The following is a 57,671-nucleotide window of genomic DNA, read 5'->3' on the forward strand; positions in this document are numbered from 1 at the left end:
CGTACATGAATCGTCTAATCGTGAAAAGAATGGCTCTATCCACCCTGCTGCTGTCCAGTATCGCCACCCCGGTCTTCGCGGATACGGGAATCGCGCCGCCTCCAGCACAGGGACCCACTGCCACCATAAGCACAGCCGCTGCATCCACAAATGGCAGTAGGCTGCTCCCCTTGCTTGAACCGCAGGTTCTGGCGCTGGTGAACAGCTATGCCCCGGAAACTTCCCAGGATTGGCGGGATACGCTCAGCCGCTACCATGCATTAACAAGCACGAAGGCGCTTAATGTGGTTCTCGCCACGCCAACGTCTGCCTCTCCATGGACAGAAAAAACCGGTATTATGGATGTGCAATTAGCCACGCCTGGAACATTGACGGACGCAGAAACGCTTCCGCTTGCCACTGTGCCGGAATACGGGACAACTGGGGGCAGTGTTAAGGCAGTTCCGTCCGCCTCAGCAGCTGCAAGCCTCACACTAACGGTGCCTGACTCTCTGGAATCCGGCAAGCTTGCCAATGTGGTAACCTTACATGCGGCGTACATCGATGGCTTATTCAAAGCACAAGCTGCACTGGCAGAGGCTGCACAAGCCACAGATGCAGCAGCAATTAAGCAGGCACTGTCCGCACTGCTGAGTCAATATAAGGACCTTAACCACAAGCTGGAAGAAGCGAAATAAACCACGCAAATCCTGTATTCCATAGAAAGCAGGCCAAGGAATTCCTCCCTGGCCTGCTTTTTCTGTTCATTAGTATAGCGTAGCCGCCGCTTAACGGCGCGGATACATCGGATAAGGATAGAACGCTGCAGCGGGCTGCTGGGCTGCGTAGGCGGGCATGCTTTTGGCGGGCGGGCCTATATTCATTCCCCCGGCAGACCCTGCCACGGCGCAGCCCGGAGGCGGTCCAAGAATAATCGACTCCTTCAGCGGAGCCACGGCCTTGGCATACTCCTCTTCATTAATACAATACGCGCGCTGGATTACCTCTGCGGGAACGGCCCGCAGGAAGTCTGAACCATATACAATATCCGGTGTCGGCGCATCGAAGATCGCCAGGAAATGGGCTTGTTCGCTCTCGGCCAGAATCCAGTGAAACCAGCCCTGTGGGAAGACAGCAATTTGTCCGGCCTTCAGATGATAGGTCATCAGCTTCTGGGTGAACGGATCGAACACGGAGGCAATCAGCTCTCCGCTAATCACGAAGATCATCTCCGTCACGTTCGTGTGCCAGTGCGGCTGGACGATGAAGCCTTTGCTCATATGGGCATTGAAGAACCCGTTACGTATCGCCGGCAGCTGCTCGGCAAAAAGCTGGGTAATATAATTGTTTGCATCCCGCTTATAATTAAGCACCTGGTTAGAATCGGCGGCAAGCTTCAGGTCCGGTGCCTGCAATACTGGATCAAGCATGATTTGTTCCTCCTCAGACTGGATTGTAGCCTTAAGTAACACTGGGCATTCGTCCAGATACTATATGCAGGGGAGGAGCTCTTTGACACTAGAGACCGGTGCGGACTAGATCAGACGAGCGATACTCTCAATCTCCACGGCGGAAGCAGCGAGCTGCTGCATTGAGGCGGTAATCTCCTCTGTGGCTGCGGCCTGACGTTCGCTTTGTGCCAGACAATCCGTAAGCACCGCATCCATCTGGTTAATCTTCTGCTTGATCATCTGCAGAATGCCGGCAATATCCTTCGCCGATGAAGCGCTGGATACCGACATTTTGCGGATCTCTTGAGCCACGATGCCGAAGCCCCGTCCATGCTCAGCGGCATGCGCCGCTTCAATCGCTGCATTCAGCCCAAGCAGGTTGGAATTCTCCGCCACCTTGCGGATGAAATCGAGAATCTCGTCGGTCTGCTGCAGATCCTCTACCACCTTCTGGCCCAGCTCCTTCAGATCCCCTACAGTATTCGCCAGATCCGAGGCCGTGCCTGCAATCTCTACCGATGTCGAGCTGATCTCGTCAGAGGTCACCGCCAGCGCATTCGCTGCATCGCTGAGTGTTACCTGATTGCTGAGGCTGATTCCGATCGTGAACACGCCAATAACCGCCCCGTTCCGGTCATGGATCGGCATCGATGAGGACTTAAAGGGCAGCCCGTAGACTTCTTTGGGAATAATGGCGCTGACTTCTTCTCCACTCTCTAGCGCAGTCCGGATTCCCCCGCTAGGCGGAATGGGACTCCCCTCCCCGACCCGGGCATGCAGCTCTTTGCCCGGTAGATGATAGATGAACTTCTCCGTATCGGTTAAGGCAAACATTACGTCCAGCGGAAACAGCCGCTGCACCAGGGGCAAAGATACTTCAAGCGCCTTCCGCAGCTGGTCCATTTCTGATTCTTGTCCTGATTCCTGTTCGGTATTCATTGCTTCAACAGCTCCCTAATCCTATTTATTTATGTACATCTCTTATCCCTTGAATCTTATCGCTCGAACAATGTAACACAGTTGCGCCCTTCCGCCTTTGACTGATACAGTGCATCGTCACCCAGCTTGTAGATATCCTCCTCGCGCAGACCGTCAACAAGTACGGCGGCTACGCCGATAGAGACGGTAATTCTTCCGTATTCCGGACTTAGGTCATGCTGAATCCCCAGCTCCGCAATGCTTCGTCTGATCAATTCAGCGAACACACGGGACTCTGGAGGGGTAAGTCCGGCGGCCACAATCCCGAATTCTTCACCACCCAACCGGAACGCGGTTCCATCCGCCTGTTCAGCCAGCTCCTTCAGTACCCCGCCGATTCTGCGCAGTACCGTATCGCCTTCATAATGTCCGTAGGTATCATTGAATTTTTTGAAATAATCAATATCCAGCATCAGGTAGGTTAAATACCGTTTGCCTGCAGCAGCCTTGTCCACCTCATCCAGGAACAGCTTATTGAAGTATCTGCGGTTGTACAGCCCGGTTAATTCATCGGTGATCGAGATCTTTTCAATCAGTCCGATATATTTGCTCAGCTCCCCGTTATTGAACTCCAGCTCCTTCGTCCGCTCGGCAACCAGTTCCTCCAGATGCTCCTTGTGGCGCCGCAGCTCTTCTTCCGCCTTCTTCCGCTCGGTAATATCCTTGATCGTTCCCTGAATCGCCGGCTTATCCTGATACATAATCCGGACAACCTTGTGAATGACGATAACTTCATGCGACTTATCTTTATGCAAAAGCCTAGTCTCATACTCTTCCGGTGCCTGCTTGCCCTCGACTCGTCTGGCATAATAATGCATCACCTTCTCCCGCTCCGGCGGCGTAATGAAATTCCCGAAGGGCTGCTCCAGCATCCCGCCCGGTTCATAGCCCAGCATCTGCTCCAGCGCCTCATTAACATAGACACACCGCATATCCTGGACCACGAATACCCCGTCCTGAAGGTTGTTGACTAATTGGCGGTATTTCTCCTCAGAGCGCTCAAGCTCATTATACAGACTGGCATTCTCAAGCGAGAAGACCATCTCTCTGGACAGCAGATTGATAATCTTCATCCGTTCCTCGGTGAATACACCGGTGACCAGATTATTCTCCAGATAGATGATGGCAATCGTCTTATTCTGGTTAATCAGCGGCATGCAGACCATCGATTTCGGCTGCTGCCTCACAATATAAGGATCATTCACGAATGGAGTCTCGGAATAGGCATCATTGTAGATCAGGCTCTCCCGGCTCTCCTCCACCTGTCTGATGATCGCAGCAGGCAGATTGTCCAGCTGATGCGACTCATGAATGGCCACAGAGATCCGGTCCGTGTCCGCTTTATATTCCCCTTCGACCAGAAGATTGGCCTTGGAGGTCATCAGGATGCAGCCCCGCTGCGCCCCGGCATTCATGATCACAATCTCCATCAGCGCTTCCAGCAGGTGGTTCAACTCAATTTCTTTGGAGATGGCCTGTGAAGCCAGAATGATGGAATTCAGATCAATGCTCTCAGTATAATCGGTCACCGTCCTGCCGTGCATGAACTCCTTGGTGCTGATTTTCTGGTCAAGAGCAGGGTATCGCTCCTTGATGAACGCGATCTTTTCCTTGGCGCCCCAGACCGAATAATAGTATTCGGATTGTCTGAGCAGATAGGCGGCGAACTCGTTGAAGCCCTTGTCCATATAGTACCGGGCCGCCAGCTCGTTGCAGAGTGCCTTATAGCGGACGAAGCTTCCCTGCTCGCTGGCCTCAATGGCCAGATCATAATAATAGCCTGCGCGCGTGCTGTTCCCGGAGATCCGGGCCCATTCGGCCCTCATCAGATATTCATGCTGGCGGAAGGTTCCCGGTGCATTGCTGGCCCATTTGCGTACCCGGCCAAGCTCCTTGCGCATTTTGGACCTGGCCTTCCGCTTGCCGTTCACACCCAAATCCTTGTAAGCATATGCCAGATTCAGGAAGGTGTAGAGCGCGAATTCCTCCATAAAAGCCGAACCGGCCAGCGTCCCGATAATCGGATAGGCCCGCTCGATATACTCCAGCGCTTCATCATGCTTCTCGTAGAGAAACAGCAGCTTCATTTTGTAGATATAATAGATCGCAATCCCTGAGTAATACCTCGCTTCCTGCAATTCGTGCAGATAGACCTCTTCGCTGAAGGCTTCATTGTTGAATGAGGTGCGGTCCGGCAGCTCTCCGGCAAGACTGAGGTAATACTGGCGGGCCAGCTGCGCTGTGGCAAGCGACTCCCTGTACTTCGTGTTCTCAATCATAGAGATCGTACGCGCACTTTCCTGGAGCAAAGCCGGGATGTCCATCGACGGATTCCAGAGATTCACATAGAAGGCGGAATGGGCCAGATAGAGCAGATCGCCTGTCCGCAGACTGGCTTCAATGGAGGTGCCGAACCAGTCCTGCAACGTATCCCAAGGCTCGGTCCAGGCGTGGCTGAACAGCGTATACAGGACATGCGCCGCGCCTTTCCACTGCAGATCATTGAATTTGTCATTAATTCTGATCCCGAGACGTCCATAAGCGAAGGCCCCCCGTGTATCGCCGAAGCCGGACAACAGCATGGCATAGCCGATAAAAGCAAGCGCCGACTCCGGCGAGTTACCGTATTTCAGCGTCAGCCCCACCTTCTTCAGCACCACCAGCCCGAACAGCGAGGTCTCCCCCGAGATAAACGCCGGCGGTATAAAGTTAACCAGCAGCCGCATCACCAGTTTCATCTCCGGGTCCTGCATCTCCGGCAGTGCAAAAATCGTCTCCGGGGTTCTCGCCCGCAGCGCGGCCTTAACGACCAGCAGCTCCTTAAGGACGGCGGGCATTCCAACCTTGGCCGGAATCTTAATTCCGAGCGCCTTCAGTCCCCGTCTCCCCGAAGCAATCGACTCGGGCATCATGCCGAGGTACATATAATGATTGGTCTGCATCTCATAGATTTCCGCAATAGCCATCCGCTCCGTAGTTTGCTCCAGCAGCAGACGGCAAGCCTGGTCCCCCTGATCGATATGATGAGTGAGATAGCTGCATTCCGCATACAGCCTGTAGATCTCCGCCGCCTGCCCCGGGTCTGTACTCCAGATCTGCTCCGGGAGCAATTCCATTGCCGCTTCAAGCAGTAAGAAGGCCGAATCATACCCGTATCCTGCTTTGGCCTTATAGGCTGCCCTCAGATTCAGAGCGACGATCTCACGCGCCTCAGAGCTATCAGTGATTAACTCCAGCCCTTTATTAATATGGGTTGCGATATCGACCAGCTTGTCCTCGATTTCCTCCTCTCCAAGATTCCGCAGCAGCAGCCGGCCGATACTAAGATGAAGTCTCTTCCCCCGTTCAGGATCGAGCAGCTGATAGAAGGCCTGCTGAATCCGGTCATGGGCAAATTTCAGCCGGATGCCCACCTGCGCAGCCTCGGGGCCGGATTCAGCCAGCGTAGCGGAGAATATGGCATACTTATGGTCAGCAGGGACGATATATTCTTCTTGGACCGCCCGGGTAATCGCAGCGGCAATCACCTCCGGCGCTTCTTCGCCGATCAGCGTCAGCATCCCGTAGTCGAATACACTGCCGGCCGCCGAGCTAAGCATCAGGATATGACGGACCTCCTCCGGCAGATGCTGCAGCTGTCCGACCAGGAAATCCACCACACTGTCATGGACCGGCAGCGCCTCCAGCTCCTCCAGGCTCCAGCTCCATTCCCCGTCCTGCTTGTCGAAATAGATAATCCCCCGCCGGTAAAGATCCTTCAGAATTTCCGTCAGGAAAAAGGAATTCCCCTTGGACCGCTTATATAACCGTCCGGTAATTCCTTCAACGCGTTCCATGCTGCTGTATAGGGTGTCCGCCACAAGGCTTTGTACATCTGTCTCTTGCAGCGGCTGAAGATGAATACGTCCAACCTCACGGTTTTTGCCGATCTTAACCATCGCGGCGAACAAGGGATGACCTTCATGGATCTCATTCTGCCGGAAGGAGCAGATCACAAACATCCGCTGCAGATGGTTATCCAGCATCAGCTTCTCCACCAGCTTCAGGCTGGAATAATCCGCCCACTGGACATCATCCAGGAAGAGAACCAGCGGCCGGTCCGGTTGCGTTATGGCCTGCACGAACTTGGCAAAGGTCAGGAAGAACCGGTTCGTCTCCTCGGCCGGACTCAGCGGTTCCGGCTCCGGCTGGGTCAGGGTCCAGGCGGCAAGCTCAGGGATTAATCCTGTAATTACACCTCCGTTGCCGCCAAGCAGCCGGGTCAGTGAACGGCTGACTTCACTCCTGTACTCCTCATCCGGACTCTCCAGCAGCTGGCTGACCAGTCTGCGGAAGGCCTGGATGAGCGCACTGTACGGAATGTTCTTATTGTACTGGTCGAACTTCCCTTCAGCGAACAGCCCCTTCTCCCGGCTGATCGTCCGGTGCAGCTCATGGACCAGTGCTGTTTTACCTGCACCTGCATCACCGGAGACCAGCATAACCTGTGAACTCCCGTTAACGCTGCTGCGGAAGGCCGCCTCCAGGGTGGACAGCTCCTGCTGTCTACCGACTATTTTTTGCGGAATGCGGAAGGTGTTCAGGAGATCCTCCGTTCCAATCACGAAATCCGCCTGCCCGGCCAGGCATCTCTTCAGATCGGCCTTAATGCCGTGAGCGCTGCGGTACCGGTCCTCCGACGACTTCTCCATCAGCTTCATAATGACCGCCGACAAGCCCCTGCTAACCCTGCCTCCGGTTGCATGGTAAGGAGAGACAGCTTCCTTCGCAATAATGGAATAGATCTGCTCCAGCATCTCGGACGATGGATACGGCATAAGGCCGGTCATCATCTCGTACAGGACGACACCCAGTGAATAGTAGTCACTCCGGTAATCAATATTCCGGTTCATCCGGCCGGTCTGTTCCGGTGAGATGTACAGCAGACTGCCCTCCAGCACGCCGCTGTTCTGGAAATCCCGTCTCTCCTTGGACAACTTCACCGCAAGGTCGAAATCAATCACCTGGACAATATCCCGCTCCCGGTTCCAGATGATATTCGACGGCTTGATATCCTTATGGATCACGTTCTGCTCATGGATGGAGCCGAGAATATCCACAACCTTGACCGCCAGTCTCAGTAAATCCTCCTCCCCCGGCTGCTCCTCCGCCAGAATCCGCTTCAGCGAACGTCCGCATATATCCTCAAGGACCATGACATACAGACCGTTCTGCTCTTCAAGCCTCAGGGGACGGATAACCCCTTCTGTGGTGGTGCTAAGCTCAGTAAGCAGCTTATATTCCTGCTTGAAGCGCATCACCGCTTCGGTTCCGGCAAATTCCGATTTCAACACCTTGAGAATGACCGTTTCTGCAGAAGAAGCCTCTGTGCAGCGGTATACAGCTTTTATCGGATTATCTGAAATGGTCTCCAGGACCTGATAATGGTCATTAGCAATCATTGTACTCCACCTTTAGCCTTGTTCTTCCGTAACCTCAATATCGGCATCGAATTTAAATACATAGGCAGCAATCAGCCAGATAATCCAGCAATTCAGCCCAAAGAACAGATAACCGAAATACCCCAGAACCGGCATCTCGGAGAAAATATGAAACTTGTCCAGATAAGGCACAGAGTATTTCCAATAATTCGGGTTGGTGGGGGCATCATCATGGAACCACTCACTGCCAAAGTTCCAGAACTCCCAGAAGAAGCCGTTGAACAGCGTAGCCAGCCCAACCAGAATCACCTTGGACCAGTCTCCGTTCTTCACCGGAGTGAAGGGGGTCCAGTAACCGGCAAGCGCCATCGCTGCGGACAGCATCGGAACCAGCGCAACCCACAGCACCCAGAACAGCAGGTACGGATAATAGCCCATGCCGAAGGCCAGGATCAGCCCGAGAATATAATAGATGATCAGCCACATGCGTGATACGTTCAGCTTAGGCCCATGGCTATAACGGTTGCGGAACAGACGGAAGGTCTTGAGGAGTAAATACCATTCGAAGATGGCCGGAAGAACGGTGGTATAGGATAAGGAGAACCAGAACACATTGCCGAAGTTAGAGAACACTTCATTATTAGGGTAATACCAATTCTCCAGGACGAAGAAATTCAGGTATTCAAAAGCAAACCAGCTGAAGCAGGACACCACCGCCAGCAGCTGCATCACCCGGGGCTTGCGCGAGATGATCGAGGCTCCATGATTTCTCCGGTAGACCAGCCCGTCAAGAATCAGAATAAAGGACCACCAGAGGGGAACAAACGTGTAAGACTCCAGCGAGATAAAGAGCTCCACCCGTGCCCACATCAGGAACCAGCTAAGCGCAAGCACCGGCAGGCTCCACCAGAACCAGACAGGGAAAGGGGTGGCCGCCCCCGTCTTCCGGGGTGCTTCCTCCGTCTTCTTGAAGCCGAACCATCCGGGGAATACCAGGACCAGTGTGATGATCAGGGCCACGACACAGGCGAGCGAGAAATAGAGCAGGCTGAATCCGGGGTCTGCTTCGACCTTCTGAGCAGGGAAATCCCCGTAACCGGGCGGCATCCCCTTCCATTTCGCCAGACTGCCGAGTAACGGGAGCAGAAAGATAAGTCCGAAGGTAACGATCAAGAATGCTGTCTTTTTCCATGTTTTCATTGTGCAAAACCCCGCTTATGTATGTAGTTGAAAGTCGAATTATGTTGATAATCGCTAATATTCGATAACACTCCAGTTTATTCCTGCTGGCCGCACACAAAAAAATACCCCACCGTCCATTTCCATGACGTATGGAGCATTTGTGCGAGGCAGCAGAACCCATTATCCCTTCAAATCCAGCTTCATGCTCAGTGAACGTATCCCATGCTCTTCTTCCTCTTCACCAAGCGATACGAATCCCTGGGAGGCATAGAAGCCAGTAGAATTCGGGGAAGAGTTCACCGTGATCTGCGTGCTCCCTCCCGTCCTCATCCGGTCAACCGCATGCCACAGCAGGGTCTTGCCGATTCCGGTTCCTTTATATGCATTCTTCACGAACAGCAGAGAGATATGCTGATGATTACGCAGCTCTATGATTCCTGTAATCTCTTGCCCGGTAAGCGCGATGAAGATCTCGTGATTCTCCAGCATCCGCCTTGCAATGGCGGCAAGCTCAATGTACCTGTAGAATTCAATAACACCCTGCGCTGAATAATTGGCGGCAATATGTATATCAAACGCCTCTCGGATCAATGGAGTGATCCGCTTCTCCTCACCCGGCAACAACTGTCTGATTGCTGTCATACGGCCATTCTCCTTTAGTGTGACTGGTTGCTATAACTCTCTAAGGATAGCATAATTTAGGAAAATTTGCCCATTAATAGTTGCAGCTGATCCGCACAAGGGACTGGCACAGCCTGCCCCGAATATTTGTGAATGCACAGGCACATGCTACAATGGGACCGTATCGTCCTTGCCTTAATTTAACACAAGAGGAGTGACAGCTGTGGCAATCAATGTGTACCTGAATTTCAATGGCAATACCCGAGAGGCTGTAGAATATTACGCGGAGGTGTTCGGGACCGAACCTCCGCATATCATGACCTTCGGCGAGGCTCCGCCAGATCCGTCCCATCCTGTACCGGAAGAAGCCAAACACCTCGTCATGCACGCCAATCTGATGATTGCCGGCAGCCCGGTCATGTTCTCTGACGTATTCCCCGGCATGCCGTTCACGGAAGGGAATAATATCAGCCTAACGGTGACGGATACAGATGAAGAGAAGATTCGTCTCTGGTTCAACAAACTCAAAGAAGGCGGCACTGTACACATGGAGCTGCAGGAGACCTTCTGGAGCAAGGCCTACGGGAACCTGAAGGACAAATTCGGCATCCAATGGCAGCTCAGCCACGACAACGGCCAGAACGGCTAACTCCCTCAGGTAGTTTCCTATTCACAAAAGGGCTTAGGATATGACGCTTCTTCCCTTGGGAGGACGGCATATCCTTTTTTGTATGGTCTAGTAATCGCAGCCTAACCATAACATTTCAAAGTTGTAACCTGATTTTTAATGCGCTTACATCCTGTTCTATGTTTTAATTGTAATAACGTTATGTATTTCATCCTACTGTAAAGGAGACTAACCTATGGAAATATCCTCATTTTTGCTGCCCAAGGATCAGGTTGCGTACATCACCTCCTCGATCTCCATGCGGGAAGCGCTGGAACAGCTGGAGAATCATTATTATTCGGCCATTCCGATTATTGACGATGCCGGTAAATATGTTGGGACCTTGTCGGAGGGCGATCTGCTATGGAAGCTGAAGAATACCGACGGTCTGAGCTTCGCGAATATGAACGAGGTGACCGTCGGCACCATTCAGCGTCATGTGCATAACGAGAGCGTCGAGATCCACGCGCAGATGGAGGATATGCTGACCCTGGCAGCAGACCAGAACTTCGTTCCGGTAGTGGACGACAGCGGAATCTTCCTCGGCATCATCCGCCGCAAGGATATCATCGAGTATTACACACGCAATATTACCGATTAGCAGCATGCGCCACATTGCAGGATCAAGTGATTCAACCGGAAGCAACGGCAAAGGCAGGACCGTCCTGCGAAGGGCGGCCCTGCCTTTGTTCAAGTTAACAGGTCTATATGATTTCAAACACATTGGTCAGGCGGGTCAGCTCAAAAATCTTCCGCACATTGTCATTGAGCCCCGTCAGCCTGATGGTACCTCCAGCCTCTACACATTTCTTATAGGAGCTGACAATCACTCCAAGACCCGTACTGTCAATGAAACGGCAGGTCCCGAAATCAAGCAGGAAGCTTGAATGTCCCCCAAGAATATAACCCCGTACTGTCTCCCTGAACTGACCGGCTTCCTCAACCGAGAACAGCTCCGGCATCTCAATGATCATCTCGCTCAAGCTACTCACCCCTGATTTTAAATTTCTCTACAAGAATCTCCAGCTCATTAGCCATGGCACTGATCTCCTGAGCGGAGGCCGCAAAATTATTAACCGTTGCTGCCTGTTCTTCTGTAGCGCTGGATACATTCTCTGTGTTTGCTGCCGCGAGTTCCGAGATCGTGCCCATGGAATCAATCAGCTTGATGATCTGGTCTGAGGTAGCTACTTCATCTCTGGTAATATCCAGAATCTCCTGCACATTGTCCGTGATCATCTCAACAGATTGTATGATATGGACGAAGGCTCGGTCCGTCTCATTCACAATGCTCACGCCGCTCTCTACTGCTCCGGCCGCGCCTCTCATCGAATCTACAGCCTCGGTGATCCGCGAGATCATCTCGTTGACCAGATCCGTAATCTCACCGGCATTGGTGTGGGTCTCATCCGACAGCTTCCGGACTTCACCGGCCACCACACTGAAGCCCCGGCCGTTCTCTCCTGCTCTCGCGGCTTCAATTGCCGCATTCAGAGCCAGCAGATTCGTCTGCTCGGCAATCTTGTTGATGGTACCGGTAATTGCGGATACCTGCTCCGACAACCCGCTGACCGTATACAATAATGCTTCGGTCTCTTTGGTGCTGCTGTGAATGGTATTCATTGCTTCTACGGTATGAATGACTCTGGCTCTGCCTTCCTGTGCCGCCTGATGGGTAGTCTCCGCATTGCCGGAGGTAGCCGACGCCTTGCTCTGCGCCAGCTGCACCAGACTGGAGAGCTGAACGAGCACCTGGGAAGCATTGATGACCGACTGGTTGTTGTTCTCTGCGCCGGATGCAATCTCCTGGGTGCTGGAGCTGATCTCCTGAATAGAGGCGCTGATCTCCTCTGAAGATGCCGCCATCTCCTCGGACATGGAGGTGAGGGACAGGGAACCCGCTCTCACTTTCTCAATAATCGCCTCCTGTTTGTCAATCATGGTGTTGAACGATTCACTCAGCAATTGGAGCTCATCCCCGGTTTGAATGGACGTATGAACGGTCAGGTCGCCGTCACCTGCCAGACCCATCGCCCGCTCCAGCTTCCGGATCGGATTCACAATATTCCGGGTGGTGAAGAAATACGCTGCCACCATAGCAACGGCAATACAGACCAGGATGAGGATCAGCGTAGTGTTACGGATTTCGGCCGCCGGAGCCATGTATTCCTCCACATTTGCTGTTGTAGCTACAACCCAATGGCCTGCGGGCTGAAAAGAAACATATTTATGTACGCCTTCATAGGTGTAGAAGCCATGCGCGGTGTCCCCAGCCTTCATCCGCTGGACCAGCGCATTCAATTCAGCATTGCTGCCGCTGTCCAGCTTCTCCTTCAGCACCTTGTCCTGCTCCGGATGCGAGACGATGAGGCCGGTACGGTCAAGCATATATCCGTATCCATGCTCTCCAATCTTCACCCCGGTAACCGGCGCAGCGATGTTCTCAAACAAGGCCGTTCCGATCAGCACGCCGGTAATCTGATCCTTCACCCGCAGCGGTCTGGCGATCGCTACAATGTACTGATTCGTCTCCCGTGACAGGATAACTTCACTGACTGCGTCCTTGCCCTGCAGGGCTTCCTGGAAGTAGGGACGGTCCTTCACATCTGCCCCCGGCTCCCCGGAGCTGCTGGTCATCAGCACCCTGCCGTTTGTATCTGCGATAATCAACGATTCCAACAGCTTGGTGTTGTCTTTCTGCACACCGGAAATATACTGAAGCGCTGTGCTTTTGAGGGAGGCCACAGACGGATTCCCGGCAAAATCGGCCAATACGCTGTTCATGCTGGCGATCCCCAGATTCGTACCAACTGCTTCAAGCTCAGCATCCACCGCCTTTGCAGAAGAAGCCGTGGTCCCTCTTAATTCCTCTTCAATCGTCTTCTGCAAGGCACCGGATGCCAGCTGATAGGATACATAGCCGGATATGCCCAGCGGGATACTGATAATCAGAAACAACAGGATGCTCATTTTAATTTTTAAACTTAATTTCACAGAACTCTCCCCTTCTTGACTCTATAAGGAACAGATACTCTTTCTGATGTACATCGTATGATGTATCATCTCGGCACTGTCCGAGAAGCAGCGGATCAGATACAAGCCCCGGCCCCCTTCTTCCAGCAATTCATCACACCCGACAGCCTCCGGGAACACTACCTTGCCGTCCCCGGCCCCCGAATCCTCAATCTGCAGCTTAAGCAGCTGATCCATAAGCAGATATCGGATGGTAATCGGCTTGCTGCAATCGCTGAGGTTCCCGTGATAATAGGCATTGGTCACCGCTTCGATCAGAATCAGGCGGATATCAAAAGCATAGGCTTCGAGGTCAAGCTCCCGAATAATTCCGTCAATGATCATCTGATGATGCTCCAGACCGTGAAGCATCACTTCCTTATGAATAGCTTCCATGGCCCACTCCTTAACAATTCTGAAATCTCCGCTCTGCTGATGTTCCCGCTGACACTCTGCACTCTCTGCCTTCTCTTCCCTGGTCTTACAGCAGCAGCGCTCCCCGGCCGTCACTTGATATTCAGGCTGAGCCAGGTGCAGTCGTCCTGCAGAGCAGCCCCGGCAAACTTCTCCAGAAGATAACTCTGCTCCCGCCCGAGCTCTTCTGTGCTGAACAGCAGCTCCATTCCGTCACTATAGAAGCAAAAGCGGTCTCCGGACTCGAACGGGAGGATCTTCTCCTCAAACTCACTGCTCTCAAACATGCCGAGCGGTGCCCCCTTAACGGTGACCCTCTCCATGCCCCTGCCCCGGGGGACATAGAGAAATTCATTAATCCCGGCTCCGGCAGACTTCAGCTCTCCTGTCTTGAAGTCGAGCAGGAAGCAGCAGCCGGCGACATAATCCTCACCCAGATGCTGCAGCGCTTTGGAATTCAGATCGTTCAACACCTGCACGGGGTCCTGTGTACAGGACAGGCTGTCCATGAACAGTACCCGCAGGGCCGAGATATTCAGCGCGGCCGTAATCCCCTTCCCCGTCACATCGCCGATGAAGCCGATGACCTGCTCTTCATTGACTTTATGGAAGATGAAGAAATCACCGCTTAAGGTTCTGGCCGGAATGTAGAGCTTCTCCAGAACCGCCTTGCTGGAGAGCGGAAAGGATACCGCATGCCGGTGCTCTTGAAGCCGGACTGCCCGCTCCATCTCCCTCTTACTCTCGGTGATATCCCTGAACACCAGCTGCAGCGCCTTGGTCTCCTCATAAATAACCGGCACGCCCGAAATTTCAAGGTCAAAAATGCGGTTGTCCTGCTGCCTGATCAGCCGCTGCTCAATACGGAAGCGTTCCTTCAGGAGACCGGTTGTCTTCAGCTTGTTATGCTCCGCACTCTGGAAGTACACTTCCTCGAAGAAATCCTCGATCCTTCGGCCGATCAGCTCCTGCTTCGGACTGCCGAACATCCTCTCCGTCTGCTTGTTGGCGAACAGGATCGTGCCCCCGCTGTAGACCAGGATGGGCTCGGGGCAGAGCTCGACCAGATCCCTGTACCGCTCCTCGCTTTCTCTGAGCCGCTGCTCCGAGCGGACCCGTTCGCTGATATCATGAATTACGGTGTACACGCAATTCTTACCCAGCATCGTCATCATCCCGGTATGAACCTCCACATCAATGGGCTCCCCGCCGGCCAGGATATGGCGGTCGATGAACACACAGTTCTTCCCGTCCATCTCTTCAGGCAGCGCCTTATCCACAAACTCCTGAACCCCCGAAGTCCGGTCAGCGGCCAGATCACAGATCCGGAGTTGCCTGAATTGCCGGATGCTATAGCCGTAGAACTCACAGGCTGCCCGGTTCGCATCAGTAATTCCGCCACTCTCCGGGTCCACCAGCAACGTAATGAGATGATTGTTCTCATAGATGCAGCCATAATGCTCCATACATTGCGCCGGACTCGGGGAGCGATGCAGATTCTTACACGGTTTATCGGTTGCCATTACACAAGCCTCTATTCTATTCAGCATTAAAGTCTACCCATTATATGCAATAAAAAAGAGTCAAGCCGTGAATTCCGACACAGTTAGACAGAAAAACCCGGTCTGCGGCATGAAAACATGACCACAGTCCGGGTTAATCCTTACAAATTGCATGAAGTTATCAGGCTGAAGCTCAGCCTTACAGCTCTGTCAGAATAATCGTCCCCTGCGGAGTTACCGCCAGTGTATGCTCATACTGGGCTGACAGGCCTCCGTCAATAGTGCGTGCAGTCCATCCGTCTGCATCCACCTTGGTCCGGTAGCTGCCAGTGTTGAGCATGGGCTCAATGGTGAACACCATGCCTTCCTTAATGCGCGGGCCTTTGCCGGCCGGGCCGTAATGAGGCACTTCAGGCGCTTCGTGCATCTCCGAGCCAATCCCGTGACCGATAAAGTCCCGGACGACGGAATAACCGTTAGATTCGGCATAGACCTGGATAGAATGCGCTACGTCGCCTATGCGGTTGCCGGCTACAGCCTGCTCGATACCTTTGAATAGAGATTCCTTGGTCGTCGCCAGCAGCTTCTCCGCCTGCTCGCTAATTGTACCCACTCCGTAGGACCAAGCCGAATCCGCCAGCCAGCCATTCAGGTTGACTACCATGTCAATCGTTACAATATCTCCATCCTTCAGCTCCTCATGCTTCGGGAAGCCATGACAGATGACATCATTCACAGATGCACAGGTGGCATACGGGTAACCGTGATAGCCTTTTTGCTCCGGGGTTGCTCCTTGGGAGAGGATGAACTTCTCGGCAAACTGGTCGATCTCCCAGGTCGTAATTCCCGGCTTGATCAACCCGGCAATCTGCCGGTGGCATTCCGCCAGTATTTTGCCGGCTGCCCGCATCTTCTCAATCTCTTCCATCGATTTCATAATGATCATTCAATTCGCCTCTTCTGTACAGAATCCATTACTCACTATATATAATGGCTCTTGGTTATAATGGGGTATTACTACTCTATATTATGAAAGAAAACCGCCGAAAATCCAAATAAACAAACAAAATAAACCTGTCTCCCGCAAAAACACCAGAAAACAGGCTCATGATTTGCATTCCCGTGAAGGCTAATCTGTACAAGTTATTGTTAACTACGGCATATGCAAACCGCCAGGCGTCAGCCGTTAATCGTGGAAGTTAAGTCCCGAAGTAACCGCCTTGACATACCCGCTGCGGATCACATAATCGCCGAAGTGCTCACCCGCATTGCGTTCCTTAGCGTATCCATGAATTATCGGCCCGAGGGTGTCCAGAATCTCCCGTTCGTCAATGTTCTCCTTGTACAGCTTGTTCAGCCGGTCTCCGGTAAAGCCTGCACCCAGGTACATATTATATCTGCCCGGACCTTTGCCGATGAACGCAATCTCACCGAGCGCCGGTCTGGCACAGCCGTTAGGGCAGCCCGTCATACGGATGATAATCTCTTCATTCCGCAGCCCGGCTTCATCAATGATAACCTCCAGCTTATCCAGCAGGTGCGGCAGATAACGCTCCGCCTCCGCCATGGCCAGCCCGCAGGTCGGCAGCGCCACACAGGACATCGCACTTCTGCGAAGTGCGGAATGATGGGCCCCGTCTGTCAGCCCGTACTGCTTGGCAAGCTCCGTAATCTTGCGCTTCTTCGCCTGGGTCACTCCGCCGATAATCAGGTTCTGGTTCGGGGTCAGCCGGAAGTCTCCGCTGTGAATCTTGGCGATCTCGCGCAGGCCGGTCATCAGCGGGTAGCCCTCCTGATCCTGAATCCGTCCGCTCTGGATATAGAGCGTCAGGTTCCATTTGCCGTCCATCCCCTTCACCCAGCCGTACCGGTCGCCATTATGATCGAAATGATAGTCGCGCGCCGGCTCCAGCGTCCAGCCCAGCCGTTCGTGCAGCTCTCCCTTGAACCACTCCAGCCCGTGCCGGTCGATCGTGTACTTGAAGCGGGCATTCTTACGGACCGAACGATTGCCGTAATCCCGCTGGATCGTAACCGTCTTCTCCGCCAGATCAATCATCTGCTCCGGACGGCAGAAGCCGATGATCCGGCCCAATTGGGGATACGTATTCGTATCGCCGTGCGTCATTCCCATGCCGCCGCCAACCGAGACATTGAAGCCGGCCAGCTTGCCGTCCTCCAGAATGGCGATGAAGCCCAGATCCTGGGAGAATACATCTACATCATTGGAAGGAGGCACCGCCAGGCCAATTTTGAATTTGCGGGGGAGATAGACCGGACCATAGATCGGCTCAACCACCTTACTGTCCACGACTTTTTCCCCGTCCAGCCAGATCTCATGATACGCGCGGGTACGCGGGGCAAGATGATCGCTGATTTTGTTGGCCCACTCTTGAACCTCGGCATGAACCTCCGACTGATACGGGTTCGGACCACTCATCACATTACGATTCACGTCACCGCAGGCCGCAAGTGTAGTCATCAGAGTGTCGTTGATCGTTCTGATCGTCTTCTTGAGGTTCCACTTGAGGACCCCATGCATCTGAAAAGCCTGCCGCGTCGTCAGGCGCAGTGTCCCATTGCCGTACTTATGGGCCAGCTCATCCATGACAAGCCACTGTGCCGCAGACGCCACACCGCCGGGCGCTACTATCCGCAGCATGAACTGGAAAGCCGGTTCCAGCTTGGAGCGTTCCCGCTCACTGCGCAGATCGCGGTCATCCTGCATGTAGCTGCCGTGGAATTTCAGCAGCCGGTTGTCATCCTCCGGCAGCCCTCCTGTAATCGGATTGCTGAGGGTCTCGACAAGCGCCCCGCGCAGATAATTGCTCTCCAGCTTGATATGTTCAACATCACTCGGTGGTCCGCCAATCGGCTTCACCGCTGGTTCATTGTTTGCCATTGCTGATTCTCTCCTCTCCGCTTGAATCCCGCTTAATAGACATCCCGCTGGTAACGCTGCTCCTGCTGAAGGGTCTCCAGATAGGCGGCAGCCGCTTCCGGGCTTAGTCCGCCCTCTTCCTGGATCACTGTAATCAGTGCCGAATGCACATCATGGGCCATATGCTTCTCATCCCCGCATACGTATACATGCGCCCCTTCCTGCAGCCAGCGGTACAGCTCCTTGCTCTGCTCCAGAATACGGTGCTGTACGTACACCTTCTCCTCTGTGTCGCGGGAGAAGGCCACATCCAGCCTGCTGAGGACACCGTCCTTCAGCATCCGCTGCCAGTCCGTCTGGTAGAGGAAGTCTGTAACGAAATGACGGTCTCCATAGAACAGCCAGGTTGGACCCTCAGCTCCCTGCTCTTCACGCTCCTCCAGGAAGGAACGGAACGGGGCAACGCCCGTACCCGGACCGATCATAATTACCGGTACACTGGAATCAGCGGGCAGCTTGAAGTTCGGATTGTTCTGGATATATACCGGCAAGGTGGCACCCGGCTGTACACGCTCAGCACAGTGTACCGAACAGACGCCGTAACGCTCACGCCCATGTGACTCATAACGCACAGCCCGCACCGTGAAGTGTACTTCATCAGGGTTGGCATTGTAGCTGCTGGCAATGGAATACAAACGGGCCGGAAGCTTGCGCAGGATGGTCACGAAGAGACTGGCCGGAGCATCCCAGGGTCCATAGTCTTGAATAAGATCCAGCAGATCCCGGCCCTGGATATACTCCTTCAGCTCCTGCTGCCGCCCGGGGGTCAGCAGTTCCTTAAGGGCAGGTGCGGAGGTAAGCCCGGCAGCCTGTTCCAGGAGCGGCTTCGTCAGCACCGTAATTTCGTAATGCCGCAGCAGCGCCTCCTGTAGCGTGCCTTCTTCCCCCTTCTTGTTCAGCGGAACACGTTCATACGCATCCCAGCCCATAGCGGCAATGATATCTTCTACCAGCTGCGGGTGATTCTCGGGGTAGACGCCAAGAGAATCACCCGGCTCAAAGGTAATATTCGATCCAGCAAGCGACAGCTCCAGATGGCGGGTCTCGCGGTCTGAGCCGCGGCCGTTCAGATTAAGATTCTCCAGTACTTCGGCATGGAAAGGATGATTTCGTGAATAGGCGGATTCCAGCGACTCTGCGCTCTCAGCAGCCTGAACCGCTGCATCCGCAATTCCTGCAGCATTCTGCGCGCCGTTAAGAGCGCTGATGACCTGGCCGAACCACTCGGCCACCGGCTCATCATAATCGAGGTCGCAATCTACACGCGGGCTTAACCGCTGTGCGCCCAGCTCTTCCAGCTTCTGATCGAAGTCTTTGCCGGTCTGGCAGAAGAATTCATAGGAGGTATCGCCCAGCGCAAGTACCGAGAAGCGCAAGCTTGGAAGCTGCGGCGCTCTTTTGCTGTAGAGGAATTCATGGAAGGCCCGGGCATTATCCGGCGGTTCCCCTTCGCCATGGGTACTGACCAGCAGCAGCAGGTTCTCTGTCTTCTTCAATCCATTCGGCTTGAAGCTGTTCATCGCGGACACTGTGACCTTGAAGCCCTGCTCCTCCAGCTTGCGGGAGAGGCTCATGGCGAGCCGCTGGCAGTTGCCGGTCTGGGAGCCGAACAATACGGTCACTTCACGCGATGCTTGCTGCGAAGCGGCTGTTGCCGACTCTGCTACTACTGCTGGAGCAGCGGGGGATACGGCCTGGACGCTTGATCCCTGGTTACCCTGCAGCGACAGGGCAGATAAGTACCCGCTTAACCATACCTGCTGTGAAGGTGTCAGCGTGGGCAGAAGCTGATTCAGCAGCTCTGCCTGGTTCTCATTAAAAGGACTGTTTGTAACTTGTAGTTGCAACAATATCGACCTCTCCTTAGCGTGCAATCTTCTTTCCTCTTAATATCATGAACTCAGGCTAACACAATACCGGCAAACGATCAACGAAACTTATAACAGGAATGATGTTCTTTAAAAGGTAAATACTTGCATAAAATGCACAAAACCCGACTAAATCATAGTAAAATGCTCTGATTTAGCCGGGTTCATTACTAATTATGATAAGTTGCATTAGATAAAATGATAGACCGGAGATGTCTTTGCCTGCCATTTATAATAGTCTGCGGGTTGCTCTGTGCCGGAAATGGTCCACAAGCAGGTAGATTAGAATGAGAAGGCCACCGGCATTGATCGCCAGATCGGCCAGATTCATAATCCCGCCATGATTCCCGAAGACCAGGAAATCTGTAACCTGGTGATAAAGTGCCCGGTCAATGGCATTGCCGACAGCCCCGCCAACCAGGAAGCCGCTGGCTGCTTCGAGCAGGGGGCCGCGGATTTTACCCTGACGCCGGTAATAGAAGATTGCTGCTACAAAAATCACGGCAACAATAGCAAAATACTTCCCGAATCCCTGAAAGGAGCTGAAGGCCGCACCGCTGTTCTCATAGTATACAAACCGCAAATGCGGCGTCCAGGAAGGAAGCATCTCCCCAAGCTCCATATGGGTACGCACTATCCACTTGGTCGCCTGATCTAGCATCAGGACGAGGACAGCTATCAGATAAAAAAGCATCGGCAGTTCCCCTATCTTCTCTAGTTGTTCAACTCATGATCAGGGTCATAGTAATAGTCAAGGCCGTGGTCAAGGTCACTGTTTGTCACAGAATCAGTCTACCATATTCATCTGGATACTTACAAAAATATAGCCGGACCATCCCGTCAGGGACAGTCCGGCTGTTATTCTTCAGGTCATTACGTATCGTATATGCGCTACGGGATGGACAAGGTCCAAGGCTCTGCTTACCAGGCGTAGGCTTCCGGTGCCGGCTTGCCCGGTCCCGGGAAGATCTCGTCCAGCTTCTTCAGTGTTGCCTCATCCAGCGTAATCTCGGTCGCCCGCAGGGAGTCCTCGAACTGCTGGATCGTACGCGGCCCGATAATCGGTGCGGTCACAGCCGGATTCGCCAGTACCCAGGCCAGAGCGACCTGATCCTCATGCTCGCCCAGCTCCTTGCAGAGCGCGGAGAACTGCTCCAGCTGGCTGCGGCGCTGCTCCAGCTTGGCCGAACGGGCGCTGCGCACCCCGGTCTTCGCGAGCGCATTGCGTCCCAGCAGGCCTCCGGCCAGCGGACTCCACGGAATAACACCCAGGCCCAGCTCCTGTGAGGCAGGCAGCACTTCCAGCTCCGGCGTCCGTTCCAGCAGGTTATAGAGATGCTGCTCGGAGACAAGGCCTAGGAAATGGCGCTCCTTGGCCTTCGCCTGGGCAGCAGCGATATGCCAGCCTGCGAAGTTGCTGGAGCCGATATAATCGGCTTTGCCCTGGGACACCAGGATCTCGAATGCGCCCCACAGCTCGTCCCACGATACGTTCCGGTCGATATGATGCATCTGATATAGTTCAATATGATCGGTCTGCAGGCGCCGCAGCGAGCCTTCGAAATGGCGTCTGATCTTGTAGGCAGACAAGCCTGAGCCGGAATTGGGACCGTCCTGCTCGTCGAACATGTCATTGTAGACCTTGGTGGCCAGCACTACCTTCTCACGCCGTCCGCCGCCCTGCTGAAACCAGCGGCCGATAATTTCCTCCGTCCAGCCCCGCCGGTCCTGGCCGCCGTACACATTCGCCGTATCGAAGAAATTAATGCCCGCATCGAGGGCCGCATCCATAATTCTGAAGGCTTCCTTCTCCTCCGTCTCCGGTCCGAAATTCATCGTCCCCAGACACAACTGGCTGACCTTTAACCCCGATTTACCCAAATAACTGTACTTCATCGCAATTCCTCCCTTTCACTCCTGCTGGATTGGCTGCTTCATATTCACTATAACCCTTAGAGCCCACTCTAAAGCAAGTTTTGCCGGGATACGAACAAGTTCACGCTATGTAAATTGTACTTGTAAGTTTTTCGTACCGGGATGAGTGACTCCAAAGAATGTTTGGCCCTCCAGCCGCTGTTGTCCCCAGATTTCTTAATTTAAACCCCTATCTGCGGTAGAAATCCGGTGACTGCTTATGCTTCCGAAGCTAGCTTTCCTACGGAAAGCTTTCAGGCGGACGCTAACGCTCCTACAGTTCCAAAATTCTCTTCCGTCACGTTTTCCCTCTCTGTCCATTCCCCAAGTTCATTTTACATAACGCCTAAATAAAATTCTACTTCTCACCGGCATATTGCTTATGTTCGGGTTTTTCGTTACTACTTAGTTCACTTCAAAACAGGGTTATCAGAAAAAGCAAGAGATAGAGAGGAAAGGACGGGAAGTTGTTGTTTAATGTATGTGGATACTACGCTCCGTAATCGGGCAAACCAAAGCGCCACGCCTTCTGTTCGAAAGGAACGTAGACTTTCTGCTTCACCTTGACCATTCGGACATCACGATCGGCTTGGTTATTATCAATCGGAATGTGGGGATACCAAAGAAACGAGAGGATCGCCTTTTGTGAACTAAAAAAACGTTCTCCCAGGTTGAGAGGACACTCCAAAACTAGCCTTTCTTAGAAAAGAAATATATTCATCAAAATGACTACAAGGAACTTTCAAGGAAATTCTCATAAAAAAACAATAGGGAGCGAGGATTAACTACCCTCAGCTACAACAACGGACAGGTTTCTATGTTATTGAGGTTTGCGGGGTAATTTTACACTCGATCTGGTTAGGTGAGGTATCCTCATTCCAGCAACAATCAATTACGGAGACCCTGTATGCCGTTGTTACCTATAATAGAAACAATCAGGAAGTAGTTCAACAATTATTGTATATTACGAAGTACCTCTTCTCAATATCAGGATCAATTTGAACAAATGAAACACATAATTAAATCCAAAGTTTAAAGTGTTATACGTGTAAAATGTCATAGCATCCTAAAATTTTAACGATGAACTATTCCCCTAAAGTAAGTAATCAGTAAATAAACTTAATTAGCTAAAAATGAGGGGATGTCCCATAAGCCATGAAATGGCTGGGCCCCCCCTTGTTTTGGAGCTGGATGGACGTTTGTGCTCGGTGAGGACGCTCCGCGAACGAAACGTTGTTACAATCGCTGTGCTCTCCAGATTTTTTTCATTCCCCTTAGCGGTGAAAATCCGGAGACCAAGGCGACCGCTATCGCTTTTCCACAATCATTCCGTTCTCTCCGCTGTTTAAGCGGGAAATGGACACAATATTTATAAAAACACAAAAAAAGAAACCCCTCTTTTGGTAAAATGGAGTTACCACACAACCATTTCAAAGGAGAGGTTTCTTTTGTACATTCAATATACCATGGACCAACTTTGCTTGCCAATGGATCTCGAAGAAGATATTCCAGAATATCACCTCGTTCGTGTCGTGAATGCCGCTGTCAATCGGCTGGACGACGCCATCTTTGACGCTGCCTACCCCGGTGGCGGCCGTGACAGCTACCACCCCAAAATGCTGACCAAAGTCATCATTTACGACTACACCCAGCGAATTTATTCTTCTCGTCAAATCGCCAAATCCGTCCGGGAGAACATCCTCTTCATGTGGCTCGCCGGACGGCTGCGGCCAGACTTTCGTACTTTGAATCGTTTCCGTTCCCAGCGGATGAAGACCATTCTCGAAACTGTATTTACCGCCGTGCTCCAATTTCTGGCTGACGAAAAATACGTTTCACTGGAGCAGTACTTTGTGGACGGAACCAAAATGGAGGCGAACTCCAACCGCTATACGTTTGTGTGGGGCAAAGCGGTCAGCAAACACAAAGCCAAACTACAGGAAAAGGTGCAAGCCCTGTTCGCTGACATTGAAACGGCAGAAGAGCAGAAAGAACAGCAGAATCAAGGAAAAGATCTTGTTGAACTCGGTTCAGGTTCTGAAGTGAGCAGTAAGAAACTCGAACAAGCCGTGCAAAAGCTTGAAGCTGAGCTTGCCCTAAAACCGAAAGACAAGCCCCTAAAAAAGGCAGTACGGAAGTTACGCAAAGATTTGCTTCCCCGACTGCTGAAGTACGAACAGTACCAAAAGCTGTTTCAGTAAAACAGATTCAGACGCGACCTTTATGCGAATGAAAGAAGACCACATGCGAAATGGCTAGCTAAAACCGGGCTACAATGTACAGATTGGGACCGAAAACCAGTTTATTTTAGCCTACAGTCTACATCAAAAACCGACCGACACGCGCTGTTTACAGCCGCACATGGAAAAAGCACGGCAGATCCTTGGGAAACTTCCAAAGACCGTCATCGCGGATGCTGGCTACGGCAGCGAAGAAAACTACGCCTACCTAGAAAAGAAAGAGATTCAGGCGGTAGTGAAATACGGCAGCTACCACAAGGAAAAGAGCAAAGCCTGGAAAGCGAATGCCGGAAAGATTGAGAACTGGGCGTACGACGAAACCGAGGATCGCTGGACATGCCCGGCAGGACAAACGCTGTATTTCCGTAAAGAGAGCAAGGAAATCTTAGAGAGCGGATACGAAATTCGGAAGCTTCATTACCGAAGTGAAAACTGCGAAGGATGTCCGCTAAAAGAAAGCTGCACGAAGGCAAGCGGAAATCGGAAAGTTGTGGTGAGTTTGGAACGCTTTCGGTACCAAAATCAGGCTCGGGAAATACTGCGAAGCGAGGAAGGATACCTCTTAGCCGTTCACCGAATGACAGAGCCGGAAAGCGTATTTGGACAACTGAAGAATAACCGGGGCTTCCGGCGTTTTCTGCTTCGCGGTATCGAAAAAGTGACGCTCGAGGTCGGTTGGCTTTCACTTGCCCATGATGTATTAAAACAAGCTGCAAATGACCAAAAACGCAGAGCAGCGATTCTCCAATAACGGGAAAATCGCTGCTTTTTGAGTTTTAAGCTTTTGAAGATAAAGGCCTGGCTCAGCTAGGTTACTTTTGGGACAGCCTCTTTAAACAGTAAAGTTTAACTTGGGAAATTAATATTTATTGAAGCATCATCTGCTGTTGTACTCCAGGTTACTTTTGCTCCAAGCGATTCAGATATAAATCTCAAATTCACATAAAAAATACTACTGGTTGGTTCTAGTGAAGGTGCTTGATTTAATTTTATCAATTTCCCATTTAAATAAGCGTCATATGAATTGTCAGTCAATTTAATTGTAGTATCATCTTTTGTTGCAGTAACAGTTTTGCTACTATTATCCCACTTCACTGTCATTCCATATGCTTCGAAGATTGGACGCATAGGGACAAGCGTAGTACCAAGAGAAGTTACATTAGCATAAATATCCATTTTTTCGTTATTTATAAAAACACTCGGATGTTCTCGCGAAGCAAATGCACTGCTTACCCCTGATACTAATAAAATAACCGTCGTAGATAATAATATTTTTTTCATTTTTCTCATAATGTGCCTCCAATTTAAAAATAATAGACAATGATCATCTTAATCCATTGCCTATTATTATAGTTGTTAAATATTGCTAGAGTCAATAAATACTACTATTTACAACAATTTGAACGGAAGAACTACTTGTTATATTAACATTTGATTGATCATTCTGAGGAGTTGTGATTGCCCCGCTTGGAAGTGGGGAACCATTAAATTGCAAACTTGAAAAAGTTGTTTGATTTTTCCCTGTATCATCATTACTAACAACAGTTGATAATAGTTTCCATCTGCTAATTGAAGGAATATTGTAACTACCGCTGGACTCTAATATAGTGATTAGATTTGTGTCCTTAAGACTGTATCCACCTAATGTGGGTGAAATAGCCCATCCATCAACCTTCATTCTTACTTTGCCATTATAATTATACCACCAGTAAATCAGTGGGCTTGTTCCAGGCTTATACCCGTTCTTGTTCTGTACTTGTTCATATCCTGCTGCAAACGAAGTACCGTATTGATCCCAACCAGTATCAACATCAGGAATGGTTGCACGCAATTTTTTTTTCAAAATAATTACTGGCTTCCAACCATAGGAAGTTGAGCTTGGTCCTAAGTTATTATAAAGTTCAAGCCCCATATCTGCTGCCCAAGAGCCGATACCATTCGCGCTGCTAGAGGAATATTCAAACCCTCCATAGTTAAAAGCAACATGCGTAGGTCGGTCTATACTTACAACACTTGGGTTAGCTTCTGGAAGACTCATAAGTCCCATAAGATAACTTCCAACAGAACCAGTAGTTGTTACGTTAACCCTTCCTCCCACTCCATCTGTAATAAATCCTGTACCTGCAACAGCAGCTTTAAAACTATTTTCTTCAGAATTGGAAATTAATAAATCTTCCACATTCGTTTCTGCTTTATCCACAACAATAAGTTGCGGCTGTTCATTAGCCGCCTCTTCATAAAAATAAGTATATTGATCATCAAATGTAATGTAATCATAGGTTTTTTGATCAGAAGATCTTGCGAAACTAACTCCAGCACCTCTTTCTTCTGCAACTGCATCTTGTGCAACATCTAAAATACCCGCTAATTTGTCGACTGACACCTCCTGAGTTTCTTGATGAACGACATTTACATCTGGCAACCCCAAATCTACTAGTGTTGAAGTATCCTCGGCAAATACCGAAGTTGGAATTGCTGTTAGACTTAAAATCAGAAGAGACATTAGTAACTTTTTACTTCGATTCATAAAATTACCTCCTCGTTAGAATGAGATAATTCTATCATTCGTTATTTTCTAAATATAGTAAATATATCATTGTTATTATTTTACAGTAAGCATATAATGAGAGTCTTTTTTTGAAATATAACCCCACTTATATATCAATTCTATAATTTCTTACTATAGTATCGTTTATGTTTAGGGAACATGATACAAACTCCATTCAAAAGTAATCTCCCGTTTATTTTAGATATTGTTTGGCAATACGGTTATATGGAGGTGTCGCACTTGCAGTGGTAGCTACAAGACACTAATCAATTTCCACGAGGAATGCTTCAGTACTACTCCCGCCAATTTTTTACTCCCCCGCTTTCTAACGAAGGTTCTTCTTACCAATGGCATGACAAATAAAGGGCATGACAAATAAAGATTTGTATTACACCTATGCCTACCCCAGATTATCCGATTTGCAAAATTCCTACCTTGATTTGGCCATAAGTTCAATGCCCTGCTCCGTACTGTAAGCAGTATTTTCTTTTTCAGAATAGGCTGTATCTTCAAAGGCCGTCTCTACGCTCATGCCCTAAGCTTTGCTCTTTCATTGAGAGTTTGCAATTCCTTCCCGTCGTTTCGCTCTCCCGTGGTAAGGGTCGCTGCCGTAATGATTCGCTCTTCACTCATCGTGATATGGGTCTTGTACCCGAAAAATGAGGAATCTGCGCTTTTGTGGCCCACTTTGGCATCTGGATCGGTAGAAGATTAACGGTTTTCATATACATTTTGCCCCAGCCCCTAGTTTGCCCTTTCGCTCCTCATCATCCCCCTCCCCCACACGAGACCCCCCCAGCATACAAAAAACAAGCCCCCCGAAAGAGACTTGTTGCGCACTAACTATAATCCATCATATTATTGCACTACCCCTGTACTCTCTAAGCACTCACCCTGCACTCACTCAGCACTACTAATTACTCACTCGATACTCACTCTAACCCTCACCAAGCGCCGCTCCATGCCCGGCTTCACCGTTATCCGGGAACAGCACCTCGCCTGTCTTCAGTTGAATGTCCACAATCTCCTGAAGCGTACCCGACAGCTCGCCGGGCGGATAGGGCTTGGTCAAATATTTCTGCACATTATCCATCATGCTCTTATCGTCCTTATCCAGCGCCGAGGAGATGACAATCGGCACCTTCTCGGTCCGGGGATCGTTCTTGAGCATGCGGATCAGATCCCAGCCGTCCAGCTCATCGCCCAGCATCAGATCGACAACGATCGCTACGAAGGGCGTTTTGACAGCCTGGTCAAAAGCTTTTTGCGGATGATAGTGATGGGTGACCCGGAAGCCCTTGCCCTTCAGCTCCTCCGAGAGCAGCAATGACAGGCTGTAATCATCCTCCACAATCATCACATCCGGCTTCTGCTCCTTGCCAGCGCTCCATCTTAACGAATGTTCCTCCTCCGGGTGGCCGGCCTCTGCCTGCATCACCGGAAGACGGAACCATACCGTCGAGCCTTCGCCCTCCACGGATTCAATCCCGATCATTCCCTTCTGCTTCTCAATAATCTCCTTGCAGATCGCCAGCCCGAGACCTGTACCGCCAATCCGCTTGGAGGCACTATTGTCCACTCGGCGGAATTTCTGGAACAGCTGCCCGATCTGATTCTTCGGAATCCCGAGTCCGTGGTCCTGAATCCGTACCATAATCGATCCCGGTTCGTTATGAAGCATGACCTTAATCTCACCTGCGCCCGGCGAGAACTTGATCGCATTGCTCAGCAGGTTGGTCAGCACCTGGATAATCTTATCCTTGTCTACCTCAACCTCGGGATTCAGCGCCTCGTCCTCCAGCAGAATATGGTGGGTGCCGCTCAGCTTGTACTGATCGATGACACTCAGGACCGTCTCGCTAAGGTTCACCTTCTCCACATTATACAGCTGTGTGCCGGACTCCATCCGCTGCAGGTCCAGGAAGTCGTTAATCAGCTCCGTCAGACGCTTGGCTTCCTTATGAATCGTCTCCAGATATTTCAGCTGCTTCTCCGGCTTCATCGTTTTGGACAAGAGCAGCTCCGTGAAACCCAGTACACTCGACAGCGGCGTCCGCAGCTCATGGCTGACGGTGCTGACCAGCTCCGACTTCATCAGATCCAGCTCATACTCACGGGTAATGTCCCGGTGGACGAACAGCGTCCCCACCCGGACCTCCCGGCGGAAGACCGGTATGGCATAGGCATCCACATGCTTCATGTCTTCCTTGCCGATAGAATACTTCATCGCACTGGAGTCAGTGGTATGCTCGGACATCGCCTTCTGGTAAAAACGACCCAGCTCTTCCGATTCATTCACCCGGAGGGTGAAATGCTCCATCCAGCGCTCCTTGGGAATCAGCATGCCTTCCGTCCAGTCCTCATAGCTGAACAGTTGGCTGAGCGCCTTGTTGATGTGCTGAATGACGCCGTCCGTGCCAACGAACTGGATGCCCTCATTGACATTGTTCACAATATCCTGATTCAGCTTGCGGCCATTCTCAATCTCCTCGTACATGAACAGGCGTTCAATGGCCAGGGCGACCCGGTTCATCATCCCCTGGATTTCGTCGGTCTCTTCCTCCGTGAACGGATGCCCGATGCGGGTTCCGCAGAAGACTGCCAGAATCTCATCCTCCGCATTCACCACAGTCGTATAGTAGTCGTAACAATACACCTCATTGGCGGAGATTCCCTGCTCTCTGACAGAGCCCACCCGCTTCACCATGTACGACTTTTCCACGCTCAGGCGGTACAGAATCTCCTTGCTGCCCTCACCGATGTACCGCTCTACATTCTCCGGCGGAACCCCTTTGACCACCGCTATCTTATCCTTGACCAGCAGAAAAAGACTGGAGTCGAACGAGTACAGACGGTTCATGAATTGGTTGAACTTGTCGGCAAATTCCTGCTTGTCCAGCGTATAGGTGATCTCATGATTCAGCTGATTGTTAAGCTCCAGCATCATGGATGTCTGCTCCGTGCTTTTCAGCGTCTCCGCCAGCTCCTGCTGCACATTCTTCATCGAGGTGACGTTATTAGCAATCAGGATATACTGGTAGATCTGGCCTTCATCGTTCAGATAAGGCATGATTGTCAGCTGCAGCCAGAGCGGCGAACCTTCCTTGGCCTTCAGCTCCGTCTCTCCGCTCCACACTCCGCCGGTCGATAGCTTGCGGATCATCTGCTCCACCTGTGATTCCGAAATATTATGCAGCTCAAACAACCGGTAGGTGTATCCGATAACCTCGGAGCTCTTGTACCCTGTGTAGACGCTCAGATTATCGTTCGCGTAAGTGAACACGCCTTTGTTCGACAGAATGCCGACAGCAGAGGTCTGATTCAGCGCCTTCATCATGCTCTCGATTTCACTGAGTGACCGCTCCAGTCTGTACTGCTGATCCTGCAGCTCGTCCTGCTGGGCGTGCAGCTCTTCATTCTGCATCATGAGCTCTTCCTCTTTATCCTGGATGCTATGAGCCATATTCAGAAAGGCCTCATAGAGCCGCCCGATCTCATCCTGCTTATGCAGCTTACCGAGCAGAACCGCATCACCGGCCGCCAGCGAATTCGTTGCTTCCTCCAGCTTCACAATCGGATCGATGATAATTTTGAGCATCCGCCAGATCAGCAGCGTGAAGAACAGCAACAGCAGGGTGCTAAGCAGAAAAGCAACAAAAGTGAACGTATCCGCCTGCCTGATGGAGCGGGAGTTCAGCTCATTCAGCAGCGCATCCGAATTGGCTTTGAATTGCTTCGTGTAGCTCAGGAATTCGTTCACAGCCCGGGTACTGCCGCTTTGGGACAGGTTTCGGATTCCCTCGTAATCATTATTCTTCACTAAGAGCATCACTTCAGGCAGGGTCTGGCTCTTGTACTGTTCATAGAAGACCTTGAGGTCATCTCTGTACCGGACTTCTTCAGCCGACAGCTTCAGGGAGGAATACTGCTCCAAAATGCCATCAAGCCCCTTAACCGCAGCGTTCAGCAGCACAAGCTCGTTCTCACTCTGAGTAGCCACATAACCTCTCGCCCGGAAAAAGACCTCGCTTAGCGTCACCGCCAGCTCGTTGATCGTCGCCGTCTTATGTTGCAGCACTTCACGTTTCTGATCCAGCTGTTCCTGCTGGGCATTGATATAGAAGACAAGCCCGATTCCTCCAGCCATAATGGCAACGAAAAGCAGCAGAAGAATCCGGTAATATTTCGTTTTGATGCTCCGGCCTTTAAGCTTAAGGTTTCTCACTCAGAATATCCTCCACGAGCTGCAGCAGCTCCATCGGGCTGAACGGCTTGGGCATGAAATAACGGGCTCCCGCCTCCCTGGCCCGGTTACGGTCCATCTCCTGTGCCTTGGCGGTCAGCATCATAATCGGCGTCCGGCTCTTCAGCTCCCCGTCCAGCTCGCACAGCACTTCAATGCCTGTCATGACGGGCATCATGTAATCCAGAATCACCAGGTCGTAAGGTTCTGCCGCCAGCCTGGCGAGCGCCTCGCCCCCATTCTCGGCAGTATGGGTCTCCACATTCTCGAGATCCTCCAGCGTATCCTCAATCAGCATGCGCAGAACCTCTTCATCATCTACAATCAGTACCTTTTGCACCATAGCTCACTCTCACCTTTCAGTCATCCCTGCTTGGGATGCATTGCATTTAGAACAGAAACCGGTGGGCCAGACGCTCAATCCGGGTCAGCAGCTCCGGCAGATGGAACGGCTTAATGACATAATCATCCGCCCCCATCTGCAGCGCATGGACAATATCCCGCTGGTTATTGCGGCCGGTCAGCATGATCACGAGAATGTTCACCTCAGGATAGCCGCTGCGGATCTTCTCCAGCACCTCAAGCCCGTCAAGCCCCGGCATGACGCCGTCCAGCAGAATCACATACTTCTCTTCAGGAGCGTACCAGTCCGATTTCAATAAAAGCGCGCCGTCCGCGTAACTCATAACCTTCACTCTGGCGTTAGTCCCGGGCTGCCAGGCAGCGAAGTGGGTCGTCACCATTCTGCGGATCAGCGGATCATCATCCACAATAATGACATTAAGCAGCGTCTCGCGCTGGCCCAGCAGCAGATCCTTGCTGTACAGGGTACTCTGGTTCCTGCCGTTATGCTTGCTGGCATAGAGCGCCAGATCCGCTTCCTCTACTAATGTATCGGCATCCTGCACCTCTCCGTTAACCTCGGTCACTCCGCAGGAGAAGGTAACATGGAAGCTCTCACGTTTGGCCTGGAATTCCCGGGACGCGAAGACCTCCTGAATCCGCTCCATTACAAGCAGCGCCTGCTCCGCAGGAGTATTGGGCATGAACAGGGCAAATTCCTCGCCACCATAGCGGCAGAAGGTATCCTCCGTGCGGATGGACTGCTTCACCAGCTCCGAGAAGCTCTGCAGCACCTCGTCCCCCATCAGATGCCCGTAAGTATCATTAACCTGCTTGAACAGATCGAGATCCAGCAGAGCGAGGGAGAAGGTCCGGCCTGTCCGTCTGAAATCGGCGATCAGCTGCTTCATCGTCTGGTTGAAGTACTTGCGGTTGAACGCCCCGGTCAGCTCGTCGACAATGATCGATTCCTGCCACTCCTTTTTCAGCTCAAAGCGGTTCTTGATCAGCACCAGGAACAAATCGATGTCCACCGGCTTCTGTATGTAATCCATAACACCCAGCGAATAGGCATACTTCTGAACCTCAATAGAATGCTCGCCGCTGATGATAATGATCGGGATCCGCTCTTTCTTGGCTTTGCCGATAATCTGCTTCAGCACATCGATCCCGCTGCGGTCCGGCAGCAGAATATCAAGGAGGATCAAATCCGGCTTCGTTTCATAAAAAAGCTTCAGTCCGCGTCCGGCCGACAGCGCAATGCTGACATAATAGGACTGGCGCTCCAGCGATTCCCGCAAAAAAGCAACCAGCTCCACATCATCGTCCACGATCAGAATCTCGTACTGCTGGTGGACATTGCCGTGGGACAATGTAATCCCGGGAGTCAACGGGGGCACCGCGCCTTTCGATTCCGGTTCGTCAAAGAGCTCCAGCACCGGATAGATATAATCGCCCCATTCTGCTTCCGTCCAGCTTCTATGGTTATCATCCGAGAAATAGAGCAGCGCATTACCCGAGAAAGCCTCTACGGTATCGAGACCCACAGTGCCCGAGGTGCCCTTCAAATTATGCAGGAAACGGTAAATATCCTTCTCCTCGACTGCTGACTGTTCCGACCATTTCTGCAGAGTTTCTCTCGTGCGCTCTTCAACCAGCTCTTTATATTTTCTCGTTGTCATAATAGCTCCTTATATCCAGCTTATCGTTCAAAACTCAAATAAATCATATTTCACATCAAGTGTCAACATTATTATACGCTCAGGAAAATGCAGGCTCAAATCTCTGATCAGCCCGACACAAAAGCTTTGGTTGATAACCTATCCTTGATTTGACATAATAATTAAAATCGTTCATTCCGTTAATGCGGCAATGAGCGAAGATTTCAGACCATGGATAACGGGAGGCTTTTCAATTGAAGGGGATTATTACGGTACTCGGAAAAGACAAGGTAGGCATTATCGCCAAAGTGTGTACATACCTCGCAGAGCACAATCTGAACATTCTGGACATCTCCCAGACGATTGTGCAGGATTATTTCAACATGATGATGATCGTGGACATCTCTGCCCCCAGCAAGTCCTTCGAGGAGATTGTGGAGGAGCTTCAGCAGGTAGGGGAAGACATCGGTGTGGAAATCAAGCTGCAGCATGAGGATATCTTCAATATTATGCACCGGATTTAACCGGCGAGGAGAGGAGTGAGCGCTAGTGATCTCGATAGTAGAAGTTCAGGAGACGAATAAAATGATCCGGGAAATGAACCTGGATGTCCGCACCATTACGATGGGCATCAGCCTGATGGACTGCGCCCATACCGATATGAAGGTGTTCAACCAGAAGGTGTATGACAAAATTACACGCTCTGCCGAGAAGCTCGTGAAGACCGGCGAGGATCTGGAGCGCCAATTCGGGGTGCCGATTGTCAACAAACGGATCTCCGTAACGCCGATTTCGATTGCTGCGGGAGCTGTACATACCGATACCTACGTGCCTGTCGCCCAGATTCTGGACAAGGCTGCAAAGGAGGTAGGCGTCAACTTCATCGGCGGGTATTCTGCGCTGGTGCAGAAGGGCTGTACGAAGGGCGACCGGATTCTCATTGACAGTATCCCGGAAGCGCTGGCGGTGACCGAGAGAGTCTGCTCCTCCGTCAACGTCGGCTCCTCGCGCAGCGGCATCAACATGGACGCGGTGAAGCTGATGGGCGACATCATTCTCCAGACGGCGGAGCGCACCAAGGACCGCGACTCCATCGGCTGTGCCAAGCTGGTTGTATTCTGCAATGCGGTCGAGGATAACCCGTTCATGGCCGGTGCCTTCCACGGGGTGGGCGAACGGGAGTGTGTGATTAACGTTGGCGTGAGCGGTCCGGGTGTGATCAAGCGGGCGCTGGAAGAGGTCAAGGGACAGGACTTCGAAACCCTGTGCGAGACGATCAAGCGTACAGCCTTCAAGGTTACCCGTGTCGGACAGCTGGTCGCGCAGGAAGCCTCCAAGCGGCTGAATGTACCCTTCGGCATCATCGACCTGTCGCTGGCCCCTACGCCCGAGATCGGCGATTCTATCGCAGAGATCTTCCAGGTCATGGGCCTGGAGGAAGCCGGGGCTCCCGGCACCACAGCAGCACTCGCCATTCTTAACGACAATGTCAAAAAAGGCGGAGTCATGGCCTCCTCCTATGTCGGCGGCTTAAGCGGTGCCTTCATCCCGGTCAGCGAAGACCACGGCATGATCCAGGCCGTCCAGCGGGGTGCGCTGACGCTGGAGAAGCTCGAAGCCATGACTTGTGTCTGCTCAGTAGGCCTGGACATGATTGCCATTCCCGGCAGCACCAGCAAAGAGACCCTCGCAGGCATCATTGCCGATGAAGCCGCCATCGGGATGGTCAACAACAAGACCACAGCGGTCCGCGTCATTCCGGTCATCGGCAAGGACGTCGGTGAAATGGTCGAATTCGGCGGCTTGCTCGGATACGCTCCTGTCATGGCTGTCAACCCGTTCAATTGTGCGGGCTTCGTCAACCGTGGCGGACGGATTCCCGCGCCGATTCACAGCTTCAAGAACTAAGTGAGCATGCAGGCTTAATTGCATTCTGTACATCTAAACCTCCTGATTTTCAACCCATTCTGCGTTTAGTTGTATATCGTACATGTATAAGGCCGTTTTTTCTTACTACTCACACTTTTAGGCAGAGTTAGTTGTACAGACTACACTTAAACGTGACTTGTGTGAATTTTCGCTGTTTTAAGTGTACGTTCTACAACTATCCCTAAATTTCACTTGGAGCAAAAGACTTCCATCGCGGATGATGTGAGTTGTATTCTTCTTCATATCAACCTTAACAACCAATAAGACACGTTACTCTCCCTGAGCGGGAAGGAAACGTGTCTTATTGGTTGTTGCCGGGAATCAGCGCTGCGGCGGCTCCGGTGGTACGGTAATATGGGACAGCTTCGCAGGGTCCATCAGAAGATACAGGCTCTGAATCCGTTCCCCGCTGGAATCCGTACTCAGGCAGAGCACACACTTCACCACTCCCTGATCGGTGAAGATCAGACCCGGCTCGCCGTTCAGCAGCCCGCAGGAAGGCTTCCACTCCCGCAAATAGTGCATAACCCGCTTCGAGGTCAGCAGTGCAGTAACTCCCCGGCGGCCGGTCATCGGCCGGAGAATGGTATGCACCTCACGGCCACCGCCGTCGGCAACCAGTACCGGATGCTCGCCCAGCAGCTCCAGCATGCCGCCTACGTCATAGGAGGTGAACGCGGCAGTGAAGCGCACCAGCAGATTCTCGGTGACTGCTCCATATCTGAGCGAGGGTAACCGGGAAGCCGGCTCTGTCTGCAGGATACGCTTGGCCCGGCTGAAGATCTGCCGGCAGTTGCTGCCCGACTTGCCTACCATTCCGGCAATGGCTTCATAGTCGTATTCGAAGGCTTCCCGCAGTACGAATACCGCACGCTCCGTGGGAGACAGACGCTCCAGCAGCACCAGAAAAGCATACGACAGATTATCCTTGCGTTCTGCCGCCGCTTCCGGGCCGTCATATCCCTCGCTTACCGGCTCAGGCAGCCACTCTCCGATATAAGTCTCTCTGCGGCTGCGTGCCGAGTTCAGCATATTGAGGCAGCGGTTGGTCACGCCTTTGGCCACATAGGCTTTGATATTCTGAATGCCGCTCCGGTCCCGGTGCTGCAGCTCGGCGAACATATCCTGCACCGCATCCTCTGCATCGGCAATCACGCCAAGCATCCGGTAGGCAATGGAGAAGGCATAGCCTTTATAGCTCTGATACAGCTCCTCCATACCGGGATTCTCCGCTGCAGGTGTCTTGGCCTGAGACGTTATTTTACCCCTGTCCACTTCATGCCTCCCCCTTCCTTACGATTCCGGCTGCTTCATTAACCGAAGTTAGCCGAAGCAGCCCGGGAACATCCCGGTTGTAATGGCAATCCGGTTCCAGCTGTTGATCGTATTGATCGCCATAATCCAGTCTACCAGTTCCTCTTCGTTAAAGTGCGTAAGCATCTTATGGTACAGCTCCAGCGGAACGCCAGCTTCGCTGATCAGCGTGACCTGCTCGGCGAATTCCAGCAGCACACGTTCCTTCGCACTGAACAACGGCGCTTCGCGCCACACACTCAGCAGCAGAATATGATCGGCATAGTTGCCCAGCTTCATCAGATCCTTGCCGTGCATATCCAGACAGAACGCACAGCCGTTGATCTGGGAGACCCTTATTTTAACCAGCTCATACAACACCTTATCCTTGCTGCGGCTTCCTGCATGCTGCTCCAGCGCCATCATTGCCCGGAATGCCGGGCCGTTAACCTCACGATAATTCATTCTTAGACTCAAATTAGGTCGCCTCCATTATGGTTGTATTGCTCTTCATAACTGTAGACAAGATAGAGCCGGAGATTGTGACACAATAAAAGCAGGACAGCGAAATTCCGCAGCCCTGCCGTTTATTCATGTTATGCGCTCAGGCTCTTGGCCCTGCGCGAGGAGAACAGCCGCCAACCGGTCAGGAGCGCCGATAACAGGCAGATCCCAGACGAAGCCAGGAAGACTGCATGCATCCCCGAGAGGAACAGCTCCGGACGTCCTTCTACCAGCCCGGTTACCCGGTAGCCGGCCTTGCTGCTCATTACATTGAACAGAATCGAGGTGGCTAAGGTAATTCCGACGACCATCCCCACATTACGGACCAGCGAATTCACGCTGCCTGCCGAGCCTAGCTGTGTTCGCGGCACCGTGGACATAATCAGCGAGTTGTTCGGTGAGCCGAACATCCCGCTGCCGATGCCAAGCATGGCGATCCAGACGCCGACCAGCATAACCGGACTGCCTTCATGCAGCCGGGCCAGCCCGAACTGGGCAACCACCATCACGATCAGCCCTGCGAAGGTGAGCAGCTCCGAACCGATTTTGTCCGACAATGCCCCGCTTAACGGAGCGACTATCACCATGCAGATCGGGTAGAGCATCAGCAGGAAGCCTGCATCAAAAGGGGACATGTTCAGCATATTCTGCGCATAAAACGGCGCGATAATATTGAAGCAGAAGTTCGAGACGAACACCAGAAAAGCACAGAATATACTCAGTGAGAACAAGGGATTCTTGAACAGGCCCAGTTGAAGCAGCGGCTGGGCGCTGCGCAGCTCCACGATCAGGAAGACGATGAAGGTAATAACCGCAGCGGAGAGAGCGGCAATGATCCGGGCATCCCCGTATCCAAGCTGCTGGCCGAGCAGAAGTCCGGCGAACAGAGAGACAATGAAGACAGCAAACAGCAGGCTGCCGGGAGCATCAATCCCTGACTTCACGCGTACCAGATCCTTCGGCAGTACCTTCCAGCCCAGCGCAATCGCCAGAATTCCAATCGGCACATTCACCCAAAAAATATACTCCCAGCCCATCGACGATACGATAATTCCGCCTAGGCTTGGCCCCGCTATACTGCCGAGAGACACGAAGGTTCCAATCAAGCCGAGAGCCTTGCCGCGTTCCGTAGACGGGAAAATATCCGTAACAATGCCCTGGCTGTTCGCCATGGTCATCGAAGCACCGACCGCCTGCACTACACGCGAAGCAATGAGCAGCGGCAGGCTGTGGCTTAATCCGCAGAGCAGAGAGCCAATGGTGAAGACGACCATACCCAGCTTGAACATCTTTATTTTGCCGGCGATGTCCCCCAGCTTCCCGAAGAACAGAATCACTGAACAGATCGCCATCAAATACCCGGTTGTCACCCATTCTACCTGGGCCACCGGCAGTGCCAGCTCCTTCACCAGCACCGGCAGCGCAATATTCACAATACTTCCGTCCAGTGTAGACATAAAAGTAAACAAGTTAAGAACGATCAGAATCAGCCAGCGCTTCTTCTGTATCCCGGCATCCTCCTGATAGGTCGCCTCTAAGCTGCTCATCCACTAACACCCTCTTGTATCCAATGTAATCTAGTTGCACACGCAACAAACTAATCCTTCACAGTGTACTGCAAATTAGTTGCGTGCGCAACAAAATTACGGTAAGATCTGAGACAGGGCGGTATGCCTTAGGCAGGCTGCCGTTATAATCCTCAGCGAGGTGTCCATTGTGACTTCAAATAAAGAACCCATCGGGAAGCTGATCTCCCATCTTCACCGTCAGAACCAAAAAATACTGGCCAAGGAGCTGCTTCCCTACGGCATCGGCAGCGGAGGCCAGCATAGCTTCTTAAAGCTGGTGCTGAGTCATCCGGGGATCACCCAGGATCAGATGACCAGCCGGATTAAATGCGATAAAGCGACAACTACACGCTCCGTCAAGCTTTTGGAGGCCTCGGGATATATTGAGCGCCGGACAGATCCGACCGACCGACGCTCCTTCCTGTTGTATCCAACTCCCAAGGCGCTCGATTTCGCCCCCGCCTTCCAGGCGCTGCTGGATGACTTCAACCGCGAGCTGTCCATGGACCTCACCGAGAGTGAGCTGGATACGCTGATAGATCTGCTCCATAAGGTCACCCGTAACTCAGACCGGCTGAACGGGCAGGGCTGAGCGTATTCATTAAGTAGAGAAAATCCAGCAGTCACTGCTGTCCCCCGTGTTCAGCCGCAAATAAGGCGCCTTGAAGCTGGCCTTCTGCGCGGAATTCACTCGGCAGCTTGCCGACATGCTCCCGGAACAGCTTGCTGAAATAACGGTCATCCCCGAAGCCGGACCTGCAGGCAATTTCACATACCGGGACAGGGGTCTCCAGCAGCAGTGCTTTCGCCAGCTCCAGGCGCATGCGCCGCAGGCACTCCCCGAAAGTCTCACCGGCAAAGCGGGCGAAGCACCGGCTGAAATAGCCGCGGCTCATATGGATAGCAGCGGCAACATCGCCCTGATTGATTTTATCGCCAGCATGGCTCTTCATATAACGCACAGCGCTGATCAGGCAGAGCATCACCTCTTGACTCAGGCCCAGCTCAATCATCCGGCGCTGGACATACCCCGTGAACTGATGCAGCCAGACTTGCCAGTGCCGCCAGTGCCGGTTGCACTCTGCCGCCAGCGCGAGCTGTTGCGCTTCCTCCGCCGTAAGCAGCAGCCGGCTCCAGCCCCGCAGCAGCTCTTGGCCAAAGTCCGCCACTGCCGTAGGGTCCGGCTGCTGCATCGCAACCCCGCTGAGGAACAGATCCCATTCTCTCCGCTCCAGCGTCCAGCGTAGATTCTGCGCCTGTACCAGCGCGGAAGGGACGCCCGTCTCCGGCCGTTGCCGCGCGGCCAGCGCCTGCAGTTCACCATAGTGCAGCCTCGGGAGCGCCTGGCCGCCCGCCGCATAGAACAGCGCCTGCCGGGCTGACTGTTCCAGCACCGCAGCGATTCTCTTCAGCGGCTGACCGCGCACCCCCTCCAGCAGCGCCGCTGTCCAGCTTGTCCCAAGCACCGCTCCCAGCTCTCCTCCGATCCGTGCTGCATCCACAGGATACGGCAGCGGAGACAGCCACATCCCCGGCACAGCATGCAGCGTGGAATTTCTCACCAGAGACAGCGCGTACAGCTGCTCTTCCTTCAGTTCCGGCGTAAGCGGCACATATAGCAGCGCTTTGTCCTCAGCGATTACTTTTTGCTCTGCTTTTGAAGGGGTGCTCTTGTTTCCGTCCTCCCACCTGATCCGCTCCACCAGTCTGCGGATAATTTCATCGGCATTCTCCGGCTCCAGCAGCGTTTTGACAATGTAATCCACCGCTCCCAGCCGTAGCGCCTCCTGCACATCATCGAATTCATGATGGCAGGTCAGCACCACGCACCGTACCGCGGGATACCGCAGCCTCACCTCTCGGATCAGCTCGAACCCGGTCATCCCCGGCAGCGATAGATCCACGAACAACAGATCCGTCTCCTGCTCGCGCAGCAGCTCCAGTGCCGCATGCCCGTCTCTGGCCTCTCCGGTAATCACCACCCCGAAGGACGGCCAATCCAGCAGTGAGATGAAACCCTTGCGCACCAGACGCTCATCGTCTACGACAACAGCCTTAATCATCGAAGTCCTCCTTGCTTTTGATAGGAATAATGATGGATACCGGGTTCCGTCTTTCTCACCGCTCTTCGTGAAAGCGTTTCAATATATAGATACAATACCATATTTTGTTTATTCTGAAAATAAAAAGGCATGCACTTCAGGCTTTAACTCGATGCTTGGTCGTCGCTGTGGTGAACATTTGGACTTCCGGCCGCTGTTGCACCCGGATCACATGATTTTATGCAACATAAAAAGAGCTGCTCACAGGCAGAATATCCGCCTTATAAACAACTCCGCTTGTATTTCTACTTCACTATTTTAACCCTTCAGGCCTCATCATGCCCAACCACAATTTAAAGACTGATGCTCTACTAGGGCAAGCGACCCGCCCGCCTACCTTCACCTAAAAAGCCGCCCGATTAGCCTCCCGGCCCCTCACTCCAGGCTTGAACCGGAACAATCCGCCCGCCTGCGGCCAGCGTTCCTGCTCTTCTGCACTCATGTATCCGCGTGCCGTAGTGATGTACAGTTCGTCCAAATTCCCGCCGCCGAAGGTACAGGAGGTTACATAATGCGACGGAACCTCGATTTTCTCCAACTGCTCGCCTGTATGGGGATTCCACCGTGAGATACAGCCCCCGCGCCAATGGGCAACCCAGAGCATGCCTTCACAGTCGATCGTCATCCCATCCGGCCAGCCTTCGCCTTCCGCCAACCGGATGACCGTCCGGCGCCCGCTTACCGAGCCGTCTGCCAGCGAATAATCCATTACATCGATCCCCTTGGTCAACGTGTCAATGTAATACATGACCCCCAAGCTGTCGTTCCAGGCCAAGCCGTTGGAGATGCCGATCCCAGTCAACACCTGCCGGACCTCACCAGCGGATTCCATTACATACAGGCTGCCCTCTCTTCCCGCAAACCTTCTGTTCATCGAGCCGAACCACAAGCGTCCACGGCTGTCGCATTTGGCATCATTCAGCCGGTTACCGGGAATTCCGGTCTCCACCGCTGCCAGCAGCTCCACAGGCTGATGCTCCATATATCTGTAGATCCCGTCCTCCATCGTCAGAATCCAGCCGCCGCGCTCCGCCGGTACAGCTGCACTTACCTTTCGCTCAAAGGAATGAATATCATCCGTCCCCTTACCAGGGTCATACAGATGTAATTCATTGCTGTCAACATCCATCCAGTACAATCTGCCCTTCTTGTGATCCCAATGGGGACCTTCTCCGAGTGCCGCCTTCGCAGCAACCACGCATTCCATCGTTCCGCTCAACATAAATCCTCCTCTACTAAATACTCTTTCTATGTACTACTGCTCTTCAGCCGCCGCCAACCTGACATACACCTGTCCGGTTCGCATGCTATGCTGAATGCAGCACAATCCTATGAACTGAGGTGACCCATATGAAATTCGAATGGAGAAAAGAAGACAAGGCCCTATATCTGCCCCCCTCCGAACCGGGGCTGATTCAGGTACCCGCCTTCCCTTATTTCACCCTGCGGGGTGAAGGCAATCCCAACGGAAGTGCCTTCGCAGAAGCAGTCGCTGTGCTGTATTCCTTGTCCTACGCAGTCAAGATGCTGCCGAGAAAAGGTCCCGCACCCGAAGGCTACTACGACTACACCGTCTTCCCGCTGGAAGGGGTATGGGATCTCAGCGAAGCCGGACGCCGCTTAGCCGCTCTTGATAAGAACGAGCTGGTGTACACATTAATGATCCGCCAACCGGATTTCCTGACCCCCCTGCTTGCTGCAGAAGTGCTGGAGCAGGTCAAGCGCAGCAAGCCGCACCCTCTGCTGGACAAGGCCGTCTTCGCCCGCATCGAAGACGGCCTGAGTGTACAAATGCTGCATATCGGCCCCTATGATGATGAACCGCACAGCTTCGCCAGAATGGAGCAATTCTGCTCTGCTCAGGGCCTGCTGCGGGAGTCTCACCTGCACCGCGAAATCTATATCTCAGATGCCAGGCGTGCCCGCCCGGAGAAGCTGCGGACCGTGCTGCGGTTCAAGGCCGCCCGGCAGGATTAACGCTACATTTTCACCGCATTCCTTACCGTTGAGCTCTTATGCACCTCCAGCAACTCCCGGTACTCCACCGTCTCAATATCGCAGCCGGGCCCGATCACAACGCTTCCGCCCCGGACGGTCTGCGCCTGCGTATGCTGAAGCTCGATCCGATCTCCTTCAATCAGCCGGGCCGCGAAGCTCATCTTCTTCCCGGGTCTGAGCAACGCGCCGGAACGGCTGCGCTTGATGGAGATGCTGCCGCCGCCGACTGTATCCGCCCTACAGGGGCCGAATAACGTCAGGTCGAGCCTCTCCGCATTTAATAGTCCGCTGACCTCCAGGACTCCGGTAATCTGCACCTGCTCTGCTTCACAATCGCCCGTAACTATGATCCCGCCGGTCAGCTTGATATCCTCAATCCGCAGCCCGCCGCCTGCCGTAAGCTCTCCTTGTCCGCGCAGGCTGGCTGCGTCTACCCGGCCCTTCACCTTGCACTCCCCGGTGATTTTGATATCCTGTACCCGAAGATTTCCTTCAACCGCTACCTCTCCGGTCTGCGCAAGCTTATGGCAGTCCACATCCCCGCTAAAGGTACATTCTCCCGTCACCTTGACATCCTTAAAAACTCCGCCGACAGAGCTCGACGTCCCGAGTATCTTCAGATCATGGCGTTCTACCGCTTCATTCACCGGTCTTCTCCTCCTTTCCCACCTGGGCACCGGGATGTACAGTCAGTCCCGTTCTATACTCCACCCGGCCAATCGAGCAGCCCTGCCCGATAATGACCGTACCGCCCCTCACTACATCTGCACTCGTGTATTCCAGGTCTAGCGTATCTCCCTCGATGAGCTTGGCCCGCAGCCCGATTTTGAGCTTGGGGATCATTCCGCCGAGCAGTCTGCCCCAGGCCGCGTTACCTTTTTTGCGGATCACCAGGCTCTCCACGCCAATCTCCCCTGCCTCAGACTGACCCTGTAGCCCGAACTCCATCCGGCCCGCACTCAGCAGGCCACCCACCGTGAATACCCCTTCACCGGTCAGCTCCTCCAGCTCACAATTGCCCTTCAGCTTCAGCATGCCGTCCATTACACAGCGCTCTCCCCGCAGACTGCCTTCTCCGTTGACTACTCCATTCAGCTTCATTTCACCAACCTGCAGATTGCCCTTCAGATTGAGGGTTCCGTCCATCTCCATCTCTTCCGCCGCGAGGTCGCCGTTCAGCTTCATTACGCCGTCACAGCTATAGATATGTGCGCTGAGCGCTCCGTTAATCTTGCTGACGCCGTTGATATTCACTTTGTTATATCTGCCTCCGGCAGCCGTGTTGACCCCATCCATCACCAGATCCGGCAGTTCATTCTTCTCCATGGTCCAGCCTCCTGTGGTGTACTGTTCCTTACTCTATAAGCCGCCTTCAGTCAAACGTCCATTCAGTAGTTCCGCCAGATCGGCAGAGCGAAGCCTGCTCACCAGCCGTACCCCCTCTTCGAAGGCCAGCCCCGCTCCCGGCAGCGCCATAATGAAGAAGCTAACCCCCATCTTCCGCACAAAAAACAGCTCCCAGCCCTTCTCCCCGTACCCCGGCGCATGACTCTCCAGCGTCTGATAGAGCCGGTCTGCTTCCTCCCAGCTGAGCTCCCCCTTACTGAGCAGCCAATCTGCCGCAAATACATTAAGAATCTGCTCGAAGCTCAGCGGTAAGCCCTCGGCCTCCGGTCTCCCAAACCGCTCCAGACTACTCACCGAAACAATGTTACGTTCCTTTAGCTGGGATACAGTTAAGCTGATTCTGTACGAGGATGCCGGTTCTGACAGCTGATCCGCCAATTCATCTAGGGAGAGATCATCCTTCTTCTGTAAAATATGCTGCACCCGCCCCAAAATCCGTGCCCGCGGAAAAAAGGTCTCCTGTCCCGTAAAGGTAGATTTGCGGATGAACCATTCCTCAGGAATCAGCTGCTTCCGCTTCCAGCGGTACAACTGCCCGTAAGAGATTCCTGTCTCATCGAGCAGCTCCTTTTTGGAGATTAAATCCTCTTCCATATCACCACTCCTTGCGCTCATCGTAACATAACACTGTTACGTTGTAAACTGGCAAGCTGCCTAAATACACTCCCCTCCCGTGCAACAGCGCCTCCTCCTATCCACTCCTTCATAAAAAACAGAGCAGACCCTAGCCCTTACCGGCTTCGGATCTGCCCGCTATACTTCATTCTATGAACGCACAACGCCCTTCTGCCGGGCTTCACGCAGCCATTTCGGGTACTCGTTGAAGAGCCGGTCATACAGGTCCTCATCGCTGACCTCGTCCAGATCATCCAGCGCGAAAAAATCGGCATTATCCACATAACGGCCCCGCAGATCGTCAAGCTCACGGAGTACGCCATAATCCGCATTGCCCAGCCCCACAAACTGCCAGAAAATATTATGCTTCGAGCTCTGGATCAGCAGCTTCGATATTTTGGGCGTCTCATAGATGCCCCCGTCGCTGAAGAAGACCACATATACCGGCAGGTCGCCCGGCTCCTCCTTCGTATATTTCTTGATCAGATCCGCCATAACCACCGGCTCATTGTTCCCGATGCCCAGTCCCCCGAACATCTTCGGTCCCGGATAGGTCCGCTTCACATAATCCTCATATCCGTGTTCATTCACGCTTGGCATTCTCTTACTCTTAGTGGCGAAGAACCAGACATCCAGCATTCCGTCATCATCCATCTTGGCAGCCACAGCCAGCACCCGTTCAAAAGCCCGCCGCACGACTCCCTTCGCATATAATTGCGCCATGGAGCCAGATGCATCGAACACCACGGCTACCCTTGCCTTCTCCTGGTCAAGATTCTTCTTGCGCAGTGAAATTCCGACCTGCTGCTTCAGAAGATCAATCTTCGTCAAATTCAGGGCAGCCCGGGGAGCCTCCTCCTGGACTGTATCCTTGGGCGGTCCGCTGTATGCAGCCGCTGCTTCCGTATGGCCTGACACCGATTGAGCCTCAGCTCCGCTGCCGTTCTCCGGCGCTTCGTCTTCCACCTCGACCCCATGCGCTTCCGCCAGCGGCTTCAGTCCGCCATGGAAGCCCCGTCCAACCGCGCGAAGCTTGAAGCCCCCGCCGTGGCGGTACAGCTCTGCCAGCACGAGCGAGGTCTCGGCATTACCGTCCATAATTTCATATACCAGCTCCGTACCCTTCCCCGCCGCGCTGATTCTGCAGCCTCTGACATCGGCGAAGGTTCCGGGACCGTCCAGCGTAGCTGCGAAGACGCATTTCTCAATGCCCGAGGCGCTAAGCGCACGCAGATCTATAGCAAACTCCCCGCTGTATTTATCGATAGGATTGAATACGACCGTGTGCTTAGGATCAGCTGGCTGATTATAAAAGATAAAGAAATCATCGGACGGCACCTTCCCGTTCCCGCCCACCATGAAGCAGCTGATATCCAGAATCGCCGGAGAACTGCTGCAGGATATCTTCACGGTTGCCTGGGTGGAAGCCTCGTCCAGCTTCGCATTGGAGCCGCTTACCAGCTTGATTATATTAGGATTCATGAATGCACTCTCCTACTCTCTCATATGAAATACCAGGATGTACCAGATTCCCGCTTCGGCAAAAAGGAGCAGACCATTCCCTGCTAAGGATATGTCTGCTCCTGGTTGATAAAAGATTATGACTCTCCATATACAGCCGTTATCTCAGGCTGTCTGCAAAGTTCTCTGCATATAGAAGATGCGATGGCTACAGCCAGAAAAGTCTTATTCTTCAGACTTCTCAGCTTCGGCTGCTTCCTCAGCTGGTGCGGCAGCAGCTTCATCAGCCGGCTCCTCCATCACGAGCGGAGGCGAAATCCGCACGATCAGCGTATCTTCAGGGGTAAGGATCTCCCAGCCTTCATGCTTCGGCAGATCGGACACCAGCAATTGATCACCGATATCGAGGCCGCTGATATCTACTTCGAGGTTTGCTTCCAGCTTGTCCGGCAAGGTCCGGATATCCAGCTCATACAGCTCCACCTGCTGCACGCCGCCGCTCTTGACGCCGATAGGATCACCTGTGAAGTGGAAGGCTACCTTGGTATCCAGATCAGCCTTCATGTCAATCTGCTGCAAATCTACATGAAGCAGCGTACGGGATACCGGCTGGCGCTGCACTTCCTGAATAACCGCATTCTTCGAGCCGGAGCCCGGGAATTCCACCTTCAGGATGGCACGCGGGTTTTTGCCGAGAATATCATTAAGTGTTTTGGCATCTGCTGAGAAGGACTGGGTATCTGAACCTGCACCGTAAACTACAACCGGTACAAAACCTTTGCTGCGCTGGGAAGAATTCGATCCGGATCTTTCAGTCAAGCGTACTGTGGTATTCATGATATTTCCTCCTAATAGTTTTTTGAGCGCTACGCCCTTTTCGTTAAGAAAGCCGGGCAAGTTGCCGGGGGCGGCGTACGCCAAGTAGTGTCAGCATAGCTGCATTAAAAAACAAGACCAATTAGCTCTTATGTCTAATCAGTCTCTTATTAACCATATTTGCCCGCTATGGAATCAGTATAGCACCGGGAAAAGAACAAGTCAAAATAGGGTAAAATTCAAATCCGATCCATATTTATAAATGATTACGCTGAAATCACACGCTGTAAATGACCTACGGTGCCTCTCTTCCCCTTTCTCGCTTTTTGCCGCACAGGGTAGTAAAATAAAACCACTATACCCGAATGGAGTGAAGATACATGGAACAGATTGCAAAGGGAGAAGGACGTTTCTATATCGCTGGTGACGGAAAAGACCTGGCCGAGATTACATACAGAACCGAAGAAAACACAGGGAATCTGGTGATTGACCATACCTTTGTCTCCGAAGATCTGCGCGGCCAGGGGGCTGGAGAGAAGCTCGTGCAGGCGGTCGTTGACCTGGCCCGTGAGCAGAGTGTCAAGATTGTACCGGTGTGCCCGTATGCGGCCCATCAATTCGAGAAGCACGAGGAATACAAGGATGTACTCAAATAGGAGGAAGAACGTTTGACGAATACAGATACACTGAAACAGATTGAAGAGCTGCAGCAGCGCTGCGAGCACTATGAAGGAATCTCGCTGAAGCTGAACTGGGACATGCTCCGGCAGCCCAGTGTAGCAGGCGGTGCAGAGTGGCTTTTGACCTATGAGGACGGCCTGCTGGTCGGCTTCATCGGCCTGTACGGCATCGGCGGTGATATGGAGGTATGCGGCATGGTCCGGCCGGGCTACCGCCGCCGGGGGATCTTTAGCTCCCTCTGGGAACAGGCCCAGGCCATCATCCGCAGAGGGAAGACGAAGACGCTGCTGCTGAACACCCCTGCGGCTTCGGCTTCAGGCAATGCCTATCTGAAGACCTTGCCGCTTGCCTTCAGCCATTCGGAGTTTCAGATGAAATGGGATGGTGCGGGCAGCAAGGTTAGAGCCTCAGAGGCCAGCTCGGCCTCAGGCAATGTCATGCTCCGGCCTGCACGTCCGGAGGAGACCCCTCTACTCATCGCCTTCGACTGCGACGGGTTCCAGATGACCGAAGAGGACGCCGCTGAAATGTATGAGCTGCACGAACAGGAAGGCTCACAGGAGCATATCATCATTGAGCTCAGCGGCCAGCCCGCCGGGAAAATGCGTCTGTGGTCCGAGGACAACGAAACCTGGATCTACGGATTTACGGTGGACAAGAAGCTGCGCGGTCTCGGCATCGGCCGGAGTGCCCTGCAGCAGACCATTGAGCGGGAGCAGCGGAATTATAACGGAGTGAATCTGGAGGTTGCGCTGGATAACCCGAATGCACTGCGGCTCTATGAGAGCTGCGGCTTCGTCATTCAGAGCCAGCAGGATTATTACACCTATCCTTTGAACGGCTAGCCTGGCAACGAGTATTTCAAGAAGCATACATTTAGCCCATATGCCTGCGCACCAGCACAATGTATGCTGTTTTTCGCATACAATTCCTAAACAATCAAAAAGCATCCCCTCACGGTCAACTGACCCTGAAGGAGATGCTTTTTGTGTCGTCTCCAATTTCAATTCATCGTCTGCTTCTACATCAGTCCGTAGCCCCGCACCTGGGCTTCATCCCGGTCGCTGCGGCGGTTGCTGCATTTCACGCAGCCTGGTGCCTGTTCTTCCCGTTCCAGGAAGACAGACAGCAGGCGCACATAATCCAGCGATTCCTGCAGGGGCATGTCTGCTCCGTCATACAGCTGCCTGCGGCCATCCAGCAGCGAGTAGATGGCGATCGTCTCCGCCGGCTTCCCGTAAGCCTTATGGCAGAATACATTCGCCATATGCAGAAATCCGGTAATCACCTGCTGGTCAGCATGTACCATGAATTTCTGGATATTCAGACTGCGTCCCGTATGCTTCGAATTCCAGGCCAGCTGAAAAATCACAGCCAGCTCAATCTCAAGCTCCCGGACAGGAACATGCCACTGTTCGAACCGCATCACCGGAATCTCTGCGGTGTAACTGCCTGCGACAATCCGCATCAGCTCATCGGCCACCGCCTGCTTGACATCCCAGTAATGCATCAGGGAAGGAAAAGCATTGCCCTTCGGCGGCCAGCGGCGCTCCAGCAGAAACTGGACAGGCGTCTCCCGGCGCACCTCGGGCCGCAGACTGTAGTAGTCATTAAGCGTATGTCCGACTGCAAATTGAACCTGCTGTCTCCAGCGGGGAAGTCCGGTAGCGGGAGCTCCGCTGCCGGCCACCTCGGCCCCGCCCAGCATGATGTGCTCCATGCGGTAATCGTTCAGACGTCTGTACCGGCCAGCTTCAGCATCCGGCTTCGTTCCTGTGAAGTCTCCTGCCGCCGCGCCCATCCTTAAGAGACCGCCGCGCAGATCTCGATGAACTGGCGCCCGTAAGTGCGGCAAGCCTCTTTCTCCGCTGCATTCGGACCGTATTCAATCTTCAGGCTGGGCTGCACAATCTCGGCCCCGCGCTCCTTCAGCTTCTCTTCAATCTGATCCACTGCTCCGCAATAGATCGCATACCCGGTGTCTCCGCTTCCGAAGGCCGCCGCCTTACAGGCGCTGAGATCCAGCTCATCCAGCTCTTCATAGAAATCCAGGAATTCATCCGGCAGCTCGCCGTCTCCCCATGTGTACGCACCCAGCATTACAGCCTCATACGCTTTTATCTCATCCGCATTGCAGTCCATGACCGATTTCAGTACGGCCTCTCCGCCTGCCGCGCGTATTCCTTCCACGATCAATTCAGCGATTTCCTCCGTATTGCCAGTCAAGCTGGCATATGCCACTAGCACTTTAGCCATGACTTTTATCCTCCCAGGGTCCAAATAAAATGTATTCTCTATAATCCGGTCCCTTAAGCAGACCGTATCTTACTTACCTTAATACTGTGTTAATCTCATTCTATTTGATAATGATTATCATTGTCAATATTAAAAAGTGATTCTGCTCTTCCCCTGGCCATCCTTGCCGCATAACACAAGCAGCGCCAGTCCAGGACATAACTGCTGCCCGGAGCTGACGCTGCTCAGTATTACTATTATCATATGATGTGTGGAACGATTAATATCCGCCTTCCAGCAAGGTAATTGCGTTGCCGTCGGGATCACGGAAATTCATCTCTTTACCGCCGTACTCCATGGTTGCCGGAGGCTGGCAATCCAGTCCTTTCGCCTTCAGCTGCTCATACGTTTCGTCCAGACTGCCGCAGGAGAATACAAGATTAACGGTGCCGGTGGTTAGGTTCTCCCACTTGTCTGCGTTCCATATAATGATGCCGGGCTGGCTGGCGTCTATCGCAATTTTGGCCCCGCCAGCTTCTCCATAGCCCTCGAATGGAACCGGAATGCCCAGGACCTCCGAATAGAATGCTACCAGAGCTACGGGGTCTTTACTGTACAGGTTGATGCCGTCAAAAGCTGTAATCATAATGATATCCTTCCCTTCATTGCTTGTATTGTGATCCGGCTGGTGTCAGCGGTTCTATCCTCATTGTACTTCTGCCTGTATGGCTTGTATTGCAAAAAAACGACATCAGCGCCGGGCATAACTCAGCGCATCCAGCGGAGTTCTGCCTGCGAACTTCTTGAAATTGTTGATCAAATGCGACTGGTGGCTGTACCCGTAGGTGAACACCATATCCTGCATTACGCCCTTGGTCTGGGAGGAACGGTACAGGTCACGCCAGACATTCTGGAAACGGATAAGATCGGCGACCTTTTTGGGCGGAAGGCCGATATGCTGCCGGAACAGCCGTTCAAGCTGGCGGCTGCTTAAGCCCGAGCTGCTCTCCAGCGCCCCTGCCATCATGATCCCGCGTGATGTAAGCAGCCTGTGGACCGCGTTCATCATCCCGTCACTGCTGCGGTTTCCCCGTTCCAATCTCCGCAAAAGGAAAGCTTCAGCAGCAGCGATGCGCTCAGTCATTGTACGGATATGCTGGAGCCTGTCTCCCAGCTCCTTACGGAAGGTTCTGAAATAATACTCTACCGGAACATGCACATTCAATACCTCCGTCAGCGGCTCGTCTGCGAACAAATGAACGGCCCAGAAGTGAAACCGGATGGCGAAACGCTCTGTCGTAACAGGCTGTGCTGCTTGTCCTGCCTCAAACGGAGTGTCGTTAATCCCGCAAAAAATCCCGCCGGACTCCCCTGTCCCCTCATCCCATTCCCATATGATGTCCATGCAGCTATCAGGTATGATAGTCTCCGTCTGCTGCGGCAGCCGGGGCTGTGCTCCTGATCCCCAGTAGCAGCGGATATACGGCTGAAGCAGCCTGCCCGGCAGATACTCGCCGCCCCCGGCCGGATTGGCCGTAATCGGATGATACAGCGCCGAAAGATTATACATCCCCGTGCAGCCTCCTTCCTTTGCTGTAACCTTGTATTCAGATCATACACAATCCCTGTACGAAGCGCCAGAACACCTGCTTTTCGATTGGCCAAGTCCCCTGCTTACCGAATGGATTATGTTGCAAAATGATCTGCCCTGCTTTTCCTGGTAATATTATACGCCTCTTGCTTGTTGGCTACACTGGGAATAGTCGCTGCTTTGCAACCATTTTGTTTGTAGCTGCAGGCTTAAATGTTGTACAATAAAGGCTAAATGACTTTTTGAAGGATGGATTAATAATGTATCTAGCCAGTGATTGGAAAGACTATGAAGTGATCGATACCGGGGGCGGGGAGAAGCTCGAACGCTGGGGCGATATTATCCTGCGCCGGCCGGACCCGCAGATCATCTGGCCGCTGGCCAGCGAGAGCGCCAAGTGGCGGGATGTGCACGGACATTATCACCGCAGCTCCGCCGGAGGCGGGCAGTGGGAGATGAAGAAGACGATACCGGAGGACTGGAAAATCAGCTACGGCAAGCTGAAGTTCCACCTCCGCCCGACGAACTTCAAGCACACCGGGCTGTTCCCGGAGCAGGCGGCCAACTGGCGCTGGATGATGGACAAGATCGCAGCGGCTAACCGGCCGATCTCCGTCCTCAACCTGTTCGCTTATACCGGCGGAGCCACTGTTGCGGCAGCAAGTGCCGGAGCCTCCGTCGTGCATGTCGATGCAGCCAAGGGGATGGTTCAATGGGCCAAGGAGAATGTAGCTCTGTCCGGTCTTGCCGACAAGCCGCTCCGCTTCATTACCGATGATGTATTCAAGTTCGTCCAGCGCGAACAGCGCCGCGGCAGCAAATATGATGCAATTATTATGGACCCGCCGTCCTACGGAAGAGGGCCGGGCGGTGAAATGTGGAAGCTCGAATCCAGTCTCTATCCGTTCCTGGAGAGCTGCATGGAGATTATGAGCGACCGTCCGTTATTCATGCTGATTAACTCCTACACGACCGGCATCTCGCCAACCGTACTGCGCAACATGCTGTCAATGACGATGGGCAAGCGCTATGGCGGCAAGCTAAATTCCGGTGAGATCGGCTTGCCGATTACAGCCTCCGGCATGAATTTGCCTTGCGGGATTCTGGGCCGCTGGGAGGCGTAAGCCATGACCGGAACGAATAACGGCGCAGCAGGAGAATCCGGCAGCAGCCCCTCCCGGTTCGAGATTCTATATGAGGACAACCATCTGCTCGGCATTGTGAAGCCTGTGAATATTCCCGTTCAAGAGGATGCTACAGGCGACCCGGATCTGCTGACACTGCTGAAGGAAGATGTGAAGGAACGCTACACGAAGCCGGGCAACGTCTTCATGGGCCTGGTTCACCGGCTGGACCGGCCTGTAGGCGGTGCTATGATCTTCGCCAAGACCTCGAAGGCGGCCTCCCGGCTATCCGAGAGTGTGCGCACCCACGCCTTCCAGAAGGTCTATCTGACAGTGGTGCATGGTCAGCTTCCGGGCGTAGAGGCCCGGCTGGAGCATACGCTGCTTAAGGACCCTAAGAATAACACCGTCCAGGCCGTCCGGGAGGGAACGCCAGGCGGCAAGCAAGCCATCCTTGATTATACCGTGATTGGTACGGCAGAAGGCTATTCGCTGGTGAGAATTGACCTGCTGACCGGCCGCTCCCACCAGATCCGCGTCCAGCTCAGCAACGTTGGATGTCCGCTATATGGAGATCAGAAGTACGGCGCGGCCGTGAACAGACCGGGACAGCAGATTGCCTTATGGTCTGCACTCACCCGGTTCCCGCATCCGGTGACCAAGGAAGAAGTCGAGCTGCTCTCCCTGCCTCCCCGTTCCTATCCCTGGAATCTTTGGACTCCGCAAATGCAAAAGCAGGCTATCCTTTAACGGACAGCCTGCTTTTTTGCATGATCATATAGGTTCTCAGTAGGTGCTTATACGGACTGTACCGAAGCTGCGTCATCCACGGCCGGGGCAACCGCCATCTTGCCCATGAGGTAGAGCAGCAGCTGCTGATTATGGGAGGAAATGGGGTCCAGCGCTTCTGCAAAAAAATCACTGCGGACCTTCAGTCCGCGCAGCGTCTCCCGCTGGCCTGTCTCGGTGATGCTCACCCAGACAATTCTGCGGTCTGAGGCATCGCGTTCACGGACAATCAGATTATGCTTCTCCATCCGGTCAAGCAGCATCGTCACGGCCGCCGGACTGGTTGCCAGATGAGGGGCCAAATCAGAAGGCTTCATCGCATCACGCTCCTGTAGCAATTCCAGTACGGTAAGCTGGGCATCAGTCAGTGTAGGCGCAAGCTTGCTGTCCATATGTAGCTTATAGTCCTTTAATATCTTATGCCAGATTTTACTGAATTCAGTGGAGTGCACACTTATTCCTTCCTTTCCTGCGGATCTCTATAAGGTATATTTACTTTTTCGCCAGAAAAATTCCAAATCCTTCAAGGCCAAAAAATAAAATCATATCTGCAACTATTCCCCCCCAAATTAAAAACGCGGGCAGCCTGTTACTCCTGGGCTGCCCGCGCCGTTCCATGCGGTATTATATTTTACTTGACTGCCTGAAAAAGAATGGCGATCTCGTCCTTCTTCTCGACAGCAACCAGCTGCTTGCCTGTAGAACGGCGTTCAGCAATCGGTGCCGATTCGGAAGAGAAGGAATGTACCGCGCCGCTCTGGGTGATGGCGGTCACCTCCAGCGGCTCCTTGCAATAGAATGCGCCTGCCAGCCTGCTGCCGTTCGGGCGGACACGCTTGCCTTCCTTGAACTCGAAGGTTGGCATCCCTTTGCCTCCGCGGCTCTGGGAAGGATAATCCACCATCAGGGAGCGCTTGGCATAACCGATGTCGGATATAGCCAGGATCTCACCTTCATCCTCGCTGACCCAGAAGCAGGAGACCACCTCATCTCCTTCACGGAGCTGAATTCCCCTAACTCCTGTGGCCACCCGGCCCATAGGATTCACTTCATTCTCACGGAAACGGATGCTCATGCCCTCACGGGTAATCAGCACGATGTCCTTGTCACCCCTGCTGTGCGCCACTGTAATGATCTCATCGCCTTCGGCCACCTTACAGGCGGCAACGGCTCCGGAACGGCTTGTAGAGTACTCCTTGAGCTCGGTACGCTTCACCTGCCCCTTGCGGGTGATGAAGACCAGACTGGCCAGCGGGTCCTCCAGGTTGCCGACCGGCAGTACACTGACGACACTGTCTCCCTTATTCAGTCCGATCACGTTGACGATGGCCGTCCCCGGATCTTTCCATTTGAACTCTGGAATCTGATGCACGGGAAGCAGGAAGTATTGACCCTTGCGGGTGAAGACGAGCAGGCTCTCCCGGGTATTCAGATCCAGCAGCTTGACGATATGATCGCCATCCTTGACGCCTGAAGAGTGGCGCTCCCCGCCCGAACGGGTGAAGGACAGCATGCCGGTCCGCTTGATATAGCCGTCTGCAGAGAGTGCAACCAGCACATCCTCCGCATTGACCAGAACCTCCATGTTAACCTTAAGCTCCTCTACCTCACCCTGAATCAGGGAACGGCGGTCGATTCCGTATTTGTCACGGATCTCCAGCAGCTCCTTGCGGATAACGGTAATCAGCTTCTTGTCGCTGTCCAGAATCCCCTGGAGCACAGCAATCCGGGCCAGCATCTCATCCAGCTCCTTCTGCAGCGAATGTATCTCCAGATTGGTGAGACGGTAGAGCTGCAAGGTAAGGATAGAATCAGCCTGTCTTTCGCTGAAGCCGAACATCCAAACCAGATTATTCTGGGCATCCTGACGGTTCTTCGATGCCTTGATGGCAGCGATCACTTCGTCCAGAATATTCAGCGCCTTGACCAGTCCCTCTAAGACATGGGCACGGTCCTCCGCCCGTTCCAGATCGAACCGGGTACGGTGAGTGACCACTTCGCGCTGATGGGCAATGTAAGCTTCAAGGATCGCTTTGAGCCCCAGCTGCTGCGGAGCCTTGTTAACGATGGCTACCATGTTGAAGTTGTAGGTGACTTGGAGATCGGTTTTTTTGAGCAGATAGGCTAAGACGCCTTGTGCATCTGCCTCCTTCTTCAGCTCCACCACGATGCGCAGGCCCTCACGGCCGCTCTCATCGCGGACCTCGGCGATCCCTTCAATCTTTTTCTCCAGACGGATGTTCTCCATGGAGGTCACCAGCCGTGACTTCACGATCTGGAAAGGCACCTCGGTGATCACGATCTGCTGCTTCCCGCCGCGCAGGTTCTCAATCTCCGTCTTGGAACGCAGATAGATACGGCCTTTGCCGGTGCGGTAAGCATCCATAATGCCGTCTCCGCCCATAATGGTTCCGCCTGTCGGGAAATCCGGTCCCTTGATGAAGGTCATGATATCCTCAAGCGCAATGTCCGGCTTCTGCATGACCGCGATGCAGGCATCGATGACTTCCCGCAGGTTATGCGGTGGAATCTCAGTGGCGAATCCGGCCGAGATCCCGCTCGTCCCGTTCACCAGCAGATTCGGATAACGGGAGGGAACAACCACCGGCTCCTTGGCCGTATTATCGAAGTTGTCCTTGAACAGTACGGTGCGCTTCTCAATATCGCGCATCATCTCCATGGCAATCGGAGACAGGCGCGCTTCTGTGTAACGCATCGCCGCTGCCGGGTCATCATCCATGGAACCCCAGTTGCCGTGTCCGTCTACCAGCACATGCCCCATCTTCCACGGCTGTGCCATCCGCACCATCCCGTCGTAGATCGAGGAGTCCCCGTGGGGATGGTAGTTACCCATGACATCACCGACCGTTTTGGCTGACTTGCGGTATGGCTTATCCGGCGTATTGCCGGAATCGTACATGGCATACAGAATCCGGCGCTGCACGGGCTTTAGCCCGTCGCGCACATCGGGGATCGCCCGGTCCTGAATGATATATTTGGAATACCGGCCAAACCGGTCACCCACGACCTCTTCCAGAAAAGCCGGCAAAAATTGCTCTGATAAACTGCTCATATCCTCTTCACCTTCTGTTCCTCATTCTGTCCGCGTTTTTAAAGCTTGATGATCTGACCGCTGCGCTCTTGCGTTATTGAATTCAAAAACAAACAATATTTTGATAACAGGTAAGATCGTAACTGCGGTGATTTTGGACTTCCGGCCGCTGTTGTATTTAGATTTCTGATTCATAGGCCTAGCGGATGAAATCTAAATACAAAGGCGGACGCTGACGCTCCTCCAGTTCCAAAATCCCCTCCGTTACTTTCCCTTGTATCAGTTTATCAAAACATAGTTCACAATCCATTGAATTCAAGAACCAGCCGCTTCGCTTAAACCGATCATCAAAAAATTAAAAACAGCGGAAGGTTTCGTCACTTCCCACTACTACTTACGATCTTTGTTACTCCACGATCTCCGTGAAGTCGACGTTCTCGACAATCCAGCGCTTACGCGGATCGACCTTATCGCCCATCAGCGTGGAAACGCGGCGCTCCGCCTTGGCGGCATCCTCGATCTGCACCTGAAGCAGCGTACGCGAATCGGGATTCATCGTAGTCTCCCACAGCTGGTCCGGGTTCATCTCACCCAGTCCCTTGTACCGCTGCAGCTCGAAATTCTTCCCGAATTCCTTCAGATAATTCTGCAATTCCTCATCGCTCCAGGCATAGCGGACTGTCTCCAGCTTACCCGATTTGCGCGTCAGCTTATACAGCGGCGGCTGGGCGATATAGACCTTGCCGGCATCGATCAGCGGCTTCATGTAGCGGTAGAAGAAGGTCAGCAGCAGCACCTGGATATGTGCGCCGTCCGTATCGGCATCAGTCATAATGATGATTTTGGAATAATTGCTGTCCTCCACGGCAAAATCAGGCCCGATTCCCGCACCGATTGCCGAAATGATCGCCTTGTATTCGTCATTCTTCAGGATATCCAGCAGCTTGGCCTTCTCGGGGTTCATCGGCTTGCCCTTCAGCGGCAGGATCGCTTGAATCTTAGAATCCCGGCCTTGCTTCGCGGAGCCACCGGCTGAATCGCCCTCGACGATGAAGATCTCGGTACGTGTAACGTCCTTGGACTGTGCAGGTGACAGCTTGCCGCCCAGGTTCGAGCTCTCACTGCGCTTCTTGCCGCTGCGGATCTCATCACGGGCCTTGCGGGCAGCTTCACGGGCCTTGGAGGCCTGGATCGATTTTTTCAGCAGACTCTGTGCAACTTGGGGATTCTCTTCCAGGAACCGCGCCATCCGCTCGGAGACGATGAAGTCCACGGCGCTGCGGGCAGATGCGCTTCCGAGCTGATCCTTCGTCTGTCCGACAAACTCCACATCCGACATCTTGATGCTGATGACCGCCATCATGCCTTCGCGCAGATCATTGCCCTCCAGATTCTTATCCTTCTCCTTGAGCAGCTGCGTGCGGCGGGCGTAATCATTCAGCACACGGGTATAGGCTGTCTTGAAGCCTGTCTCGTGTGTTCCCCCGCTGCGGGTAGGAATGGAGTTGACAAAAGAAGCGATC

At 53.0% G+C, this 57,671-nt stretch carries 48 protein-coding genes and 2 pseudogenes (1 of these 50 running past the window's edge); 12 read left to right on the top strand and 38 right to left on the bottom strand.

All coding sequences use genetic code 11. The features are described from left to right. The first annotated feature begins 5 nt into the window (after nucleotides 1–5). Nucleotides 6–677 carry a hypothetical protein gene (locus tag MKY86_RS18515; RefSeq protein ID WP_076084934.1) on the top strand — a complete coding sequence of 224 codons (672 nt, stop codon included), beginning with the start codon at nucleotides 6–8 and terminating at the stop codon, nucleotides 675–677. 90 nt (nucleotides 678–767) lie between these two features. Here MKY86_RS18515 and MKY86_RS18520 read toward each other — a convergent pair whose 3' ends face one another. The 5 genes from MKY86_RS18520 to MKY86_RS18540 form a co-directional block, all read right to left on the bottom strand. After that, nucleotides 768–1,409 carry a cupin domain-containing protein gene (locus MKY86_RS18520; RefSeq protein ID WP_083685708.1) on the bottom strand — a complete coding sequence of 214 codons (642 nt, stop codon included), beginning with the start codon at nucleotides 1,407–1,409 and terminating at the stop codon, nucleotides 768–770. A gap of 105 nt (nucleotides 1,410–1,514) precedes the next feature. Further along, nucleotides 1,515–2,369: a methyl-accepting chemotaxis protein gene (locus MKY86_RS18525; protein WP_083685710.1), complete on the bottom strand. Its 855-nt coding sequence runs from the start codon at nucleotides 2,367–2,369 to the stop codon at nucleotides 1,515–1,517. Nucleotides 2,370–2,425: 56 nt separating this feature from the next. Then, nucleotides 2,426–7,849: a diguanylate cyclase gene (locus MKY86_RS18530; protein ID WP_076084937.1), complete on the bottom strand. Its 5,424-nt coding sequence runs from the start codon at nucleotides 7,847–7,849 to the stop codon at nucleotides 2,426–2,428. A 12-nt stretch (nucleotides 7,850–7,861) separates the two neighbouring features. After that, the gene (locus MKY86_RS18535) at nucleotides 7,862–9,028 is read right to left on the bottom strand and encodes a small-conductance mechanosensitive channel (protein ID WP_076084940.1); all 1,167 of its coding nucleotides are present in this window, start codon (nucleotides 9,026–9,028) and stop codon (nucleotides 7,862–7,864) included. A gap of 162 nt (nucleotides 9,029–9,190) precedes the next feature. Next, nucleotides 9,191–9,652, bottom strand: coding sequence for a GNAT family N-acetyltransferase (locus tag MKY86_RS18540; RefSeq protein WP_076084943.1), 462 nt, complete (start codon nucleotides 9,650–9,652; stop codon nucleotides 9,191–9,193). 202 nt (nucleotides 9,653–9,854) lie between these two features. Here MKY86_RS18540 and MKY86_RS18545 point away from each other — a divergent pair, with 202 nt between their 5' ends. Continuing rightward, on the top strand, nucleotides 9,855–10,280 hold the full coding sequence (locus MKY86_RS18545; RefSeq protein WP_076084946.1) for a VOC family protein: 426 nt from the start codon (nucleotides 9,855–9,857) through the stop codon (nucleotides 10,278–10,280). Nucleotides 10,281–10,494: 214 nt separating this feature from the next. Further along, nucleotides 10,495–10,899: a CBS domain-containing protein gene (locus tag MKY86_RS18550; RefSeq protein ID WP_036733033.1), complete on the top strand. Its 405-nt coding sequence runs from the start codon at nucleotides 10,495–10,497 to the stop codon at nucleotides 10,897–10,899. Between the two features lie 103 nt (nucleotides 10,900–11,002). On the opposite strand, the gene MKY86_RS18555 is transcribed toward MKY86_RS18550, so the two are convergent. From MKY86_RS18555 to MKY86_RS34170, 10 genes are all read right to left on the bottom strand, one after another. Continuing rightward, on the bottom strand, nucleotides 11,003–11,272 hold the full coding sequence (locus tag MKY86_RS18555; protein ID WP_036733063.1) for an STAS domain-containing protein: 270 nt from the start codon (nucleotides 11,270–11,272) through the stop codon (nucleotides 11,003–11,005). A gap of 10 nt (nucleotides 11,273–11,282) precedes the next feature. After that, nucleotides 11,283–13,292, bottom strand: a complete 2,010-nt coding sequence (locus MKY86_RS18560; RefSeq protein ID WP_076084949.1) for a methyl-accepting chemotaxis protein — start codon at nucleotides 13,290–13,292, stop codon at nucleotides 11,283–11,285. Nucleotides 13,293–13,313: 21 nt separating this feature from the next. Continuing rightward, a complete protein-coding gene (locus tag MKY86_RS18565; RefSeq protein WP_076084981.1) occupies nucleotides 13,314–13,706 on the bottom strand; it encodes an ATP-binding protein in 393 nt (130 codons plus the stop codon). 110 nt (nucleotides 13,707–13,816) lie between these two features. Continuing rightward, nucleotides 13,817–15,247 (bottom strand): PAS domain S-box protein, encoded by a 1,431-nt coding sequence (locus tag MKY86_RS18570; protein WP_076084954.1) that lies wholly within the window; start codon nucleotides 15,245–15,247, stop codon nucleotides 13,817–13,819. A gap of 178 nt (nucleotides 15,248–15,425) precedes the next feature. Continuing rightward, nucleotides 15,426–16,172: a type I methionyl aminopeptidase gene (gene map, locus MKY86_RS18575; protein ID WP_076084957.1), complete on the bottom strand. Its 747-nt coding sequence runs from the start codon at nucleotides 16,170–16,172 to the stop codon at nucleotides 15,426–15,428. A 240-nt stretch (nucleotides 16,173–16,412) separates the two neighbouring features. Beyond that, entirely contained in the window at nucleotides 16,413–18,128 is a 1,716-nt protein-coding gene (cysI, locus tag MKY86_RS18580; RefSeq protein WP_076084960.1) for an assimilatory sulfite reductase (NADPH) hemoprotein subunit, read from the bottom strand. 32 nt (nucleotides 18,129–18,160) lie between these two features. Continuing rightward, on the bottom strand, nucleotides 18,161–20,014 hold the full coding sequence (locus tag MKY86_RS18585; protein ID WP_076084984.1) for an assimilatory sulfite reductase (NADPH) flavoprotein subunit: 1,854 nt from the start codon (nucleotides 20,012–20,014) through the stop codon (nucleotides 18,161–18,163). 250 nt (nucleotides 20,015–20,264) lie between these two features. Continuing rightward, nucleotides 20,265–20,729, bottom strand: a complete 465-nt coding sequence (lspA, locus tag MKY86_RS18590) for a signal peptidase II (protein ID WP_076084963.1) — start codon at nucleotides 20,727–20,729, stop codon at nucleotides 20,265–20,267. 227 nt (nucleotides 20,730–20,956) lie between these two features. Then, on the bottom strand, nucleotides 20,957–21,931 hold the full coding sequence (locus MKY86_RS18595) for an aldo/keto reductase (RefSeq protein ID WP_076084966.1): 975 nt from the start codon (nucleotides 21,929–21,931) through the stop codon (nucleotides 20,957–20,959). A 508-nt stretch (nucleotides 21,932–22,439) separates the two neighbouring features. Beyond that, on the bottom strand, nucleotides 22,440–22,637 hold the full coding sequence (locus tag MKY86_RS34170; RefSeq protein WP_076084969.1) for an IS66 family transposase: 198 nt from the start codon (nucleotides 22,635–22,637) through the stop codon (nucleotides 22,440–22,442). A gap of 760 nt (nucleotides 22,638–23,397) precedes the next feature. Between MKY86_RS34170 and MKY86_RS34175 the strand changes: the two are divergent. After that, nucleotides 23,398–24,940: pseudogene (locus tag MKY86_RS34175) on the top strand (IS1182 family transposase). A 95-nt stretch (nucleotides 24,941–25,035) separates the two neighbouring features. On the opposite strand, the gene MKY86_RS18615 reads toward MKY86_RS34175, so the two are convergent. The 6 genes and pseudogenes from MKY86_RS18615 to MKY86_RS18640 form a co-directional block, all read right to left on the bottom strand. Then, nucleotides 25,036–25,479, bottom strand: a complete 444-nt coding sequence (locus MKY86_RS18615) for a copper amine oxidase N-terminal domain-containing protein (RefSeq protein ID WP_076086911.1) — start codon at nucleotides 25,477–25,479, stop codon at nucleotides 25,036–25,038. A gap of 82 nt (nucleotides 25,480–25,561) precedes the next feature. Further along, nucleotides 25,562–26,716, bottom strand: a complete 1,155-nt coding sequence (locus MKY86_RS18620; protein WP_076086914.1) for a YrpD family protein — start codon at nucleotides 26,714–26,716, stop codon at nucleotides 25,562–25,564. A 460-nt stretch (nucleotides 26,717–27,176) separates the two neighbouring features. Next, nucleotides 27,177–27,445, bottom strand: a pseudogene (locus tag MKY86_RS18625) (transposase); the annotation flags it as partial. Nucleotides 27,446–27,674: 229 nt separating this feature from the next. Next, entirely contained in the window at nucleotides 27,675–30,962 is a 3,288-nt protein-coding gene (locus MKY86_RS18630) for an ATP-binding protein (protein WP_076079248.1), read from the bottom strand. Continuing rightward, the gene (locus MKY86_RS18635) at nucleotides 30,949–31,320 is read right to left on the bottom strand and encodes a response regulator transcription factor (protein ID WP_076079258.1); all 372 of its coding nucleotides are present in this window, start codon (nucleotides 31,318–31,320) and stop codon (nucleotides 30,949–30,951) included. The genes MKY86_RS18630 and MKY86_RS18635 overlap by 14 nt, the downstream gene beginning before the upstream one ends. A 49-nt stretch (nucleotides 31,321–31,369) precedes the next feature. Continuing rightward, entirely contained in the window at nucleotides 31,370–33,004 is a 1,635-nt protein-coding gene (locus MKY86_RS18640) for a GGDEF domain-containing response regulator (protein WP_076079247.1), read from the bottom strand. A 233-nt stretch (nucleotides 33,005–33,237) separates the two neighbouring features. On the opposite strand from MKY86_RS18640, the gene MKY86_RS18645 reads away from it, so the two are divergent. Together MKY86_RS18645 and MKY86_RS18650 are read left to right on the top strand one after the other, a co-directional pair. After that, a complete protein-coding gene (locus MKY86_RS18645) occupies nucleotides 33,238–33,507 on the top strand; it encodes an ACT domain-containing protein (protein WP_036700808.1) in 270 nt (89 codons plus the stop codon). Between the two features lie 25 nt (nucleotides 33,508–33,532). Then, on the top strand, nucleotides 33,533–34,891 hold the full coding sequence (locus MKY86_RS18650) for a PFL family protein (RefSeq protein WP_036733006.1): 1,359 nt from the start codon (nucleotides 33,533–33,535) through the stop codon (nucleotides 34,889–34,891). A 342-nt stretch (nucleotides 34,892–35,233) separates the two neighbouring features. On the opposite strand, the gene MKY86_RS18655 is transcribed toward MKY86_RS18650, so the two are convergent. From MKY86_RS18655 to MKY86_RS18665, 3 genes are all read right to left on the bottom strand, one after another. After that, on the bottom strand, nucleotides 35,234–36,130 hold the full coding sequence (locus MKY86_RS18655) for a sigma-70 family RNA polymerase sigma factor (RefSeq protein WP_076079246.1): 897 nt from the start codon (nucleotides 36,128–36,130) through the stop codon (nucleotides 35,234–35,236). Between the two features lie 105 nt (nucleotides 36,131–36,235). Continuing rightward, complete coding sequence (locus MKY86_RS18660; protein ID WP_076079245.1) at nucleotides 36,236–36,682, bottom strand: carboxymuconolactone decarboxylase family protein; 447 nt, start codon at nucleotides 36,680–36,682, stop codon at nucleotides 36,236–36,238. 119 nt (nucleotides 36,683–36,801) lie between these two features. Beyond that, a complete protein-coding gene (locus tag MKY86_RS18665; protein WP_076079244.1) occupies nucleotides 36,802–38,256 on the bottom strand; it encodes an MFS transporter in 1,455 nt (484 codons plus the stop codon). A gap of 169 nt (nucleotides 38,257–38,425) precedes the next feature. On the opposite strand from MKY86_RS18665, the gene MKY86_RS18670 reads away from it, so the two are divergent. Then, nucleotides 38,426–38,869, top strand: a complete 444-nt coding sequence (locus MKY86_RS18670; protein ID WP_076079243.1) for a MarR family winged helix-turn-helix transcriptional regulator — start codon at nucleotides 38,426–38,428, stop codon at nucleotides 38,867–38,869. A gap of 31 nt (nucleotides 38,870–38,900) precedes the next feature. Here MKY86_RS18670 and MKY86_RS18675 read toward each other — a convergent pair whose 3' ends face one another. Both MKY86_RS18675 and MKY86_RS18680 read right to left on the bottom strand, forming a co-directional pair. Beyond that, a complete protein-coding gene (locus tag MKY86_RS18675; RefSeq protein WP_076079242.1) occupies nucleotides 38,901–40,340 on the bottom strand; it encodes a response regulator transcription factor in 1,440 nt (479 codons plus the stop codon). Nucleotides 40,341–40,722: 382 nt separating this feature from the next. Further along, nucleotides 40,723–41,598, bottom strand: a complete 876-nt coding sequence (locus MKY86_RS18680; RefSeq protein ID WP_340827339.1) for an SMP-30/gluconolactonase/LRE family protein — start codon at nucleotides 41,596–41,598, stop codon at nucleotides 40,723–40,725. A gap of 131 nt (nucleotides 41,599–41,729) precedes the next feature. On the opposite strand from MKY86_RS18680, the gene MKY86_RS18685 reads away from it, so the two are divergent. Next, on the top strand, nucleotides 41,730–42,356 hold the full coding sequence (locus tag MKY86_RS18685; protein ID WP_076079240.1) for a GyrI-like domain-containing protein: 627 nt from the start codon (nucleotides 41,730–41,732) through the stop codon (nucleotides 42,354–42,356). A 2-nt stretch (nucleotides 42,357–42,358) separates the two neighbouring features. On the opposite strand, the gene MKY86_RS18690 is transcribed toward MKY86_RS18685, so the two are convergent. The 5 genes from MKY86_RS18690 to MKY86_RS18710 all read right to left on the bottom strand — a co-directional run bounded on the left by MKY86_RS18690 (nucleotide 42,359) and on the right by MKY86_RS18710 (nucleotide 46,697). After that, nucleotides 42,359–43,024 (bottom strand): hypothetical protein, encoded by a 666-nt coding sequence (locus tag MKY86_RS18690; RefSeq protein ID WP_076079239.1) that lies wholly within the window; start codon nucleotides 43,022–43,024, stop codon nucleotides 42,359–42,361. Then, nucleotides 43,017–43,703, bottom strand: coding sequence for a hypothetical protein (locus MKY86_RS18695; RefSeq protein WP_076079238.1), 687 nt, complete (start codon nucleotides 43,701–43,703; stop codon nucleotides 43,017–43,019). The genes MKY86_RS18690 and MKY86_RS18695 overlap by 8 nt, the downstream gene beginning before the upstream one ends. A 33-nt stretch (nucleotides 43,704–43,736) precedes the next feature. After that, nucleotides 43,737–44,378, bottom strand: coding sequence for a DUF4004 family protein (locus tag MKY86_RS18700; RefSeq protein WP_076079237.1), 642 nt, complete (start codon nucleotides 44,376–44,378; stop codon nucleotides 43,737–43,739). Between the two features lie 171 nt (nucleotides 44,379–44,549). Further along, nucleotides 44,550–45,881 carry a vWA domain-containing protein gene (locus MKY86_RS18705; protein WP_076079236.1) on the bottom strand — a complete coding sequence of 444 codons (1,332 nt, stop codon included), beginning with the start codon at nucleotides 45,879–45,881 and terminating at the stop codon, nucleotides 44,550–44,552. 204 nt (nucleotides 45,882–46,085) lie between these two features. Beyond that, nucleotides 46,086–46,697 carry a 50S ribosomal protein L25 gene (locus MKY86_RS18710; RefSeq protein WP_076079235.1) on the bottom strand — a complete coding sequence of 204 codons (612 nt, stop codon included), beginning with the start codon at nucleotides 46,695–46,697 and terminating at the stop codon, nucleotides 46,086–46,088. A 359-nt stretch (nucleotides 46,698–47,056) separates the two neighbouring features. Between MKY86_RS18710 and MKY86_RS18715 the strand changes: the two genes are divergently transcribed. Further along, a complete protein-coding gene (locus MKY86_RS18715) occupies nucleotides 47,057–47,332 on the top strand; it encodes a GNAT family N-acetyltransferase (protein ID WP_076079234.1) in 276 nt (91 codons plus the stop codon). 12 nt (nucleotides 47,333–47,344) lie between these two features. Next, on the top strand, nucleotides 47,345–48,202 hold the full coding sequence (locus tag MKY86_RS18720; RefSeq protein WP_076079233.1) for a GNAT family N-acetyltransferase: 858 nt from the start codon (nucleotides 47,345–47,347) through the stop codon (nucleotides 48,200–48,202). A gap of 176 nt (nucleotides 48,203–48,378) precedes the next feature. Here MKY86_RS18720 and MKY86_RS18725 read toward each other — a convergent pair whose 3' ends face one another. From MKY86_RS18725 to MKY86_RS18740, 4 genes are all read right to left on the bottom strand, one after another. Next, entirely contained in the window at nucleotides 48,379–49,212 is an 834-nt protein-coding gene (locus tag MKY86_RS18725; protein WP_340827340.1) for a hypothetical protein, read from the bottom strand. Further along, nucleotides 49,161–49,613 carry a flavodoxin gene (locus tag MKY86_RS18730; RefSeq protein ID WP_036732971.1) on the bottom strand — a complete coding sequence of 151 codons (453 nt, stop codon included), beginning with the start codon at nucleotides 49,611–49,613 and terminating at the stop codon, nucleotides 49,161–49,163. Before MKY86_RS18730 ends, MKY86_RS18725 begins: the two co-directional genes overlap by 52 nt. A 259-nt stretch (nucleotides 49,614–49,872) precedes the next feature. Then, on the bottom strand, nucleotides 49,873–50,238 hold the full coding sequence (locus tag MKY86_RS18735) for a VOC family protein (RefSeq protein WP_036732967.1): 366 nt from the start codon (nucleotides 50,236–50,238) through the stop codon (nucleotides 49,873–49,875). Between the two features lie 105 nt (nucleotides 50,239–50,343). Then, the gene (locus MKY86_RS18740) at nucleotides 50,344–51,162 is read right to left on the bottom strand and encodes a helix-turn-helix domain-containing protein (RefSeq protein ID WP_076079231.1); all 819 of its coding nucleotides are present in this window, start codon (nucleotides 51,160–51,162) and stop codon (nucleotides 50,344–50,346) included. Nucleotides 51,163–51,443: 281 nt separating this feature from the next. On the opposite strand from MKY86_RS18740, the gene MKY86_RS18745 reads away from it, so the two are divergent. Both MKY86_RS18745 and MKY86_RS18750 read left to right on the top strand, forming a co-directional pair. Then, nucleotides 51,444–52,307: a class I SAM-dependent methyltransferase gene (locus tag MKY86_RS18745; RefSeq protein WP_036732961.1), complete on the top strand. Its 864-nt coding sequence runs from the start codon at nucleotides 51,444–51,446 to the stop codon at nucleotides 52,305–52,307. Between the two features lie 3 nt (nucleotides 52,308–52,310). Next, nucleotides 52,311–53,057 (top strand): RluA family pseudouridine synthase, encoded by a 747-nt coding sequence (locus tag MKY86_RS18750; RefSeq protein ID WP_076079230.1) that lies wholly within the window; start codon nucleotides 52,311–52,313, stop codon nucleotides 53,055–53,057. A gap of 47 nt (nucleotides 53,058–53,104) precedes the next feature. On the opposite strand, the gene MKY86_RS18755 is transcribed toward MKY86_RS18750, so the two are convergent. The 3 genes from MKY86_RS18755 to parE all read right to left on the bottom strand — a co-directional run. Then, a complete protein-coding gene (locus MKY86_RS18755) occupies nucleotides 53,105–53,548 on the bottom strand; it encodes a MarR family winged helix-turn-helix transcriptional regulator (RefSeq protein WP_036732955.1) in 444 nt (147 codons plus the stop codon). Between the two features lie 179 nt (nucleotides 53,549–53,727). Beyond that, nucleotides 53,728–56,169 carry a DNA gyrase subunit A gene (gene gyrA, locus MKY86_RS18760; RefSeq protein WP_076079229.1) on the bottom strand — a complete coding sequence of 814 codons (2,442 nt, stop codon included), beginning with the start codon at nucleotides 56,167–56,169 and terminating at the stop codon, nucleotides 53,728–53,730. Nucleotides 56,170–56,554: 385 nt separating this feature from the next. Beyond that, nucleotides 56,555–57,671: the 3' portion of a DNA topoisomerase IV subunit B gene (parE, locus tag MKY86_RS18765; protein ID WP_036732950.1), read on the bottom strand. It continues 866 nt past the right edge of the window; only the last 1,117 of its 1,983 coding nucleotides appear in the window; the start codon falls outside the window, past its right edge; its stop codon occupies nucleotides 56,555–56,557.

The organism is Paenibacillus sp. FSL R7-0333 (assembly GCF_038000365.1).
Classification (GTDB): domain Bacteria; phylum Bacillota; class Bacilli; order Paenibacillales; family Paenibacillaceae; genus Paenibacillus_AQ; species Paenibacillus_AQ silagei.

Coding starts and splice junctions, on each gene's coding strand:
- MKY86_RS18515 (WP_076084934.1), top strand. CDS start 6: ATGAATCGTCTAATCGTGAAAAGAATGGCTCTATCCACCCTGCTGCTG.
- MKY86_RS18520 (WP_083685708.1), bottom strand. CDS start 1,409: ATGCTTGATCCAGTATTGCAGGCACCGGACCTGAAGCTTGCCGCCGAT.
- MKY86_RS18525 (WP_083685710.1), bottom strand. CDS start 2,369: ATGAATACCGAACAGGAATCAGGACAAGAATCAGAAATGGACCAGCTG.
- MKY86_RS18530 (WP_076084937.1), bottom strand. CDS start 7,849: ATGATTGCTAATGACCATTATCAGGTCCTGGAGACCATTTCAGATAAT.
- MKY86_RS18535 (WP_076084940.1), bottom strand. CDS start 9,028: ATGAAAACATGGAAAAAGACAGCATTCTTGATCGTTACCTTCGGACTT.
- MKY86_RS18540 (WP_076084943.1), bottom strand. CDS start 9,652: ATGACAGCAATCAGACAGTTGTTGCCGGGTGAGGAGAAGCGGATCACT.
- MKY86_RS18550 (WP_036733033.1), top strand. CDS start 10,495: ATGGAAATATCCTCATTTTTGCTGCCCAAGGATCAGGTTGCGTACATC.
- MKY86_RS18555 (WP_036733063.1), bottom strand. CDS start 11,272: ATGATCATTGAGATGCCGGAGCTGTTCTCGGTTGAGGAAGCCGGTCAG.
- MKY86_RS18565 (WP_076084981.1), bottom strand. CDS start 13,706: ATGGAAGCTATTCATAAGGAAGTGATGCTTCACGGTCTGGAGCATCAT.
- MKY86_RS18570 (WP_076084954.1), bottom strand. CDS start 15,247: ATGGCAACCGATAAACCGTGTAAGAATCTGCATCGCTCCCCGAGTCCG.
- map (WP_076084957.1), bottom strand. CDS start 16,172: ATGATCATTATGAAATCGATGGAAGAGATTGAGAAGATGCGGGCAGCC.
- cysI (WP_076084960.1), bottom strand. CDS start 18,128: ATGGCAAACAATGAACCAGCGGTGAAGCCGATTGGCGGACCACCGAGT.
- lspA (WP_076084963.1), bottom strand. CDS start 20,729: ATGCTTTTTTATCTGATAGCTGTCCTCGTCCTGATGCTAGATCAGGCG.
- MKY86_RS18595 (WP_076084966.1), bottom strand. CDS start 21,931: ATGAAGTACAGTTATTTGGGTAAATCGGGGTTAAAGGTCAGCCAGTTG.
- MKY86_RS18615 (WP_076086911.1), bottom strand. CDS start 25,479: ATGAGAAAAATGAAAAAAATATTATTATCTACGACGGTTATTTTATTA.
- MKY86_RS18620 (WP_076086914.1), bottom strand. CDS start 26,716: ATGAATCGAAGTAAAAAGTTACTAATGTCTCTTCTGATTTTAAGTCTA.
- MKY86_RS18640 (WP_076079247.1), bottom strand. CDS start 33,004: ATGACAACGAGAAAATATAAAGAGCTGGTTGAAGAGCGCACGAGAGAA.
- MKY86_RS18655 (WP_076079246.1), bottom strand. CDS start 36,130: ATGGAGGAGCTGTATCAGAGCTATAAAGGCTATGCCTTCTCCATTGCC.
- MKY86_RS18665 (WP_076079244.1), bottom strand. CDS start 38,256: ATGAGCAGCTTAGAGGCGACCTATCAGGAGGATGCCGGGATACAGAAG.
- MKY86_RS18675 (WP_076079242.1), bottom strand. CDS start 40,340: ATGATTAAGGCTGTTGTCGTAGACGATGAGCGTCTGGTGCGCAAGGGT.
- MKY86_RS18685 (WP_076079240.1), top strand. CDS start 41,730: ATGAAATTCGAATGGAGAAAAGAAGACAAGGCCCTATATCTGCCCCCC.
- MKY86_RS18695 (WP_076079238.1), bottom strand. CDS start 43,703: ATGGAGAAGAATGAACTGCCGGATCTGGTGATGGATGGGGTCAACACG.
- MKY86_RS18700 (WP_076079237.1), bottom strand. CDS start 44,378: ATGGAAGAGGATTTAATCTCCAAAAAGGAGCTGCTCGATGAGACAGGA.
- MKY86_RS18705 (WP_076079236.1), bottom strand. CDS start 45,881: ATGAATCCTAATATAATCAAGCTGGTAAGCGGCTCCAATGCGAAGCTG.
- MKY86_RS18710 (WP_076079235.1), bottom strand. CDS start 46,697: ATGAATACCACAGTACGCTTGACTGAAAGATCCGGATCGAATTCTTCC.
- MKY86_RS18715 (WP_076079234.1), top strand. CDS start 47,057: ATGGAACAGATTGCAAAGGGAGAAGGACGTTTCTATATCGCTGGTGAC.
- MKY86_RS18730 (WP_036732971.1), bottom strand. CDS start 49,613: ATGGCTAAAGTGCTAGTGGCATATGCCAGCTTGACTGGCAATACGGAG.
- MKY86_RS18735 (WP_036732967.1), bottom strand. CDS start 50,238: ATGATTACAGCTTTTGACGGCATCAACCTGTACAGTAAAGACCCCGTA.
- MKY86_RS18740 (WP_076079231.1), bottom strand. CDS start 51,162: ATGTATAATCTTTCGGCGCTGTATCATCCGATTACGGCCAATCCGGCC.
- MKY86_RS18745 (WP_036732961.1), top strand. CDS start 51,444: ATGTATCTAGCCAGTGATTGGAAAGACTATGAAGTGATCGATACCGGG.
- MKY86_RS18750 (WP_076079230.1), top strand. CDS start 52,311: ATGACCGGAACGAATAACGGCGCAGCAGGAGAATCCGGCAGCAGCCCC.
- gyrA (WP_076079229.1), bottom strand. CDS start 56,169: ATGAGCAGTTTATCAGAGCAATTTTTGCCGGCTTTTCTGGAAGAGGTC.